50 protein-coding genes and 1 pseudogene (2 of these 51 running past the window's edge) are annotated in these 57,393 nt (G+C 59.1%); 34 read left to right on the forward strand and 17 right to left on the reverse strand.

The window, feature by feature from the left end:
* The 3 genes in view from BLU07_RS03325 to BLU07_RS17950 are tightly spaced (at most 36 nt apart) and all read right to left on the reverse strand, a layout consistent with a single transcriptional unit that may run on beyond the window.
* A protein-coding gene (locus tag BLU07_RS03325) for a sigma-54-dependent transcriptional regulator (RefSeq protein ID WP_092384141.1) crosses the window boundary here: on the reverse strand, window positions 1–6 show its beginning. Its footprint begins 1,341 nt before the window's first position; the window shows 6 of its 1,347 coding nt (coding positions 1–6); the start codon lies at window positions 4–6; its stop codon lies off the left edge, out of view.
* Window positions 7–42: 36 nt separating this feature from the next.
* Window positions 43–1,641 (reverse strand): sensor histidine kinase, encoded by a 1,599-nt coding sequence (locus tag BLU07_RS03330; protein WP_231701677.1) that lies wholly within the window; start codon window positions 1,639–1,641, stop codon window positions 43–45.
* Complete coding sequence (locus BLU07_RS17950) at window positions 1,613–1,846, reverse strand: PP0621 family protein (RefSeq protein WP_092384145.1); 234 nt, start codon at window positions 1,844–1,846, stop codon at window positions 1,613–1,615. The genes BLU07_RS03330 and BLU07_RS17950 overlap by 29 nt, the downstream gene beginning before the upstream one ends.
* Before the next feature lie 176 nt (window positions 1,847–2,022).
* On the opposite strand from BLU07_RS17950, the gene BLU07_RS03340 reads away from it, so the two are divergent.
* Window positions 2,023–3,654, forward strand: coding sequence for an NAD+ synthase (locus BLU07_RS03340; protein WP_092384147.1), 1,632 nt, complete (start codon window positions 2,023–2,025; stop codon window positions 3,652–3,654).
* A gap of 47 nt (window positions 3,655–3,701) precedes the next feature.
* On the opposite strand, the gene BLU07_RS03345 is transcribed toward BLU07_RS03340, so the two are convergent.
* The gene (locus BLU07_RS03345; protein ID WP_092384149.1) at window positions 3,702–4,688 is read right to left on the reverse strand and encodes an outer membrane protein assembly factor BamD; all 987 of its coding nucleotides are present in this window, start codon (window positions 4,686–4,688) and stop codon (window positions 3,702–3,704) included.
* Window positions 4,689–4,870: 182 nt separating this feature from the next.
* Between BLU07_RS03345 and rluD the strand changes: the two genes are divergently transcribed.
* From rluD to clpB, 3 genes are all read left to right on the forward strand, one after another.
* Complete coding sequence (gene rluD / locus BLU07_RS03350; protein WP_092384151.1) at window positions 4,871–5,833, forward strand: 23S rRNA pseudouridine(1911/1915/1917) synthase RluD; 963 nt, start codon at window positions 4,871–4,873, stop codon at window positions 5,831–5,833.
* Complete coding sequence (gene pgeF, locus BLU07_RS03355) at window positions 5,826–6,572, forward strand: peptidoglycan editing factor PgeF (RefSeq protein WP_092384153.1); 747 nt, start codon at window positions 5,826–5,828, stop codon at window positions 6,570–6,572. The genes rluD and pgeF overlap by 8 nt, the downstream gene beginning before the upstream one ends.
* Before the next feature lie 136 nt (window positions 6,573–6,708).
* Window positions 6,709–9,276: an ATP-dependent chaperone ClpB gene (gene clpB / locus BLU07_RS03360; protein ID WP_092384155.1), complete on the forward strand. Its 2,568-nt coding sequence runs from the start codon at window positions 6,709–6,711 to the stop codon at window positions 9,274–9,276.
* Between the two features lie 52 nt (window positions 9,277–9,328).
* Here the strand turns inward: clpB and aceF are convergent, their stop codons facing one another.
* Window positions 9,329–11,068: a dihydrolipoyllysine-residue acetyltransferase gene (gene aceF, locus BLU07_RS03365; RefSeq protein ID WP_092384157.1), complete on the reverse strand. Its 1,740-nt coding sequence runs from the start codon at window positions 11,066–11,068 to the stop codon at window positions 9,329–9,331.
* 11 nt (window positions 11,069–11,079) lie between these two features.
* Entirely contained in the window at window positions 11,080–13,737 is a 2,658-nt protein-coding gene (gene aceE / locus BLU07_RS03370; RefSeq protein WP_092384159.1) for a pyruvate dehydrogenase (acetyl-transferring), homodimeric type, read from the reverse strand.
* A gap of 257 nt (window positions 13,738–13,994) precedes the next feature.
* Here aceE and glnE point away from each other — a divergent pair, with 257 nt between their 5' ends.
* From glnE to BLU07_RS03440, 14 genes are all read left to right on the forward strand, one after another.
* Window positions 13,995–16,937, forward strand: a complete 2,943-nt coding sequence (gene glnE / locus BLU07_RS03375) for a bifunctional [glutamate--ammonia ligase]-adenylyl-L-tyrosine phosphorylase/[glutamate--ammonia-ligase] adenylyltransferase (protein WP_092384161.1) — start codon at window positions 13,995–13,997, stop codon at window positions 16,935–16,937.
* A gap of 81 nt (window positions 16,938–17,018) precedes the next feature.
* A complete protein-coding gene (locus BLU07_RS03380) occupies window positions 17,019–17,942 on the forward strand; it encodes a branched-chain amino acid transaminase (protein WP_092384163.1) in 924 nt (307 codons plus the stop codon).
* 123 nt (window positions 17,943–18,065) lie between these two features.
* On the forward strand, window positions 18,066–19,112 hold the full coding sequence (gene waaF, locus BLU07_RS03385) for a lipopolysaccharide heptosyltransferase II (protein WP_092384165.1): 1,047 nt from the start codon (window positions 18,066–18,068) through the stop codon (window positions 19,110–19,112).
* Between the two features lie 3 nt (window positions 19,113–19,115).
* Entirely contained in the window at window positions 19,116–20,174 is a 1,059-nt protein-coding gene (gene waaC, locus BLU07_RS03390) for a lipopolysaccharide heptosyltransferase I (RefSeq protein ID WP_092384167.1), read from the forward strand.
* The gene (locus tag BLU07_RS03395; RefSeq protein WP_092384169.1) at window positions 20,174–21,307 is read left to right on the forward strand and encodes a glycosyltransferase family 4 protein; all 1,134 of its coding nucleotides are present in this window, start codon (window positions 20,174–20,176) and stop codon (window positions 21,305–21,307) included. The genes waaC and BLU07_RS03395 overlap by 1 nt, the downstream gene beginning before the upstream one ends.
* A 19-nt stretch (window positions 21,308–21,326) precedes the next feature.
* Window positions 21,327–22,139 (forward strand): lipopolysaccharide core heptose(I) kinase RfaP, encoded by an 813-nt coding sequence (gene rfaP / locus BLU07_RS03400; RefSeq protein WP_092384171.1) that lies wholly within the window; start codon window positions 21,327–21,329, stop codon window positions 22,137–22,139.
* Window positions 22,136–22,876 carry a lipopolysaccharide kinase InaA family protein gene (locus BLU07_RS03405; RefSeq protein ID WP_092384173.1) on the forward strand — a complete coding sequence of 247 codons (741 nt, stop codon included), beginning with the start codon at window positions 22,136–22,138 and terminating at the stop codon, window positions 22,874–22,876. The genes rfaP and BLU07_RS03405 overlap by 4 nt, the downstream gene beginning before the upstream one ends.
* Window positions 22,873–23,649 (forward strand): lipopolysaccharide kinase InaA family protein, encoded by a 777-nt coding sequence (locus BLU07_RS03410; RefSeq protein WP_092384175.1) that lies wholly within the window; start codon window positions 22,873–22,875, stop codon window positions 23,647–23,649. Before BLU07_RS03405 ends, BLU07_RS03410 begins: the two co-directional genes overlap by 4 nt.
* Complete coding sequence (locus BLU07_RS03415) at window positions 23,646–25,100, forward strand: lipopolysaccharide kinase InaA family protein (protein ID WP_092384177.1); 1,455 nt, start codon at window positions 23,646–23,648, stop codon at window positions 25,098–25,100. The genes BLU07_RS03410 and BLU07_RS03415 overlap by 4 nt, the downstream gene beginning before the upstream one ends.
* Before the next feature lie 3 nt (window positions 25,101–25,103).
* Window positions 25,104–26,549 (forward strand): UbiA family prenyltransferase, encoded by a 1,446-nt coding sequence (locus tag BLU07_RS03420; protein WP_092384179.1) that lies wholly within the window; start codon window positions 25,104–25,106, stop codon window positions 26,547–26,549.
* Window positions 26,549–27,856 (forward strand): FAD-binding oxidoreductase, encoded by a 1,308-nt coding sequence (locus tag BLU07_RS03425; RefSeq protein ID WP_092384181.1) that lies wholly within the window; start codon window positions 26,549–26,551, stop codon window positions 27,854–27,856. The genes BLU07_RS03420 and BLU07_RS03425 overlap by 1 nt, the downstream gene beginning before the upstream one ends.
* Window positions 27,853–28,593 (forward strand): SDR family oxidoreductase, encoded by a 741-nt coding sequence (locus BLU07_RS03430; protein WP_092384183.1) that lies wholly within the window; start codon window positions 27,853–27,855, stop codon window positions 28,591–28,593. The genes BLU07_RS03425 and BLU07_RS03430 overlap by 4 nt, the downstream gene beginning before the upstream one ends.
* Complete coding sequence (locus BLU07_RS03435; RefSeq protein ID WP_231701679.1) at window positions 28,590–29,567, forward strand: lysylphosphatidylglycerol synthase transmembrane domain-containing protein; 978 nt, start codon at window positions 28,590–28,592, stop codon at window positions 29,565–29,567. Before BLU07_RS03430 ends, BLU07_RS03435 begins: the two co-directional genes overlap by 4 nt.
* Window positions 29,568–29,577: 10 nt before the next feature.
* Complete coding sequence (locus tag BLU07_RS03440; RefSeq protein ID WP_157719069.1) at window positions 29,578–32,124, forward strand: glycosyltransferase family 2 protein; 2,547 nt, start codon at window positions 29,578–29,580, stop codon at window positions 32,122–32,124.
* A 93-nt stretch (window positions 32,125–32,217) separates the two neighbouring features.
* Here BLU07_RS03440 and BLU07_RS18035 read toward each other — a convergent pair whose 3' ends face one another.
* The 4 genes from BLU07_RS18035 to uvrA all read right to left on the reverse strand — a co-directional run bounded on the left by BLU07_RS18035 (window position 32,218) and on the right by uvrA (window position 37,154).
* Complete coding sequence (locus tag BLU07_RS18035) at window positions 32,218–32,379, reverse strand: hypothetical protein (protein ID WP_197675053.1); 162 nt, start codon at window positions 32,377–32,379, stop codon at window positions 32,218–32,220.
* Between the two features lie 25 nt (window positions 32,380–32,404).
* Window positions 32,405–32,665 carry a GtrA family protein gene (locus BLU07_RS03450; RefSeq protein WP_197675054.1) on the reverse strand — a complete coding sequence of 87 codons (261 nt, stop codon included), beginning with the start codon at window positions 32,663–32,665 and terminating at the stop codon, window positions 32,405–32,407.
* A 3-nt stretch (window positions 32,666–32,668) separates the two neighbouring features.
* Window positions 32,669–34,177 (reverse strand): glucosyltransferase domain-containing protein, encoded by a 1,509-nt coding sequence (locus tag BLU07_RS03455; RefSeq protein WP_092384189.1) that lies wholly within the window; start codon window positions 34,175–34,177, stop codon window positions 32,669–32,671.
* A 145-nt stretch (window positions 34,178–34,322) separates the two neighbouring features.
* Window positions 34,323–37,154 (reverse strand): excinuclease ABC subunit UvrA, encoded by a 2,832-nt coding sequence (gene uvrA, locus BLU07_RS03460; protein WP_092389553.1) that lies wholly within the window; start codon window positions 37,152–37,154, stop codon window positions 34,323–34,325.
* Between the two features lie 180 nt (window positions 37,155–37,334).
* On the opposite strand from uvrA, the gene BLU07_RS03465 reads away from it, so the two are divergent.
* The 4 genes from BLU07_RS03465 (at window position 37,335) to BLU07_RS03480 (ending at window position 40,928) form a co-directional block, all read left to right on the forward strand.
* Window positions 37,335–38,705, forward strand: a complete 1,371-nt coding sequence (locus BLU07_RS03465; RefSeq protein ID WP_231701680.1) for an MFS transporter — start codon at window positions 37,335–37,337, stop codon at window positions 38,703–38,705.
* Between the two features lie 26 nt (window positions 38,706–38,731).
* The gene (gene ssb, locus BLU07_RS03470) at window positions 38,732–39,226 is read left to right on the forward strand and encodes a single-stranded DNA-binding protein (RefSeq protein WP_092384191.1); all 495 of its coding nucleotides are present in this window, start codon (window positions 38,732–38,734) and stop codon (window positions 39,224–39,226) included.
* A 90-nt stretch (window positions 39,227–39,316) separates the two neighbouring features.
* Window positions 39,317–39,994, forward strand: coding sequence for a histidine phosphatase family protein (locus tag BLU07_RS03475; RefSeq protein ID WP_092384193.1), 678 nt, complete (start codon window positions 39,317–39,319; stop codon window positions 39,992–39,994).
* Between the two features lie 61 nt (window positions 39,995–40,055).
* On the forward strand, window positions 40,056–40,928 hold the full coding sequence (locus BLU07_RS03480; protein ID WP_092384195.1) for a sugar nucleotide-binding protein: 873 nt from the start codon (window positions 40,056–40,058) through the stop codon (window positions 40,926–40,928).
* Between the two features lie 56 nt (window positions 40,929–40,984).
* On the opposite strand, the gene BLU07_RS03485 is transcribed toward BLU07_RS03480, so the two are convergent.
* Window positions 40,985–41,680: an OmpW/AlkL family protein gene (locus BLU07_RS03485; protein ID WP_092384197.1), complete on the reverse strand. Its 696-nt coding sequence runs from the start codon at window positions 41,678–41,680 to the stop codon at window positions 40,985–40,987.
* Window positions 41,681–41,886: 206 nt separating this feature from the next.
* On the opposite strand from BLU07_RS03485, the gene BLU07_RS03490 reads away from it, so the two are divergent.
* The 10 genes from BLU07_RS03490 to BLU07_RS03535 all read left to right on the forward strand — a co-directional run bounded on the left by BLU07_RS03490 (window position 41,887) and on the right by BLU07_RS03535 (window position 51,172).
* On the forward strand, window positions 41,887–42,654 hold the full coding sequence (locus BLU07_RS03490; protein ID WP_092384199.1) for a DUF3450 domain-containing protein: 768 nt from the start codon (window positions 41,887–41,889) through the stop codon (window positions 42,652–42,654).
* On the forward strand, window positions 42,654–44,018 hold the full coding sequence (locus tag BLU07_RS03495) for a MotA/TolQ/ExbB proton channel family protein (protein WP_092384201.1): 1,365 nt from the start codon (window positions 42,654–42,656) through the stop codon (window positions 44,016–44,018). Before BLU07_RS03490 ends, BLU07_RS03495 begins: the two co-directional genes overlap by 1 nt.
* Complete coding sequence (locus tag BLU07_RS03500) at window positions 44,011–44,556, forward strand: MotA/TolQ/ExbB proton channel family protein (RefSeq protein WP_172830087.1); 546 nt, start codon at window positions 44,011–44,013, stop codon at window positions 44,554–44,556. The genes BLU07_RS03495 and BLU07_RS03500 overlap by 8 nt, the downstream gene beginning before the upstream one ends.
* Complete coding sequence (locus tag BLU07_RS03505) at window positions 44,537–44,947, forward strand: ExbD/TolR family protein (protein ID WP_092384203.1); 411 nt, start codon at window positions 44,537–44,539, stop codon at window positions 44,945–44,947. Before BLU07_RS03500 ends, BLU07_RS03505 begins: the two co-directional genes overlap by 20 nt.
* Entirely contained in the window at window positions 44,947–45,612 is a 666-nt protein-coding gene (locus BLU07_RS03510) for an energy transducer TonB (protein WP_092384205.1), read from the forward strand. The genes BLU07_RS03505 and BLU07_RS03510 overlap by 1 nt, the downstream gene beginning before the upstream one ends.
* Window positions 45,612–46,703: a tetratricopeptide repeat protein gene (locus tag BLU07_RS03515; RefSeq protein WP_092384207.1), complete on the forward strand. Its 1,092-nt coding sequence runs from the start codon at window positions 45,612–45,614 to the stop codon at window positions 46,701–46,703. Before BLU07_RS03510 ends, BLU07_RS03515 begins: the two co-directional genes overlap by 1 nt.
* A 212-nt stretch (window positions 46,704–46,915) precedes the next feature.
* A complete protein-coding gene (locus tag BLU07_RS03520; RefSeq protein ID WP_157719070.1) occupies window positions 46,916–48,145 on the forward strand; it encodes a transporter substrate-binding domain-containing protein in 1,230 nt (409 codons plus the stop codon).
* A gap of 29 nt (window positions 48,146–48,174) precedes the next feature.
* Window positions 48,175–48,927 (forward strand): class I SAM-dependent methyltransferase, encoded by a 753-nt coding sequence (locus tag BLU07_RS03525; protein WP_092384211.1) that lies wholly within the window; start codon window positions 48,175–48,177, stop codon window positions 48,925–48,927.
* Window positions 48,924–50,567: a transporter substrate-binding domain-containing protein gene (locus tag BLU07_RS03530; protein ID WP_092384213.1), complete on the forward strand. Its 1,644-nt coding sequence runs from the start codon at window positions 48,924–48,926 to the stop codon at window positions 50,565–50,567. The genes BLU07_RS03525 and BLU07_RS03530 overlap by 4 nt, the downstream gene beginning before the upstream one ends.
* Window positions 50,555–51,172 carry an ABC transporter permease gene (locus BLU07_RS03535; RefSeq protein WP_092384215.1) on the forward strand — a complete coding sequence of 206 codons (618 nt, stop codon included), beginning with the start codon at window positions 50,555–50,557 and terminating at the stop codon, window positions 51,170–51,172. Before BLU07_RS03530 ends, BLU07_RS03535 begins: the two co-directional genes overlap by 13 nt.
* Here BLU07_RS03535 and BLU07_RS03540 read toward each other — a convergent pair.
* The 6 genes and pseudogenes from BLU07_RS03540 to BLU07_RS03565 all read right to left on the reverse strand — a co-directional run bounded on the left by BLU07_RS03540 (window position 51,166) and on the right by BLU07_RS03565 (window position 56,099).
* Window positions 51,166–51,687, reverse strand: a complete 522-nt coding sequence (locus BLU07_RS03540) for a DUF3299 domain-containing protein (RefSeq protein ID WP_092384217.1) — start codon at window positions 51,685–51,687, stop codon at window positions 51,166–51,168. The genes BLU07_RS03535 and BLU07_RS03540 overlap by 7 nt on opposite strands.
* 10 nt (window positions 51,688–51,697) lie before the next feature.
* The gene (locus BLU07_RS03545; protein WP_092384219.1) at window positions 51,698–52,960 is read right to left on the reverse strand and encodes an ABC transporter permease; all 1,263 of its coding nucleotides are present in this window, start codon (window positions 52,958–52,960) and stop codon (window positions 51,698–51,700) included.
* Window positions 52,960–53,673, reverse strand: coding sequence for an ATP-binding cassette domain-containing protein (locus tag BLU07_RS03550; RefSeq protein WP_092384221.1), 714 nt, complete (start codon window positions 53,671–53,673; stop codon window positions 52,960–52,962). Before BLU07_RS03550 ends, BLU07_RS03545 begins: the two co-directional genes overlap by 1 nt.
* Window positions 53,674–53,766: 93 nt before the next feature.
* Window positions 53,767–54,390, reverse strand: coding sequence for a DUF2796 domain-containing protein (locus BLU07_RS03555; RefSeq protein ID WP_092384223.1), 624 nt, complete (start codon window positions 54,388–54,390; stop codon window positions 53,767–53,769).
* 85 nt (window positions 54,391–54,475) lie between these two features.
* Window positions 54,476–55,378, reverse strand: a pseudogene (trxA, locus tag BLU07_RS03560) (thioredoxin); the annotation flags it as partial.
* Window positions 55,379–55,442: 64 nt separating this feature from the next.
* On the reverse strand, window positions 55,443–56,099 hold the full coding sequence (locus tag BLU07_RS03565; protein ID WP_092384227.1) for a class I SAM-dependent methyltransferase: 657 nt from the start codon (window positions 56,097–56,099) through the stop codon (window positions 55,443–55,445).
* Between the two features lie 193 nt (window positions 56,100–56,292).
* On the opposite strand from BLU07_RS03565, the gene nrdR reads away from it, so the two are divergent.
* Window positions 56,293–56,760: a transcriptional regulator NrdR gene (gene nrdR / locus BLU07_RS03570; protein ID WP_092384229.1), complete on the forward strand. Its 468-nt coding sequence runs from the start codon at window positions 56,293–56,295 to the stop codon at window positions 56,758–56,760.
* A protein-coding gene (gene ribD, locus BLU07_RS03575; protein WP_092384231.1) for a bifunctional diaminohydroxyphosphoribosylaminopyrimidine deaminase/5-amino-6-(5-phosphoribosylamino)uracil reductase RibD crosses the window boundary here: on the forward strand, window positions 56,753–57,393 show its 5' portion. The gene runs 472 nt beyond the window's last position; the window shows 641 of its 1,113 coding nt (coding positions 1–641); its start codon is at window positions 56,753–56,755; its stop codon lies beyond the right edge, outside the window. Before nrdR ends, ribD begins: the two co-directional genes overlap by 8 nt.

The following is a 57,393-nucleotide window of genomic DNA, read 5'->3' on the forward strand; positions in this document are numbered from 1 at the left end:
GCTCATTGCGCGGTTCGTCAACTCCCTGTTGGTTTGTCACCATCATACCAGCCGTTTTGCATGCGCAAAGGTTATGCGCATGCAACTGCCCCGCGGTTCTACCGGGGCATACTCCAGCCGGGCCTGGTTGCTCTCGCAGAGTTCACGACAGATATACAGCCCCAGGCCATTGCCGCTGGCTTCAGTGGTATAGAAAGGTTCGAAAATCTGCTCGACCTTGTCCTCATCGATGCCGGGGCCGTGGTCAATGACTTCAAGTACCGGTTTATCGGTTTCCGGATGTTGGTAGAGGTTGATGAAAACAGTGCGTTTGTCATCAATCAGTGGGCTGTAACGCAGGGCATTCTGGCACAGGTTGTTGAGTACCTGAGACAGCTGATTGGGGTCGATCCGGGTCGTAATGCCTTCCTTTTCGATCTCGCAGCACAGGTTGTCTTCTGCCGGGTGGCTAAGTCGGAAGTCACGCGCATATTCATGCAGCCAGAGCGCCAGATCGACCAGTTGCGGTTCGCTCGGGCGTCGGCGTGAAAGCTCCAGCACGGTTTCGATCACTGCGTTCATGCGCTTGGATTGCTGCTGAATGATGTCCAGCAAGCGTTGGTCCTGGCTGTCTTGCACGTCGGACTCGCGCAACAGTTGCGCAGCGTGGCTGATGGCTCCCAACGGGTTGCGGATTTCGTGGGCAATACTGGCGGTCAAGCGGCCCAGGGAGGCAAGCTTCAGCTGCTGGGCCTGCTGTGCTACCTGAGTGTTGTCATCCAGGAAGATCAAGACTGAGCGGTCGGCTTGCGACAGGTGTTTGAAATTCGCCATCAACTCGGCGCCGCCACTGTGGTTGCGGAAGCCGGAAGGTCGGGCAGATGGATTGTGTCGCCATTGTTGCAGGCGTTGTTCCAGCTCAGGTGCCAGTTGGTGCAAGCGCATACCGCGAAGGATTGGCTTGCCGAGCAATTGGGCGCTGGCCTCGTTGGCGACCAGCAGCTGCTGGTCGGCATCAGTCACCATGATGCCGGTACGCATACGCTGGATAATCAGCTGATTGAGCTGTTCAAGGTTGGCCAGGCTGGCAGCCTGTTTTTGTGCCAGACGTTCGGAAACCTGCAAGCGTCGGCTGAGACGCTGGACGAACAGGGCGACAGCAAAGTAAATGCAGCCAAGAACGCCGACTTGCAGATAACTCTGGGGAATCGAGGGATGCGCGAGACTGATAAAAAAAGTCAGGTAGATCAACAGCAGACTGGCGATTGCCGGCAACACCAGACCGATACGCCCATGCAGCAAGACATTGGCCACTGCGACAGGAATGATCAGCAGATTGCCGAAGCCGCTGCCCGAGCCGCCAGCTGCATAGAAAAGTACGCCCAGTAGCAGCATATCCAGGCCAGTGAGGCAGAAAATCAGCAGATCGCGCTTGCCCTTGTAGAGAAAAAGCGCAGTCAGGACGCTGACGAACAGATACAACCAACTGATGGCGTCAAAGAGGGCAGGACTACTCAGTTGCAGCAGGTCGCCGCGCAAAGCGGAGTTGGTCAGCAGGGTAAGGCCGAAACCGAGGATAACCCGATAGAGGTTATAGACCCGCAGAATGCGTGGGCGTTGAAGGTCGACCGGATCACTCATGATCTGCGTCACGGTGCTCATGGCAGCAATACCAGTATTCCCCCGACTGCAGCGCCTGATCTTGCGGCAAATGCAGCTGGCAGTGCTGACAGCGGACCATCAATGGTGGCTTTGTCGGGTCCGCCGACGGTGCCTGATTGGCTGCGTGCCAGGCCTGAATGCGCCGCCACAGTGTGAGGCAGGCCACAATCAGGATTATCAGGATAATGAGTTTGATCAGCCCCATGCTCTCTCGCTACAGGAAATCACTGGTTCAATGCGGGGCAGGCCAAATGGCCACCCTCGGCATTGGTTGATTGAGTGTCCAGTTTAGCCTGCAAGCAGGGCGCTTAACCAGCAGACGATTGCCCCGCCAGCGCGCTTGCCGGACAATAGTGGCAATGACCTTGATGGAGATGATTGATGAGCGCCAGTTTGCGTGTGGTAATGGCCCAGCTCAACCTGCGGGTAGGGGACGTTCAGGGCAATGTACAGCGCATTGTTGACATGGCTGTGCATGCCCGCGATGAGCTTGATGCCCGGGTAGTGGTCTTTCCCGAGTTAAGTCTGTGCGGTTATCCGCCGGAAGATTTGCTGCTGCGCTCAAGCATGCAGGCGCGCATAGAAGCCGCGCTGAACCGATTGTGCAATGAAGTGCAGGGCATTTACATGGTGGTGGGCTACCCCTGGCGCGAAGGCGAGCTGTGCTTCAATCAGGCTGCAATCATTGCTGATGGCCAGGTGCTGGCGACTTACGCCAAGCAAGAGCTGCCCAATTACAAGGTATTCGACGAAAAGCGTTATTTTGCCGCCGGCAACAGCCCCTGCGTGCTGGAGATCGATGGCTTGCCTGTCGCTTTGACTATCTGCGAAGACATCTGGCATCCAGGACCCATGGCCCAGGCCAAAGCGGCGGGTGCACGCCTGATGTTGAACCTGAATGCGTCACCTTTTCACATGGATAAACAGGCTGAGCGCGAAGCGGTATTGGCTGAGCGTTGCGCCGAAAGCGGTATGCCGATTATCTATGTCAATCAGGTCGGTGGGCAGGACGAGCTGGTATTTGACGGTGGTTCGGTGGCAATGGGTGCACAGGGTGACCTTGCGTTGCGGGCGCCGGCCTATGTCGAAGGCCTGTATCCGGTGGATGTTACACATACCGGGCAGCAGGTGTTGTTGCGCCAGGGCAGTGTTGCTGCCTTGCCCGAACTGGAATCCAGCGTTTATCAGGCGCTGGTCACCGGTGTGCGCGATTATGTCAACAAGAATGGTTTCAAGCGCGTAGTGCTCGGGTTGTCCGGCGGTATCGATTCGGCGTTGAGCCTGGCCGTTGCTGCCGATGCGCTGGGGCCAGAGCGGGTAGAGGCGGTAATGATGCCTTATCACTACACGTCCAGTATGAGTCTTGAAGATGCCGAAGCCCAGGCCAAAGCCATGCATGTTGCCTATCATGTGGTGCCGATCGCCCCCATGGTAGACGCCTTTATGCAGAGCCTGGCGCCAATGTTTGAGGGCCTGCCACGAGATACCACAGAAGAGAATCTGCAGGCCCGCTGTCGAGGAACCCTGTTGATGGCATTGTCGAACAAGACAGGGGCGCTGGTCCTGACCACCGGCAACAAGAGTGAAATGGCGGTCGGTTATGCCACCTTGTACGGTGATATGGCTGGCGGCTTTGATGTGCTCAAGGATGTGCCCAAGGTACTGGTGTTCAAGCTGGCGGAATACCGCAACCGCCAGGGGCAGGTGATCCCGCAGCGGGTAATCGATCGCCCGCCGAGTGCAGAGCTGGCGCCGGATCAGAAGGATGAGGATTCACTGCCGGGTTATCCGGAGCTGGACGAAATTCTTCGGCTGTATATCGAGCACGATTTGTCGGCCACCGCAATCATTGCCGCCGGCTTTGATGCCGATACGGTCAAACGGGTGTTGCGGCTGGTAGATATCAATGAATACAAGCGTCGGCAGGCCGCGGTTGGCCCGCGGATTACCCAGCGCGGCTTTGGTCGTGACCGGCGTTATCCGATTACTTCCGGGTGGCGAATGGAAGACTAGCAATAAAAAAACCGGCCAAGGCCGGTTTTTTTATTACTTGTTTGAGCTCAATCCAGCAAGCCGAAGGTCAGGCGGCTCCACCAACTGCGCTGCGGTTGCTGTGGAACGCGGATTTCACGCGGAAGACTGGCAACTGCATCGTTGTACTGGCGTTGCATCTCGCGGTCCATCATTGAGCCCTCGGCTACCGTGGGCGGGGTCAACAATTTGTCCAGAGCGCCTACGGTCATGCTCTCCACCCAGCCGGCTTGGCGCTGGCGTGGTTCTACATGATGACGGAACTCGCCATTGTTCAGGCTGGGGTGTTCAGGGTAGTTGCTCTGCAAGGTCAACAGCGCGGCATCAGCCAGATCGTTCAGTGCCAGGCGTTGGTAGGCTTCGACCATCAGCGCAAGACCATCACTGACGGACGGGGTCTGCTGAAAGTTCTCGACGATGTAGCGGCCACGATTGGCGGCAGCAACATAGGCACCCCGTTTGAGGTAGAAATGACCGACATGGGCATCATAGGCGGCCAGCAGGTTGCGCAGATAGACCATGCGCAAGCGCGCATCGGGTGCGTATCGGCTATCCGGATAGCGGCTGACCAGTTGGGCAAATTCATTGAAGGAGTCGCGCGCACCACCCGGATCGCGGCGCGTCATATCCAGTGGCAGGAAGCGCTCGAACACACCCTGATCCCGGGTAAATGATGCCATCCCGCGAATGTAATAGGCGTAATCCGCATTCGGATGTTGTGGGTGCAAGCGAATAAAGCGCTCAGCGGCGGCGCGGGACGCTTCCGGCTCGATGTTCTGGTAATAGGCGTAAATCAGTTCCAGTTGGGCTTGTTGTGCATAGCGGCCAAAAGGATAACGCGATTCAAGAGCTTGCAACTTTTCAATGGCAGCGGCGTAATTGCGGCTTTCCAGGTCCTGTTGCGCCTGCTGGTAAAGCTCGCTTTCACTCAATGACTCATCGATAACCCCACGGTTCGAGGCACATGCGGTGAGCAGGACCATGAGGGCGATCAGCAGAATGTGTTTCATTGGCATAGTACGTTATCCAGTGGGAGGCCTTGTCTGTTGCGCGCGGGGCCGTCCTGTTATAGTTGGCGCAGTTTATTGCTGTTGGTTGGACCAGCAGCATGCAACGAAGCCGTATTTAACCACAGCGCAGGCCCGAAACCAAAAGGGATTCATGTCTGCCCCAGCCTGCCACACTTCAGCGAGTCTGCATGTCCGAACGTATCCGCTTGTCCGCCCAGGTCAGCCCGCAACAGGGCGGTCAGCGTCTTGACCAGGTTGCCGCCCAGTTGTTCCCCGACCACTCACGCTCTCGTCTGCAGAACTGGATCAAGTCGGGTGAACTGACCGTTGATGGCCGCCAGCTGCGTCCGCGTGATGCCGTTTTTGGTGGTGAGGAGCTGGTGCTGGATGCCGAGCGCGAAGTGCAGGGCGACTGGCAGGCGGAAGCCATCGCGCTGGATATCGTCTATGAAGATGACGCTTTGCTGGTGATCAACAAGCCCGCCGGTCTGGTCGTGCATCCGGCTGCCGGGCACCATGACGGTACCTTGCTGAATGCGCTGCTGCATCATGTGCCCTCCCTGAAAACCGTCCCGAGGGCCGGTATTGTGCATCGACTGGACAAGGACACCACAGGCCTGATGGTCGTGGCCAAGACCCTGGAAGCCCAGACGGCACTGGTCAATCAGATGCAGGCACGCACCGTCAGTCGTGAATACGAGTGTGTGGTGGTCGGGGTGATGACCGCTGGCGGCAAGGTCGATGAGCCGATTGCCCGGCATGGCGTCAATCGGCAGAAAATGGCAGTGGTGGCTGGCGGCAAGGAAGCGATCAGTCATTATCGGGTGATTCAGCGCTATCGCGCGCATACCCATGTCAAGGTCAAGCTGGAAACTGGCCGCACCCATCAAATCCGGGTGCATATGGCGTATATCCACTATCCTCTGGTGGGTGACCCGGTATATGGCGGGCGCATGCGCATCCCCCCGGGTGCCAGCCCTGAATTGCTGCGCGAGTTGCGTGAATTCCCGCGTCAGGCCCTGCATGCCCGGCGGCTGGAACTGGAACATCCGGATGATGGTCGCTTGCTGCATTGGCAGGTGCCGCGTCCGGCGGACATGCAGCACCTGCTGGCGCTGCTGGAAGAAGATGCAGGAGAGCTGCATGACTGAATTGCTGAGCAATTGCCTGACTGCCCGCTGGCCGGCTTTGCCTCGGGTGCGTACCTGTATTACCACGCGGATCGGTGGGAACAGCCAGGCACCCTGGGACAGCTTCAATATGGCTGCGCACGTGGGGGATGATGCCGAGATGGTAGCGGCCAATCGGACACAGTTGCAGCAGGCTCTGGATTGCCAGCCGGCATGGCTGCAACAAAGTCACAGCACCCGGGTGGTAGCTGCGGATCCGGGTCAGGACGTCGACGCCGATGCCAGTTGGACGGACACACCAGGTATTGCCTGTGCGGTGCTGACTGCCGACTGTCTGCCGGTGTTGCTGACTACCTTTGCTGCCGATCGGGTGGCTGCAGCGCATGCGGGCTGGCGCGGGCTGGCTGACGGGGTGGTGGAAAATACCCTGGCGGCGCTGGAAGTTCCCGGCAATCAGGTGCTTGCCTGGCTGGGTCCGGCGATTGGTCCGCAGGCTTTCGAAGTCGGTGAGGATGTGGTCGAGGCGTTTGTTCGTCAGGATGACAGCGCCTGGCAGGCATTCGAGGAAACCGGGCAGGCGGGCAAGTACCTGGCCAATATTTATCAGTTGGCACGGATGCGTCTCAAGGCTGCCGGGGTCGAACATATTTATGGTGGTGACTTGTGCACTGTGAGTGACCCGCAGCGTTTCTATTCCTATCGCCGTGATGGCGACACCGGGCGCATGGCTTCACTGATCTGGCTGGCTGACGCCGATTGAGTCGGTTGGGAAGAAGCGACAAATAATTGACCCTGATCAAGTGTCAGCCCCTTGAAACGGCAATAATCAACCCTATCTATTAAGCATATGATGAATGCTGCCGGCTTCTGGCTGGCCAACAGATAGGACAGTGACCATGCGTATTGACCGTTTCACCAGCAAGTTGCAGACCGCCCTGGCTGATGCCCAGTCGATGGCGGTTGGCCGCGACCATAACCAGATTGAGCCGGTTCATCTGCTGCTCGCATTGCTCGAGCAGCAGCAAGGCTCCATCAAATCCCTGTTGATGCAGACCGGGTTTGACGTTCAGACCCTGCGTCATGAGCTCACCACGGTAGTCGACAAACTACCCACCATCAGCAACCCGACGGGCGATGTGAATCTTTCACAGGATCTGGCGCGCCTGTTGAACAAGGCTGATGGGCTTGCACAGAAGCGCGGTGATCAATTCATTTCCAGCGAACTGGTGCTACTGGCAGCACTGGACGACAACACGCCGTTGGGCAAGATTCTGCTCGGCCAGGGTGTGAGCAAGAAGGCGCTGGAAAACGCGGTCAATAACCTGCGTGGCGGCGAAGCGGTCAATGACCCGAATGCCGAAGAGTCCCGTCAGGCGCTGGATAAATACTGCGTCGATATGACCAAGCGGGCGGAGGAGGGCAAACTCGATCCGGTGATCGGCCGCGATGACGAAATCCGGCGCACCGTTCAGGTATTGCAGCGTCGCACCAAGAACAACCCGGTGCTGATTGGTGAGCCCGGCGTCGGCAAGACCGCGATCGTCGAAGGTCTGGCGCAACGCATTGTCAATGGCGAGGTGCCTGATGGGCTGAAAGACAAGCGTCTGTTGGCGCTGGATATGGGGGCGCTGATTGCCGGTGCCAAATTTCGTGGCGAGTTCGAGGAGCGCCTGAAGGCCGTCCTCAATGAACTGGACAAACAGGAAGGCCGAATCATCCTGTTTATTGACGAACTGCATACCATGGTCGGTGCCGGCAAGGCGGAAGGCTCCATGGATGCCGGCAATATGCTCAAGCCGGCGCTGGCCCGCGGTGAGCTGCATTGTGTCGGTGCCACCACACTGGATGAATACCGGCAGTACATCGAGAAGGATGCCGCGCTGGAGCGGCGCTTCCAGAAAGTGCTGGTTGATGAACCGAATGAAGAAGATACCATCGCCATTCTGCGCGGGTTGAAAGAGCGCTATGAGGTGCATCACAAGGTTGCCATCACCGACGGCGCTATTATCGCGGCGGCCAAACTCAGCCACCGTTACATTACTGACCGCCAGTTGCCGGACAAGGCGATTGACCTGATTGATGAAGCAGCCAGCCGCATCCGCATGGAAATCGATTCCAAGCCGGAGGCGCTTGACCGCCTGGAACGTCGCCTGATTCAGCTCAAGGTTGAGCGTGAGGCGTTGAAGAAAGAAGATGACGACGCAGCGCTGAAGCGCCTGGAAAAACTCAAAGAAGATATCGTCAAACTGGAGCGCGAGTACGCTGATCTGGAGGAAATCTGGAAGGCGGAGAAGGCCGATGTGCAGGGCAGTGCGCAAATCCAGGAAAAGATCGAGCAGGCCAAGCAGGAGCTGGAGAACGCCCGGCGCAAAAGTGACCTCAACCGCATGGCGGAGCTGCAGTACGGGGTTATACCGGATCTGGAGCGTAGCCAGCAGATGGCGGAGCAGCACAGCAAAGGTGAGAACCAGCTGCTGCGCAGCAAGGTAACTGACGAGGAGATCGCCGAAGTGGTCTCCAAGTGGACCGGGATTCCGGTCAGCAAGATGCTGGAAGGTGAGCGCGACAAGTTGTTGCGCATGGAAGATGCCCTGCACAAGCGGGTCATCGGCCAGCATGAAGCTGTGGTCGCGGTGTCCAATGCGGTACGCCGTTCGCGTGCCGGCTTGAGCGATCCCAATCGGCCCAGCGGGTCTTTCCTGTTCCTCGGCCCGACCGGGGTGGGCAAGACCGAGCTGTGCAAGGCGCTGGCGGAATTTCTCTTTGATACTGAAGAGGCCATGGTGCGCATCGACATGTCGGAATTCATGGAGAAACACTCGGTGGCTCGCTTGATCGGTGCCCCACCCGGCTATGTCGGTTATGAAGAGGGTGGTTACCTGACCGAGGCAGTGCGGCGCAAGCCTTACTCGGTAATTCTGCTCGATGAGGTCGAGAAGGCGCACCCGGATGTGTTCAATGTCTTGTTGCAGGTGCTGGAAGATGGTCGCCTGACCGATAGTCAGGGCCGTACCGTGGATTTCCGTAATGCGGTGGTGGTGATGACCTCGAACCTGGGGTCAGCGCAGATTCAGGAGCTGAGCGGCGATGCTGAAGCCCAGCGTGCGGCGGTGATGGATGCGGTCGGCCAGCACTTCCGTCCGGAATTCGTCAACCGCATCGATGAGGTTGTGGTGTTTGATTCGCTGGCGCGGGAACAGATTGCCGGGATTGCCAGTATCCAGATTGATCGACTGCGTCAGCGTCTGGCTGAACGCGATCTGACCCTGGAACTGGAGCAGCCGGCTATCGACAAGCTGGTTGCCGTCGGCTACGACCCGGTGTATGGGGCGCGTCCGCTCAAGCGGGCCATCCAGCGCTGGATCGAGAACCCGTTGGCACAGCGTATTCTGGCTGGTGACTTCGCCCCGGGGACAACCATCAAGGCAAGCATCGTTGACGACGAGCTGAACTTTTCCAGCTGATTGACCGGTACTGACAAAAGGCCGTATTCCGCCAGGAATACGGCCTTTTCGTTTACAGCAGCATCGAGCGAATGTCTGCCAGCAATTCACCCAATCTGCGGGTGAACTGGGCGGCCGCTGCGCCATTGATCGCACGATGATCGTAGGACAGTGACAGCGGCAACATCAGCCGTGGCTGGAAACTGTCGCCATCCCATACCGGCTGCATGCTTGCCTTGGAGACGCCAAGAATCGCCACCTCGGGGCTGTTCACAATGGGGGTGAAGTAGGTGCCGCCAATATGCCCCAGGCTGGAGATGGTAAAGCAGGCGCCCTGCATATCCTTGCTGCCGAGTTTCTTGTTGCGTGCCTTGTCGGCCAGTTCGGCAGCTTCCCCGGCCAGATCCAGCAGGCTCTTGCGATCGACATCGCGAATCACCGGTACCAGCAGGCCATCCGGCGTGTCCACGGCAAAGCCCAGGTGCACGTATTTTTTCTGGATCAGCGCCTTGCCGTCCGGGCTCAAGGAGGCATTGAAATCCGGCATTTCGCGCAGCAAATGAGCGCAGGCCTTGAGCAGGAAGGGCAGTAGCGTCAGTTTGACGCCGGCTTTCTCGGCAGCGGTTTTCTGCGCTTTGCGGAAGGCCTCCAGTTCGGTCATGTCGGCCAGATCAAACTGGGTCACATGGGGCACATTCAGCCAGCTGCGGTGCAGGTTGGCAGCGCCGACCTGTTGCATCCGTGTCAATGGTTTTTCCTCGGTTTCGCCAAAGCGACTGAAGTCGATTTCGGGTACTGGAGGTATTCCGCTCTTGGCTGGACCGGCCTGCTTGCGCTGCTGCATCACGGTTTTGACGTAGCCGTCGACATCTTCCTTGAGAATGCGCTCGCGCGGGCCGCTGGGTTTGACCTCGGGCAAGTCAACGCCGAGTTCCCGTGCCATTTTGCGCACCGCCGGGCCGGCATGCACCTTGGTGCCTTCGCGGCTTGGGCCACCAACCGGTGGTGGGGTGCTGTCGTCGCGGTCATCCGCGGACTTGTCTTTACTACTGTCACTGGATGCCTTGCGTTCCGGCTGGTCGTCTTTATTTTCCGCTGTCTCTGCCTGGTCGTCGTCCGAGGTGTCGCCGGTGTCTTCCCCTGCGTCATCAGCGTCATCCGCCCCGGCGCTGGTGCTTAACGTCAGCATGGCATCGCCGGTTTTGACTTCCTGCTCCAGCTTGAGATCAATGGATTTGACCACCCCGGCCTGTGGCGAGGGAATCTCCATACTGGCCTTGTCGGACTCGAGTACGATCACTGAGTCTTCGGCCTGGATTTCGTCGCCCTCCTTGACCAGGATTTCGATCACCCTGGCGCTGTCGCCACCGAGGTCGGGAATCTTGATCGCTTGTTCCTGTGTTTTTTCTTTGTCAGAAGTGCTTTTGGAAGCGCTTTGTTTTTTCGATTTCTCAGGCTTATTGTCGGCTTTCTGGTTTTTTTCTGCGTCTTTGTCCGTGTCCTGATCTTTGTTGTCTGACGAGGCTTGCTTGTCCTCGGTGTCATCCTCGTCTGCATCGCTCGCGCTGTCGTCCTTGTCGGCTTCTGCTTCCAGCTCGATCATGACATCACCCTCCTTGAGGGTGTCACCGATCTTGACCTTGATGCTTTTAACCACGCCAGCCTTGGGGCTGGGCACCTCCATGCTGGCCTTGTCGGATTCCAGTACCAGCAGTGAATCTTCTGCGGCAATGCTGTCGCCTTGCTTGACCAGAATCTCGATGATTTCACCCTCACCGCCGCCGATGTCGGGTACTTTGATGGCTTCACTCATACCGTCGCTCCTCAGCTGTCCAGTGGGTTGGGTTTATTGCTGTCCAGCTTGTACGCCTTGAGCGCATCGGCCAGCACCTTGGGCTTGATGGTGCCATCCTCCACCAGCGCGCTGAGCGCAGCACAGACAATCCAGTAGCGATCCACTTCGAAGAAATGCCGCAGCTTGCTGCGCGAGTCACTGCGTCCGAAACCGTCGGTTCCCAATACCTTGTAGGTGGCCGGCACCCACTGGCGAATCTGGTCGGCATAGAGTTTCACATAGTCGGTGGCGGCAATGACCGGCCCTTTGGCCTTGGCCAGCTGGCTTTCCACATAGCTGTTCTTGCGTTTGCCGGTCGGGTGCAGGCGGTTCCAGCGCTCCACCTCCAGGCCGTCACGCCGCAGCTCGTTGAAGCTGGTCACGCTCCAGATATCGGCAGTAATGCCGTGCTCTTCGGCCAGCAGCGTCGCTGCCTCGCGCACTTCGCGCAAAATAGTGCCGCTGCCCATCAGTTGCACATGGTTTGCTGCCGGCTTGCCGGCCTTGTCGAGCAGATACATGCCACGCATGATCTGTTCTTCCAGCCCTTTGGTTTTGGGCATGGCGGGTTGCTGGTAGGACTCGTTCATCACCGTCAGGTAATAGTAGACATTTTCCTGCTCTTCCATCATCCGCCGCGCGCCTTCGCGGATGATCACCGCCAGCTCGTAACCATAGGTCGGGTCATAGCTGCGGCAATTGGGGATGGTGCCGCCGAGGATGTGGCTGTGGCCGTCCTGGTGCTGCAGGCCTTCCCCGTTCAGGGTGGTGCGCCCGGCCGTGCCGCCAATCAGAAAGCCTTTGGCGCGGCTGTCACCGGCGGCCCAGGCGAGGTCACCAATGCGCTGGAAACCAAACATCGAGTAGAAGATATAGAAGGGCAGCATCGGCTGGTTATGCGTGCTGTAGGCGGTGCCCGCCGCAATCCAGCTGGACATGGCGCCGGCTTCGTTGATGCCTTCCTCAAGAATCTGGCCCTTCTTGTCCTCGCGGTAGAACATCACCTGGTCACGGTCGACCGGCTCATACAGCTGGCCCACCGAGGAGTAGATGCCCAGTTGGCGGAACATGCCTTCCATACCAAAGGTGCGTGCCTCATCCGGTACGATGGGCACGATGCGATGGCCCAGCTCCTTGTCCTTGACCAGTTGCGAGATGATGCGCACAAAGGCCATGGTGGTGGAGATTTCACGGTCGCCGGAACCATCGAGAATCGCCTTGAGGGTATCCAGCGGCGGTACCGGCACCTTGACGCTTTCGGTGCGGCGCTGGGGCATATAGCCGCCCAGGGCTTCACGCCGTGAATGCAGATACTTGTATTCCGGGCTGTCCTTTTCCGGCTTGTAGAAGGGCAGCTTTTCCAGCTCGCTGTCCTTGATCGGAATGTCAAAGCGGTCACGGAATTTTTTCAGGCTGTCGATATCGACTTTTTTGGTGTTGTGCGCGGTGTTTTGCGCTTCACCGGCGCCAGTGCCATAGCCCTTGATGGTCTTGGCCAGAATGACCGTCGGCTGGCCTTCATGGTTGACTGCGGAATGGTAAGCGGCATAGACCTTGTAGGGGTCATGGCCGCCCCGGTTGAGCTTCCAGATCTGCTCGTCGGTCAGGTCCTTGACCATCTCTTTCAGTTCCGGCCGGGTGCCGAAGAAGTGCTTGCGAACGTAGTCGCCGCCCTTGGCCTTGTAGTTCTGATAGTCGCCATCGACAGCTTCTTCCATACGCTGTTGCAGCAGGCCATCATGGTCCTCGGCCAGCAGTGGATCCCACATGCGTCCCCAGATCACCTTGATCACGTTCCAGTCGGCACCGCGGAAGCTGCCTTCCAGTTCCTGGATGATCTTGCCGTTGCCGCGCACCGGGCCGTCCAGACGCTGCAGGTTGCAGTTGATGACGAAAATCAGGTTGTCGAGTTTTTCGCGGCCAGCCAATGAAATCGCGCCGAGGCTTTCCGGCTCATCGGTTTCACCGTCACCGACAAAGCACCATACTTTCTGTTTGCCGGGTTCGATCAGGCCGCGATGCTCCAGATACTTCATGAAACGCGCCTGATAGATGGCCTGGATCGGGCCCAGCCCCATGGATACGGTGGGGAACTGCCAGAACTCGGGCATCAACCAGGGGTGCGGGTAGGACGAAAGCCCGTTGCCATCGGTTTCCTGGCGGAAATTGTTCAATTGCTCTTCATCGATGCGTCCTTCCAGAAAGGCGCGGGCGTAGATGCCGGGCGATGCATGGCCCTGGAAAAACACCAGATCACCGCCATGTTCCTCGGTGGGCGCTTTGAAAAAATAGTTGAAGCCGATGTCGTACAGGGTGGCGCTGGAGGCGAAGGTGGAAATATGCCCACCCAGGTCGGGATCTTGCTGATTGGTGCGCATGACCATGGCCAGTGCATTCCAGCGCACCATGGAACGAATGCGCCGTTCCATGAACAGGTCCCCCGGCATGCGCGATTCCCTGGCAACCGGGATGGTGTTGCGATAGGGCGTCGTGATGGCATAGGGCAGGGGGGTGCCGCTGCGGCTGGCCAGTTCGCCCAGGCGGGTCATCAGGTAGTGGGCGCGTTCTTCACCTTCCTGTTCCAGTACTGACTCCAGTGAGTCGAGCCATTCCTGGGTTTCCTGCGGGTCGATATCGTCGTGCTTCATTATTCTCTCCAGACCTTGTGGGCCTTGACTGATCCTTGGCGGGCTATGCGCAATGATCAGCAGGGTGGTTGTCGTGCGTAGTGTATTATTCTTGTAGTTTTACTACATAAAGAGCTTTTTATCCATGCTTTAAAGGGGCTTTATGTAGTTAAGCTACAAGTCGTTCTACCGGTCGATGTTTCCAAACGTCTCTTGGCGTGGCACTCTGCGTGAGCACAATAATTAACCGCTGACTGTGTTGTTAAACAGGATAGACCATGCCGATGACGCCACCATTTCCGCTTCCAGATTCGCTGCAACCTCTGGTTGCCCATCATCGACAGCAATGGCTGCAAGCGGTTGAGCAGGCTGGTCTGGTTCCCCGATTGGCAGAACTGGATGAGCGTTTTGACCGGAGTCTTGATCAGGTACTGGCCGGTAGTGATTTCGTCGCCGAGCAGTTGCGCCGTGATCCTGAAATGGCCTGGCGCCTGGAAGCGGCTGAAGGGCTGCTATGGCGTCCTCTGCGCCAGGGCGAACTGAATGAACGTTTGTGTGCCGAGTTGGCCGAGGTGGCGACCGAAGATGACTTGCTCAAGGTCTTGCGCCGTTTCCGCAATCGGCATCAGGTGCGCCTGATCTGGCGCGACCTGACCCGGCAGGCAGCAACCATGGAGACTACCCGCGAGCTGTCTGATCTGGCGGACACCAGTATCGAACAAGCCTACCAGTGGCATTACCGGCAGGCTGCTGACAGCATCGGCATGCCGGTAGGAGAGGATACCGGCAGTCCTCAGCATATGGTCATTCTCGGTATGGGCAAGCTGGGTGCCCAGGAACTCAACCTGTCATCGGATATTGACCTGATTTTTGCCTATCCCGAAGCCGGTGAGACACAAGGCGGACGTCGCAGTCTGTCGAATCAGGAATTCTTCATCCGTATTGGTCAGCGAGTGATCAAGGCACTGGATGCAGTGACGGTTGACGGCTTCGTCTTTCGCGTCGATATGCGCCTGCGCCCCTATGGTGATAGCGGAGCACTGGTTTTCAGCTTTGATGCACTGGAGCAGTACTACCAGAGCCAGGGGCGGGACTGGGAACGCTATGCGATGATCAAGGCGCGGGTAGTGGCCGGTGATCAGGCGGCAGGTGCGGAGTTGCAGGCCATGCTCAAACCCTTTGTCTACCGCCGCTACCTGGATTTTGCTGCGATTGAGGCGTTGCGCAGCCTGAAGCTGATGATCCAGCGCGAAGTCCAGCGCAAAGGGTTGCAGGACAACGTCAAGCTGGGTTCCGGTGGTATTCGCGAGATTGAGTTCATCGGTCAGGCTTTTCAGTTGATTCATGGCGGGCGTGATCGCAGTCTGCAACAACGCCCGATTCTCAGCGTGCTGGATATGCTGGCCAATAATGGCTACCTGCCTGATGTGGCAGTTGATGAACTCAAGGGCGCCTATCTGTTTCTGCGCGATACCGAGCATGCATTGCAGGCCCTGGATGATCGACAAACACAGATGTTGCCGATTGATAGCCAGAGTCAGGCACGGGTAGGCTGGATCATGGGATTTGCCGGCTGGGCTGAATTCTATGCGGCCCTGGAGCAACAGCGCCTGCGTGTAGCCCACCACTTTGCCCATGTGATTGCCGATCCGGACGAAGAGGATGATGAGCCGACTCTGCCGTATGAACGTTGGCAGCCGCTGTGGGATGGCACCCTGGATGCCGAGCAGGCCACCGAGCAGTTGGCTGAAGCCGGCTTTGCCGATGCCCCAGCGGCCTGGAAGCTGGTCAATGACTTGCTGCATTCGGGTCGGGTCAAGGCCATGCAGCGTCTGGGTCGCGATCGACTGGACGTCTTCATGCCTCGCCTGCTGGCCATGGCGGGTGAGCATGAGCATCCTGATCTGGCTCTGGAACGGGTGTTGCCACTGGTGGAGGCGGTAGCGCGGCGCTCAGCCTACCTGCTGTTGTTGACGGAAAACCCCGGCGCCCTGCGCGAACTCCTGGTGCTGTGCGCGGCCAGCCCATGGATTGCTGATCAGATTGCCCGCTTCCCGGTGGTACTGGATGAACTGCTCAATGCGGGCCGTCTGTATCGACCACCGGAGCCGCAGGAACTGGCCGACGAGCTGCGCCAACAGCTACTGCGCATTCCCGAAGATGATCTTGAGCAGCAGATGGAAGCGTTGCGCTATTTCAAACGCGCCCACGTCTTGCGCGTAGCCGCCTCGGAAATTGCCGGTAGCCTGCCGTTGATGAAAGTCAGTGATTATCTGACCTGGATTGCCGAGGCGATTTTGCAGCAGGTGTTGCAACTGGCCTGGCGTGAAATGGTCCAGCGTCATGGCCGTCCGCAGCGGGTGGATGGCAGTCGCTGCGAGCTGGATTTCATTATTGTCGGTTACGGCAAGGTGGGCGGCATCGAGCTGGGACATGGTTCGGATCTGGATCTGGTGTTTATCCATGATGGTGATACCAGTGCGGAGACCGATGGCGAGCGGGCGATTGATGGCGGTCGCTTCTTTACCCGACTGGGCCAGCGCATCATCCATATCCTCAATGCCAACACCACCTCGGGTGCGCTGTATGAAGTCGACATGCGCCTGCGACCCTCGGGCGATTCCGGTTTGCTGGTCACGTCACTGCAGGCTTTTGCCCGTTATCAGCGTGAAGAAGCCTGGACCTGGGAGCATCAGGCGCTGGTCCGCGCGCGCGTACTGAGTGGGTGCCCGCGTCTGGCGAAGGGGTTCGAGGCCCTCCGGGGAGAAGTGCTTGGTCGCGAGCGGGACGGCACGGCATTGGCGACAGAGGTACGGTCAATGCGTGAAAAAATGCGCGTCAATCTGGCTAACAAGAAAACCGATGGTGGTCGCGCAGCCAGCGCCTGGGACGCTGAACACAACTTTAGCCTCAAGCATGATGCTGGAGGTATCGTCGACATTGAATTTATGGTGCAATATGCGGTTCTGGCCTGGTCGTGCAGGCACCCCGAATTACTGCGCTACACCGACAACATCAGAATTCTTGATGGGCTGCGGGACGCTGGCCTGATTGCCGCAAGCGATGTCCAGCAATTGCAGGAGGCTTACAAGGCCTACCGCGCAGCAGCCCACCGCCTGGCTTTGCAAAAGCAGCCGGGCTCAGTGAGTGGCGATCAACTACATGATTACCGCCAGGGGGTCATCCGCATCTGGCAGCAGATATTGCCCGATCGTTCCTGAAGGACGCCGGGCAGCGGAGTCAGCACGGCACAGGCAAGAACACAACTAATTGATTAAAGACAATTGATGGAGCTGGCTGCTATGTCGATGGCCGATCGTGAAGGTGTTATCTGGTTTGATGGTGAAATGGTGCCCTGGCGCGAGGCCAATGTGCATGTGCTGACCCATACCCTGCATTACGGTATGGGCGTGTTTGAAGGTGTGCGTGCCTATGATACGCCGGATGGCACCGCCATCTTTCGCCTGGAGGCACATACTGACCGCCTGTTCGATTCTGCCAAGATCATGAATATGCAGATCCCGTTCAGCAAGGAAGAGTTGAATGCTGCCCAGTGTGCCGCAGTACGCGAGAACAACCTGAAAAGCGCCTACCTGCGTCCGATGGTGTTCTATGGAGCCGAAGGCATGGGCCTGCGCGCCACCGGACTGAAGACCCACGTGATCATCGCCGCCTGGGACTGGGGCGCCTACATGGGCAAGGAAGCGCTGGAGAATGGCATCAAGGTGCGCACCAGCTCCTTTACCCGTCATCATGTGAATATTTCCATGACCCGTGCCAAGGCCAACGGACATTACATCAACTCGATGCTGGCCCTGCAGGAAGCCATTTCTGCCGGTGCCGAAGAGGCGCTGCTGCTGGATCCGGAAGGCTATGTGGCGGAAGGCTCGGGCGAGAATATCTTCATCATCAAGAACGGGGTGATCTATACCCCGGAAGTGACGGCCTGCCTGAATGGCATTACCCGCAACACCATCCTGACTCTGGCCAAAGAGCATGGGTTGGAGCTGGTCGAAAAACGCATCACCCGCGATGAAGTCTATATCGCCGATGAGGCTTTCTTCACCGGCACGGCTGCCGAAGTAACGCCGATTCAGGAACTGGATGGACGCAAGATTGGCCCGGGTCATCGTGGCCCGATCACGGCCAAGCTGCAAAAATCCTACTTCGACCTGGTCAGCGGTCAGACTGCTGAACATGCCGAATGGCGAACGCTGGTAGGCTGAAATCCGCTGAAGGCCAGAGGCTTGAGGCCGGAAGTTTGAGACTGGGCGCTGGAAGCTGGACTTCCGCGTTTGGCATCAGCCTTTCGGTTTCAGTCTTCAGTCTTCGGCCTTAAGCGGCTTTTTATGAAGATATTGATTATCGGTCCGAGCTGGGTAGGCGACATGGTGATGGCGCAGACGCTGTTCGTCTGCCTCAAGCAACGCCATGGCGCTGATTGCCTCATCGATGTGTTGGCGCCGGACTGGAGTCGGCCGATTCTCGAGCGCATGCCCGAAGTCAATCAGGCACTGAGTTTTCCGCTCGGGCATGGTGTACTGGGCCTGCGCGAGCGGCGGCGTATCGGCAAGTCATTGGCCGGTCAGTACGATCAGGCCATTTTGTTGCCCAATTCGCTGAAGTCCGCACTGGTGCCTTACTTTGCAGGTATTCCCTTGCGCACCGGCTGGCTGGGCGAGATGCGTTACGGTTTGCTGAATGACCACCGCAAGCTCGACAAGCAAGCATACCCGCTGATGATCGAGCGCTTTATGGCCTTGGCCTATGAGGCTGATGCCAGCTTGCCGCAGCCCTATCCCCGCCCACAGTTGCAGATTGAGCCTGCCAGCCGTGATGCCGCGCTTGTGCGCTTCGAGCTTGAGCTGGATCGTCCGGTGTTGGCGCTGTGCCCGGGTGCCGAATTTGGTGAAGCCAAGCGCTGGCCAAGCGAGCACTATGCCGCGGTGGCCGATCACTGCATTCGTCAGGGCTGGCAGGTCTGGCTGTTCGGCTCCAGGAATGATCATCCGGTGGGCGAGGATATCCGCCAGCGACTGATTCCCGGGCTGCGTGAAGAAGCGATAAACCTGAGTGGTGAAACCAGTCTGGCCGAAGCAATCGATTTGATGTCAGCCGCAACAGCGGTGGTCAGCAATGATTCCGGTCTCATGCATGTCGCGGCGGCGCTTGAACGCCCGTTGGTGGCGGTTTACGGTTCCACCTCGCCGGGTTTTACTCCGCCACTGGCCGATGCTGTGGAAACCGTGCGTCTGGGCCTGGATTGCAGCCCCTGCTTCGATCGTACCTGCCGTTTCGGGCATTACAACTGCCTGCGTGACTTGCCACCGGCTCAGGTGATCGCTGCCTTGCAACGTCTGGTCGGCGACCCCTTGCCTGACCCGCAGGATCTCTGAGGGATGCGGGTACTGTTGATCAAGACGTCCTCCCTGGGCGATGTGATTCATACCTTGCCAGCATTGACCGATGCGGCCAGGGCGATCCCCGGTATCCAGTTTGACTGGGTGGTGGAAGAAGCCTTCGCCGAAATTCCGCGCTGGCATCCGGCCGTGGCCGAGGTCATACCGGTGGCGATTCGGCGCTGGCGCAAGCAGCCCCTGGCTACCTGGAAAAGTGGCGAATGGCGCGCTTGCAAACAACGCCTGGGCGCACACCCCTATGATCTGGTCATTGATGCCCAGGGCTTGCTGAAAAGTGCCTGGTTGACCCGCTATGCGCAGGGTCCGGTAGCCGGGCTGGACCGCGCCTCGGCACGTGAGCCTTTTGCCAGCCGTTTCTATGACCAGCCGCACAGCGTGGCCTGGGGTCAGCATGCGGTTGAGCGACTTCGCCAGCTGTTTGCAGCGGCGCTGGGCTATCGGGTACCGGATAGCGTGGGTGAATACGGCCTGAATCCTCAGCAAGGAAACCTGTCGGCTCAGAATGAGCCCTACCTGGTGTTTTTGCACGGCACCACCTGGGACACCAAGCACTGGCCGGAGCTCTATTGGCGGCAGTTGGCTGAACGGGTGGTTGCGCAGGGCTGGCAAGTGCGCTTGCCCTGGGGTAATCCCACGGAACAGGCGCGGGCGCAGCGTATAGCCGCCGAGCTGCCCGGGGTCAGCGTGCTGCCAAAGCTGAACCTGGCCGGTGTTGCCCGTGAGCTGGCCGGAGCCAGCGCCTGTGTCGCGGTGGATACCGGTCTCGGGCATCTGGCGGCGGCGCTGGATGTGCCGACCCTGTCGCTGTTTGGCCCCACCAACCCCGGCTTTACCGGTGCCTACGGTGCCCGGCAACAGCATCTGGCCAGCGACTTTGCCTGCGCCCCCTGTCTGCGCAAGCGGTGCAACTACCAGCCGACTGCGGATGAACGGGCGCGATTCGACCTTTCCCGCGAGCAACCGCTATGCTTTACCCGACTCAACCCCGCCCATGTGATGGCGCGGTTGCAACCCTTGCTGGCGTCTGAGGCAACCTGATGCAACTGGCTTTCCTGCTCTACAAGTATTTCCCCTTTGGTGGTTTGCAGCGCGATTTTGTGCGTATTGCCCAGGTCTGTCAGGCGCGTGGTCATCAGATCCGGGTCTATACCCTGAGCTGGGAGGGCGAGGTGCCGGAAGGTTTTGAACTGGTCATGGTGCCGGTCAAGTCCTGGTTCAATCACCGCCGTTACGCCAAATTCACCCGCTGGGTGCAGGCGGATATGCAGCGCCGCCCGGTCGATCGTGTCGTCGGTTTCAACAAGATGCCGGGGCTGGACAGCTACTACGCCGCCGACCCCTGTTATGAAGAAAAAGCGCGCACCCTGCGCAAGCCCATGTACCGCTACAGCCCGCGTTACCGGCATTTTTCCGCCTATGAGCGGGCCGTATTCGATCCTGCCGGGCACACCGCACTGATGATGATCTCGGCGACCCAGATGGCGTTGTTCAAGCAGCACTACGGCACGCCTGATGAGCGCTTTCACCTTCTGCCGCCGGGCATTTCGCCGGATCGCCGTGCACCGGCCAATGCTGCCGAGCTGCGGCAGGCTGCCCGGCAACGCCTGGGCGCCGAGTTTGACTTGCCGGCGGATGGTTTGCTGCTGGTGCAGATCGGTTCGGATTTTCACCGCAAAGGCCTGGATCGCAGCATTCAGGCGCTGGCCGCGCTGCCAGAAACGTTGCGCCGGCGCACCCGCCTGGTCGCCCTGGGGGCAGATGATCCGGGCAGCATGCAGGCTCTGGCCCGTGAACATGGGGTAGCGGGGCAGGTATTCATGCCCGGTGGGCGCAAGGATGTACCGGATTTTCTGCTCGCCAGCGATGTGCTGCTGCATCCGGCGCGTCAGGAAAACACCGGCACCGTGCTGCTCGAAGCCCTGGTCGCCGGTTTGCCTCTGTTGGTGACCGAAGTCTGTGGCTACGCGCATTATGTGCAGGATGCCGATTGCGGCCTGGTCGCCCCGGAGCCCTTTAAACAGAACGTTTTCAACGCGCAACTGGCGCAGATGCTCGGCGACGATGATCAGCGCCAGCGTTGGCAGCAGAATGCGCTGGCCTTTGCCGACAGTCATGATCTTTACAGCATGCCGGAGAAGGCCGCCGATGTGATTCTGGGTGAGATCAAGTGATGCCGGGGAGTCTGCAGCTATGCTGATCCTCAAGGAACCCTTCAATCGGCTGTGGGCCGATCAGGACCCTTTTGTTGCTGTCGAGGCACTGGAAGGGGAGGTATTTCGCGCCCTGGAAGGGCGGCGCACACTGCGTACCGAGGTTGAAGGGCAAGGGTATTTCGTCAAGATTCATCGAGGTATCGGCTGGACCGAGATCATCAAGAACCTCAGCCTGCTGAAAAAGCCGGTGCTGGGGGCCGAGCAGGAATGGCTGGCGATTGCCGCGCTGGAACAGGCCGGGGTCGCCACCATGCGCCCGGTGGCCTATGGGCAGCGCGGCAGCAACCCGGCCACCCGCCACTCGTTTATCATCACTGAAGAGCTGGCACCGACCATCAGTCTGGAAGACTTTTGCCGGGACTGGCCGCAGCAGCCACCGCCTGTTGCTCTCAAGCATGCCCTGATCGAACGGGTCGCCGGGATGGTCGGGCGCATGCACCGCGCCGGGGTCAATCACCGTGACTGTTATCTGGTGCATTTTCTGCTGCATACCGAGCCAGCGCCGCAGCCTGACGCTTTCCGGCTGTCGATTATCGACCTGCACCGGGCGCAGATTCGTGACCGCGTGCCTGCCCGCTGGCGCAACAAGGATCTGGCCGCCCTGTATTTTTCCGCCTTGCAGATTGGCCTGACCCGGCGTGACAAGTTGCGCTTTCTGCGCGCTTACTTCGATCAGCCATTGCGCCAGACCCTGCAGCAGGAAGCTCGCCTGTTGGCCTGGCTGGAGCGTCGTGCGGCCAAATTGCTTGACCGCTGGTTCCGCCGCTTCGCCCCTGGAGCCGAAGGATGACTGGTTGGACCCTGAATCCCGAATACACAACGGGCGAGAGTGGCAAGGCCTTCAGCAACCTGGACACAGTGTTTGCCTTGCAAGGGGAGTTCATTACCAGTGATCCCCTGAGTGAGGTACATCGGGTACACATCGGTGGGCGCACCTATTACGTCAAGCGATATACCGGTGCGGGCAAACACCTGCGGCGCTATCTGGGGCGCCCCCGGGTCCAGGCCGAATGGGAAAACCTGCTGCATTTTCAGGCCTGGGGTATTCCGGCAGCCACTGTGGTAGGTTTCGGGCTGGAGCGTGACAACGGCGCTTTTTCCCGTGGCGCGCTGATTACTGAAGAGCTGGCCGATACGCGGGATCTGGCCTGGTTGGCGAGTCAACAGGATGCTTGCCTGGCTGATCGCCAGTGGGTTGCCAGAGTAAGCTATCAGCTCGCCCACGCCACGCGCATGATGCATGATCAGGGTTTTGCCCATAACGATCTCAAGTGGCGCAATGTGCTGGTCACCCGCGGTGGCGAGATGTTCCTGATTGATTGTCCGACCGGGGCTTTCTGGCCGCAGCCGTTTCTTGGCTATCGCGTCATCAAGGACCTTGCCTGCCTCGACAAGATCGCCAAGTACCAGCTCAGCCGCACCCAGCGGTTACGTTTTTATCTGATCTACCAGCGGCAAACGCGATTGCGGACTGCCGATAAGCGGATCATTCGCCGCATCCTGCGGTTTTTCGAGGGACGTGAATGACAGCCCAACCTTTTATTGCAGTCAACGCCCGAGCGCTGCTTGAGCAGCATGGGCTGGACAGCTTTGATGCACTTTGGTCTTTGCAACTGGATGCGGTGGACGACCCCAACATCGAGCGCGGAGGCTGGAGCAGTGTCTATCGGCTTACCCTGGCTGATGAGTACGGCCGGGAGCACAATTTTTTTCTCAAGCGGCAGGATAATCATCTGACGCGAAATCTGCGCAAGCCTTTTGGTGAGCCGACCTTTGCACGCGAGTTTCGCTATATACAGGCCTATGCCAGAGCCGGGGTGCCGGCACTGGAAGCGGCTTTTTTTGCCCAGCGCGCATTGCCGGGGCATCAGCAAGCCGTTCTGCTCACCCGGGCGCTGGATGGTTATCAGGATGCGGAGGACTGGGTCGCCAGCTGGAATACGCTGAAGTGGACCGACAGGCGTGATTTGCTGCAGGCAGTTGGTGCTCTGGTGCGCTCCCTGCATAATGCTGGCCTGGTGCACAAGTGTTTGTATCTGAAGCATATTTTCCTGAAACTGGATCAGGATGGTGCCGGTGCGCGACTGATTGATCTGGAAAAAACTCACCCGGCTTGGTTGGGTCGGCGTGATTTTGTCAGTGAACTGACCACGCTGCACCGGCGTAGCCCTGTTTTCAGTCGCACGCAGCGCCTGCGTTTTTTGCTGGCTTATTTGGGAAGCGAGCGGGTCAACGCAGAGGCGCGGCGCTGGGTGCGGGATATCCGTCGTATGCAGGAACGCAAGGAGTCACGGCGGTGAATGTTACCCGGCAACTGGTCGCCTATGGCCGCAAACCGCCGACACCTTTGACAGTGCCATTGGAGGCCGGGAGTGAGCTGCAGATTACACAGTGGCTGCGTATCTTGCCCGGCAAGCGGTTGGTTGGCTGCGGGGAGTGGCAAGGGCAGCTAGTGCTGGTCAAGTTGTTTATCGCCAGCGCTGCGCGCCGGCATTGGCAGCGCGAGCTCAACGGCGTAAAAGCACTGCGGGAGCAACAGCTGCAAACGCCCGAGCTGCTTGCCAGTGGTGCCTTGCCGGGTGGGGGGTTCTATCTGATAACCCGTTATCTTGAGGGGGCTCGGAGTCTGCAGCAGAACTGGCAGGCGTTGCCCGATACCAGCCCGGCCAACCCGGATGCCCGTGCCATTGTGCAGCGGGTGCTTCGTGCTTTGGCTCAACTGCACCGCCATGGTTTGACCCAGAGCGATTTGCATCTGGGTAACTTTCTGTGTTGGCAGGATGATCTCTATATAATTGATGGCGATGCCATCCAGCAGCACAGTCCCGGTGAACCCATCACTGCTGCCGAGGCGGCGCATAACCTGGGCCTGTTCTTTGCCCAATTGGTGCCGGCCTGGGATGAGCAGGTTGAGCTGATGCTGATTGACTACCTGAGCCTCAACAGCGAACGCGCCTTGAACCCGGAACAGATTCAGCAGAGTATCGACAGTGGCCGCGCCTGGCGCCTCAGGGATTACCTCGGCAAGGCAGTACGAGACTGTACCCTGTTCAGCGTACGGCAAAATTGGTGGCGTTTCCTGTCGGTCCAGCGCAAGGACAGCAAAGCGCTGACAACCTTGCTGGCAGCGCCGGATGAGCCCTTTACCCGACAGCCTCCGGCACTCAAGGATGGTGGCAGCAGTACGGTAACCCGGGTAAGCCTTGCAGACCGCGAGCTGGTGATAAAGCGCTATAACATCAAGAGCCTGGCCCATTGGTTACGGCGTTTCTGGCGCCCCAGTCGGGCCTGGCATTCCTGGCTGGCCGGGCATCACCTCCGCTTTCTGGATATCGCCACACCGGAGCCGCTGGCCATGCTTGAGAGCCGCTTCGGACCCTTTCGCCGGCGAGCCTGGCTGGTTACTGCCTTTTGCCCTGGCCAGGATCTGTGCGAGCTGGTGCCGGCAGATGGTTCCTGCCTGCCATCACTGGAGCAGCAAAGTGCCTTGTTGGCCCTGTTTACGCAATTGCAGCGCCACCAGATATCCCATGGGGATTGCAAAGGCACCAATATCCTCTGGGCTGAGGGGTGCTTCTGGCTGATCGACCTGGATGCCATGCAGGCCCACCAGCGTCCGGCCAGTTGGCAACAGGCCTGGGCCAGAGATCGGGCACGATTGATCCGCAACTGGCCGGCAGACAGCCAAATGGCTTGTTGGCTGGAGCAAGCACTGCCAAACTTGTCAGCTGACACTGGAATCCGAGGATGACGGATGGGTAATCCTGCAACTGATGACCGCGTGCCCCTGGTGATTGATCTGGATGGCACCTTGTTGCACTCGGACCTGTTGCTGGAAAGCAGCCTGCTATTCGTGCGCACCCAGCCATGGAATGCCTGGCGGCCATTGCGTTGGTTGCAGCAGGGCGGCAAAGCCGGTCTGAAACAACGGCTTGCCGAGGCAACCGACCTGGATGTCAGCGTGCTGCCGTACAACGAAGATGTCCTGGCTCTGGCCCGTGAGGCACGCGAGCAGGGTCGTGACGTCGTTCTGGCAACTGCCAGTCACCTTTTGCTGGCGCAGCGGATAGCAGAACATTTGCAGTTGTTTGATCAGGTTTTCGCAACGGCAGACGGGCACAACCTGTCGGCAGGCAACAAGCGCGATGCCCTGGTTGCCGCTTTTGGAGTTGGTGGCTTTGATTATGCCGGCAATGCAGCCGACGACGTGCCAGTCTGGGAGCAGGCGCGAAGCGCCATTCTGGTCAATGCGTCGGCAGCTGTAACCCGCAGCGCCAGAGCCGTCGGCAATGTCCATTCGGTCATGCGTTCCCCTGCAGCAACTGCCGGTACCTGGTTCAAGGCCTTGCGGCTGCACCAGTGGCTGAAGAATCTGCTGATTTTTGTTCCCTTGCTGGCGGCACATCAAGTGGCCAATCTGTCGTTGTGGCTGGATGGACTGCTGGCATTTTTCATCTTTGGTCTTTGTGCCTCCAGCGTGTATCTGTTGAATGACCTGCTTGACCTGAATGATGATCGCCATCACCCGGTGAAAAGCAAACGACCCTTTGCGGCGGGTCTGTTGTCAATCCGACAGGGTATGGCTGTTGCACCGACCCTGTTGGTGATCGCCTTCGCGCTGGCCTTGTGGTGCCTGCCCTTGCTGTTTGTTGGCGTCCTGTTGCTGTATTACCTGGTGACCCTGGCCTACTCGCTGCTGCTCAAGCGCATCATGGGCCTGGATGTGATCATTCTGGCCTCCTTGTATACCCTGCGGATTATTGCCGGTGTGGCGGCACTGGCCTTGACCCCAACCTTCTGGCTGTTGGCATTTTCCATGTTCATTTTTCTCAGTCTGGCGCTGGTCAAGCGCTACACCGAGTTGCGCGAACAGCGGCGCAAAGGAAATACCGAGAAATCGCGCGGGCGTGGGTATTATCCGGACGATCTGGAGATGATTTCCTCGCTGGGTGCTGCCTCGGGTTATCTGTCGGTGATGGTATTGGCCCTCTACATCAATGATGCCAAAACCATGCAAATGTACGCCTATCCACAGCTGATCTGGCTGGCTTGTCCGTTATTGCTGCTCTGGATAACCCGCATCTGGATGCTGACCCATCGTGGCCAGATGCCTGATGATCCCGTGGTGTTTGCCGTTACCGACCGCTTCAGTCTGCTGACCGGGCTGGTATTCGCACTGACTTTCTGGATTGCCGTTTGATGCGCCGCTTGCTGCCATGGGGACGATACCCCAAGCATCCACAACAGCCGCACCCGGTCAGTTGGCGGTCTGAAGTACCTGCCCTGTTGCAGCGCCTGCAACAGCAGGCGGGCACGACCTTGCCCTGGGGCAATGGTCGCAGTTATGGCGACTCCTGCCTGGCGGTATCAGATCATGTGTGCAATCTGCGCCCACTGGATCGGTTTATCAGTGTTGACTGGTCCGGGGGTACACTTCTGGCCGAGGCTGGCGTCACCCTGGATGAAGTATTGCGCCTGGCGATTCCGCACGGCTGGTTTCTGCCGGTAACCCCGGGCACCCGCTTTGTCACCCTTGGTGGAGCTGTCGCCAACGATGTGCATGGCAAGAATCATCATCGGCGCGGCACATTTGGCTGCCATGTCCAGGGGTTTGAACTCTTGCGCAGTGACGGCAGCCTGCAGTGGATCACTCCGGGCAGCGAACTGTTTGCCGCGACTGTGGGTGGCCTGGGTCTGACCGGCATCATTACCCGGATTGCCGTGCAACTGATGCCCGTCAATTCCAGTCAGGTCATGCAGACACGGCAGCGTTTTGCCGGTATAGATGACTTTTTTGCCTTGTCCGATGAGCTGGATGCCCAGCATGAATACAGTGTCGCCTGGGTCGATTGTTGCGCCCGGGGAACACGCCTGGGGCGCGGTGTCTACATGGTTGCTGATCATGCCGACTACGGTGAACTGGCAACCGAGCGGCTGTCGCGCTTCAGTGTCCCGGTGACGCCGCCGCTATCGCTGATCAATCGCCTGTCGTTGCGTGCTTTCAATGCCGCCTATTGGCGGGCCGCCCCGGCCAGCCCGCAGCGTGCCCGCTGTGGCTATGGCCCTTTCTTCTACCCATTGGATGGTATTCGGCAGTGGAATCGGATCTATGGGCCTGCCGGCTTTCAGCAATATCAATGTGTGTTGCCGGAAGGCGTGGCGCGTGAAGCCTTGTCCGAGTTGCTGGCGCTGATCGCCGCAGCCGATACCGGCTCCTTTCTGGCTGTGCTCAAGCGCTGTGGCGAACAAGGTTCGCCCGGCTGGCTCTCGTTTCCGCTGTCCGGCGTCAGCCTGGCGCTGGATTTTCCACAGCAGGCAGCCCGGCTGAATCCGTTGTTCCAGCGTATGGATGCGTTGGTGCATGAAGCTGGTGGACGCTTGTATCCGGCAAAGGATGCGCACATGCGCGGGGAAGATTTCCGTCAGGCCTACCCGCAGTGGCAGCGTGTGGAAGCGCTGCGCGATCCTGCGATTCAATCCCGTTTCTGGCAACGAGTGACCACATGAAGAAAATCCTGATTATTGGTGCCTGTTCGGCGATTGCCGCCGCCTGCGCCCGGCGCTGGGTAAGTTCAGAGAGCGAATTTGTTCTCACCGGGCGGGATGCCGACAAGTTGCAACAACAGGCAGATGACTTGTTGAGTCGGGGAGCCAAGGCAGTGCACTGCCATGTCGTGGATGTGAATGAGCTGTCGACGCATCAGCCCCTGGTGGACTTTGCCATTGAACACTTGCGCCAACTCGATCTGGTACTGATGGCCTACGGAAGTCTGCCGGATCAGGCCCGTTGTGAGACTGATGTGGCTTATGCGCTGCAGGAGTTCCATACCAATGCGGTTTCAACCATCAGCCTGCTTGGACTGTTGGGCGCCAGGCTCGAGCAGCAGGCGCATGGTGCCCTGGCCGTGATTGCCTCGGTTGCGGCTGACCGTGGGCGACCCAGCAACTACCTTTATGGCAGTGCCAAGGCAGCGGTAGCCACCTATGCTGAAGGCCTGCGTGCCAGGCTGTTCAAGGTGGGTGTTTCGGTGACTACGATCAAGCCGGGTTTTGTTGATACTCCGATGACCCAGGGGCTGGACTTGCCGGCATTGCTGCTGGCCACCCCGGATCAGGTCGCCCGGCGTATCGTCAAATCCGTCGCCGCTCGTCGGGCGGTGGTCTATGCGCCGGCTTTCTGGTGGCCAATCATGTTGATTATCCGATGCCTGCCGCAAGTCGTGTTCAAGAGATTGAATCTGTGAGCCAGACCCGCTGGTTCAGTGGTTGGCGCTATCAGGCACTACTGATTTCAATTGCTCTCAGCGCCCTGGGTTATCTGTTGTTTTCCCTCTGGGGTGGCTGGGACGATGTGGTGCAGGCGGTGGCACGTGTTGGCCTGTTCGGGGTACTGCTGGCGTTGCTGATGTCCCTGGTCAATTACGGCCTGCGTTTTCTGCGCTGGCAGTTGTACCTGAGCCTGTTGTCGCACCGGGTTCCCTGGTTGGTCAGCCTGCGCATTTATCTGGCCGGATTCGCCCTGACCACAACCCCCGGCAAGGCCGGTGAAGCCATGCGAGGTGTGCTGCTGCGGCCCTGGAGCGTGGATTATACCCACAGCTTTGCGCTGTTCTTCAGTGAACGGCTGTCTGACCTTCTGGCTATTGTGCTCTTGACCCTGTTCGGGCTCTTGCTCTACCCCGACGCGACCTGGCTGATCCTGTTGGGGTTGGCGCTGGTTGGCTTCTGTTTTGTCATACTCAGCCAGCGGCGGCTGCTGCGCTGGTCAACCGCACGCATAGCCGAGCGCAAGGGACCCTGGTGGCAAGCCTTGCTGCATGTGCTGCAGATGCTGGCCTCCGCGCAGCGCTGTCACCGTCCGCTGCCACTGTTGCTGGCGACCTTGCTGAGCCTGATCGCCTGGTCGGCTGAAGCCCTCGCCTTTTACTGGATACTTGGCTGGATGGGCTTCCCGGTAACACTGCCCTTTGCCTGTTTTGTGTATGCCCTGGCCATGCTGGCGGGGGCCTTGAGCTTCATGCCAGGTGGTCTTGGCGGTGCCGAGGCGGTCATGGCAGGATTACTGATCTGGAAAGGCATGGCACCGGCAGATGCAGTGGCGGCCACTGTGCTGATTCGCCTGGCCACATTGTGGTTTGCCGTTGCCATTGGTGTGGTTTGCCTGCAACTGGAATCAAGGGCCGGTGTCAGAAAACATCAGCCTGTTACCCGTTTATAGGAGCATTACTGTGAATAAGGATGCGCGCGTTGTGGTCATTACGCCGACTATTGGTACGCCTGAATTGCGTCAGGCAGTGGCCAGTGTTCAGGCCCAGACAGCGCCGGTACGGCATCTGGTCGTGGTGGATGGCGACAAATTCCTGCCTGCGGTGCAGCAGGTACTGGCTGATTTGCCGGCGCCGGAACTGATGGTGCTGCCGGAAAATACCGGGGCCAATGGTTTCAATGGCCATCGCGTGTATGCCTCGGTGCCCCATCTGGTGAATGCCGACTATGTGCTGTTTCTGGATGAGGACAACTGGTTCGAGCCCGAGCATGTCGCCAGCCTGCTGGAATTGGCCCTGCAGGACGAGCTGGATTTTGCCTATGCCTTGCGCAAAGTGGTCAGCAAGACTGGCGAGTACCTGTGTCACGATGACTGCGAAAGTCTGGGCAAGTGGCCGGCTTTTCATGGGCGCACACATCTGGTGGATACCTCCTGCTATCTGTTTCGCCGTCAGTGGCTGATCAAGCATTGCCACCTCTGGCATACCGATAACTGGCATGTCGACCGCAACTTTTTTTCCCATTCCAGCCAGTTGCCGAATGTGCGTTTTGCCTGTAGCGGGCACTATTCGCTGAATTACCGTCTGGGCAGTACCGAACGCTCGGTGAAGCAGGACTTTTTCCAGCGTGGCAATGCCCTGATGGCGCAAAAATACGCGGGCAAGTTCCCCTGGAGTCAGCGAGGCAGTGCCGATGTGGCAACTGATGTGGTACCCGCTGAGGCGCCCAGGCCAGTGTATCGGCTGGAAGACCTGATCCTGTTTGCCGGGGTGAAACAGGACGCCTATCGGCCGGATGCTGCCTTGCTGAGTAAAGCGGATCGCCAGACCTTTGCCGTGCTGCCGCCAGCGATCAGCGAACAACTGCAGCAATTGCAGCGCTTGTTGCCGCTGGAGCAGCACCAGCAAATGTTGCGGCAGCTGTATGGCCGGTCAGCGATTGATCTGAAAACGCTGATACCGGATTTGCGCCGCGCCGGGCTCGTAACCAGTGGAAACGATCTGTATGACAAGGTGCTGTCGGAAACACCGACTCGCGCTGGCCATGGGGCTGAATGGGTGCTGGGCATCGCTTCAGCGGATCGCCCGGCCATGGTTGAGCGCTTGCTGCAAAGCCTGTTGCCCTATGTCTCGGATGTGACGCCCAGCCCTTTGCTGGTGTTTGTCGATGATTCACGTCAGGCTGACCATGCGCAGCGGAATGAAGCGGCGCTGCGAGCCTTTGCTGCCGATAGCGGGTTGCAGCTGGTGTATCACAATCGGGCAACCCGCGCTCGCCTGGTCAAGACACTGGCGGGGCGGCAGCCTGAACTGTCAGCATCCTTGCATTGGCTACTGGACCCTGTGGCGCATCCTGAAGACAGTGGAACTTATGGTTTGGGCAAGAACTTGCTCAGCCTGTATGCCAGCGGCAAGAAATTGTTGATGCTGGATGATGATTGCCTGTTGCCGCCCTGGCAGGGCGACGAGGTCAAACCCGGTGCCAGCCTGAGCTTTCAGACCAGCGACTTTGCCATTTATGACAGTTTTGACGCCGCCATGGCGGACGCCCGGCCGGCCGGGGTGAATCCCTTGCAGGCCCATCTGGACGTCCTGGGTCAGCCGTTGGGCCAGGTGTTCCGGCAGCGAAATGCGCAGCCGGAAGAGATTGCTTTGTGGCAAGGTCTGAGTGCTGAACAGATACCGCATCTGTCATCTGCAGCGCCGGTCAGCATGACCACCAATACCATCATTGGCGCGCAGAACTCCCGACGCATGGACATGCTGTTTACCCTTGGCCAGTCGGGTGAGCGGGTCGAACGCTATCTGCAGGGGGCGGTCGGACAAACGGAAAAACCCCAGATCAGCTGGCGCATGAGTGAGCGTGACTGTATTCACCCGCAGATTGCCCTGTTGTGTACCACGCTGAGTGGTGTGGCGGTTACCGAGTTACCTGCACCCTGTATTCCGGTTGGTCGCAGTGAGGATCTGTTTCTCGGCGAGCTGACTCGTTATCTGACGTTCTCAGCCCAGCATTATCGCTTTGCCTGGGGGCTGGTGCATCAGCCCCAGCCGGAACGCAGCTGGAACCCCTGGGCCGTGCAGTCTGGCGGCCCATTGGACACTGTGTTTCTGCACCGTGCGCTATTGCGCTTGTGTGAAAGCGAGTGTCATTTACAGTCACCTGAGCAGCGTTATGCGTATCTGTTGACCCGTTTGCAGGAGTTGTTGCTGGATCCGGACGCCTGGATGTTTGCCGAGGGGGTCAGGTTTCGAACGCAGCGCTGCAAGAGTCTGCGGCAGAATTTGCAGGATTCAGCCCACCTGCCGCATTACCAGGCCGCGCTGAAGCGCCAGCTGGCAGATGCCGACAAGGCGCTGGCGGAGGTCAAAAGCGAGCTGGCTGCTCTGCGCTTCAGCTGGCAAAGTGAAGGACTGGCCTTGCTCAATGCATTGCGTGACTGGCCGGGCATCGTTGCTTTGTGCCGCAGTCAGCAAGAACTCCTGGCTGGCCTCGGGGATGAGTCATAAGCGGTATGCCGAGAAAACCGATTTGAGCGCGAACCCGAGCTCTGGACTATCCGCATCTGGCCAACGGTGTTGGGCGGTGGTGAGAGGTTCAGGTCAGTTGCACTGGTCAGGGTCGCGCTCATTGTTTGCGTTCAATTCACTCTTGACGATATATCTCGGCCGTCCTTTGACTTCTTCATAAATGCGGCCAATATATTCGCCCAAAATGCCAATACCGATAAGCTGTATCCCGCCGAGAAACAGAATGGCAGTCATCAGTGACGGGTAACCTGGTACCGGGTTACCCCAGATCAATTTCTGAAGAATCATTGAACTGGCATAGAGGAACGCAAGGCTGGCAACGTCGAAACCAATGTAAGTCCAGATGCGCAGTGGCCAGGTATGAAAAGCTGACCGCTGCCATGAAGGCAATGGTATTTGATATGGCCTGGCTGATGCCAAACAGGCTGACCAGCAAAAGAAAAATGCTCCAGTGCAGCACTGTATTCAACACGCCGACACTGCTGTATCGCAGGAAGGTGTTCGCAGGGATCATCTTCATCGGCTATTCCTCATGCTGATTGATGATGACTACAACAGTGCCGTTATCAAGAAAAAATACCGATTCGTGGCTTGGCCAACCAGAGCGCCCGGCAGCAGCCTCGCGCGCAATCTGTTCGGTTTCTGGTGCAGGCCTCAATTGAGGGCTGGCCAGGCGGAAAATCCATTCCTTTGACCAGGGTGCGTGGCGTGCGGTGCCAGCGTCGCCACGGGGTGATGATTGCAGCGGAATGTCATGGATAACTACAAGGGGTTGTGGTGTTTGCAGGTCTCGTTGTTCATTGGCCGCTACCAGTTCTATGCGACTGATGATGCGATTGGTCGCCAGCATGTCCACCTGCGTGGACAGATGTTTGTCGTAGGCAAAATTATTGATTTGAGCACCACTGTCGAAAACAAACAGGAATGCAGCCAGCAGTACGGCGCCACCGATGTAATGGGAACTGCCGTTTTTGACGCTGCGGTCAGCTATCGCGTCGAACGCAAATGCCACCCAGAAACCATGCAACACAGCCAGGCTTATCAGTGAACGTGGAGGGAATGGAGTATTTGATCCGGCGAAGGCGAGTGCGAAGGGTGAAAAGAAGCCAAGCAGAATCAGTAGTGCCACGATAATGCTGTGCAGTGGTTTGCGCTGTTGCTTGCTCTTTGTGATCACCACCAGCAGAAACAACGCGAATATTGCCGCCAGGGGAAGCAGCCAGCGTACGGTACGGTAAGACCCCAAACAGTCGGTACACAGGAATGGAAACGTGTGTCCACCAAGCAGCGAATAAATCACCCGAAAGTTGTCAATGGCAGCAAGGGGCGAAATGGACATGCGCTGGCCAGGGGCAATGTTCAGCAACTGGTACGCCAGGCGGGTGATCAGGTAGTAGGCTATCAATGACAGAATTATGCCGAGCCCGCCCCACAGGAAGCGCTTCAGATGGCTCAAATTGCCTTCACGCAACACCGAGGCGATCGCAGCGCATATCAGGACAGTGCCTGCCAGTTGAGAGGCCGCCGGATAAAGCGCGGGGGCCAGTGACATGATCAGAACCCCTGCCAGAGGGCGTTGATTGATGCACAGCCACAACCCGCCTAATGCAGCCAGATTGGCTAATGGGTAAGCAAGGCGCGTGCTGGAGAAATCAAACAACATGCCATAGTAGATTGAAATGCAGCTGACCAGGAGAAAGGCATACACGGCAGCGCCATGTCGTAGACCTATGATCCTTGCAGCAATCCAGCTACTCAACAAGAGCACCGCCAAACCTGCAGCGCCATAGAAAAGAGCGCCTGGATTGTTGTCCTGAAGCCACTCGAAGATAATGAAGTAGCCCCAGCGACCTTGCGCTATGAAGGTGAGTGCGTCGCGCGAAATACTCTGAATCTGTATGACATCGTCACTGTTCAGCGATGGAGCAATGAACGGATAGGCATACACCAGGACAATAATCGCAAATATCCAGGCTATTCCTTGCAGTGAAACAGTCAGTCGCCAAACCGGTGCCATGGCCCTTGATAGCATTGATTTACTCACTCAAAAATGTTGTTGACTGAATAAATGGGAATAACGTTGCTGCAAGCCGGCAAGGCTCAACGAAAAGATCAACAGGCATTGCCTGTTGATGCAGTTGCTGGTCTGGTCGTCCTTGAGCCATGTCTAATCCCGGTTATTTTGTATTCGTCAGTAAAGGGCCCAGAAAGCGCCCGGTATGTGATGCGGGGTTGGCTGCCACCTGCTCCGGTGTACCTGTGGCTATGATCTGCCCGCCACCCGAGCCACCTTCCGGTCCCATATCCACCAACCAGTCTGCGGTCTTGATGACATCCAGATTGTGTTCGATGACTACCACAGTGTTGCCATGGTCGCGCAACCGGTGAAGTACGTCGAGCAATTGTTGAATGTCGGCAAAGTGCAGGCCGGTGGTGGGTTCATCAAGAATATACAGGGTTTTGCCGGTATCTCGCTTGGACAGCTCGCGGGCAAGCTTGACCCGTTGAGCTTCACCGCCGGACAGGGTGGTGGCTGATTGACCCAGACGAATATAGGAGAGACCAACATCCATCAGGGTTTGTAGTTTGCGCGCCAGGGCCGGCACTGCATCGAAGAACTCACGCGCTTCTTCAATGGTCATCTCCAGCACTTCATGGATGTTCCTGCCCTTGTATTTGATCTCCAGCGTTTCCCGGTTGTAGCGCTTGCTCTTGCATACATCGCAGGGTACGTAGATATCCGGCAGGAAGTGCATTTCGACCTTGATCAGCCCATCGCCCTGGCAAGCTTCGCAGCGGCCACCCTTGACGTTGAAGGAGAATCGACCGGCCTTGTAACCGCGCGAGCGCGCTTCCTGGGTGCCGGCAAACAGGTCACGAATCGGCGTAAACAGGCCGGTATAGGTTGCCGGATTGGAGCGTGGGGTGCGGCCAATCGGGCTCTGGTCGATATCCACCACCTTGTCCAGGTATTGCATACCGTCAAAGCTGGTGTGCGGGGCGGCGTCCAGAGTAGTGGCGCCGTTCAGCTCGGTGGCGGTAAGCGGGTACAGGGTATTGTTGATCAGGGTGGATTTACCCGAGCCCGATACACCGGTGACACAGGTCAGCAGGCCGACCGGAATCTCCAGGTTGACCTTCTGCAGGTTGTTGCCACAGGCCCCTTTGAGTCGCAGCCACTCCTGTTTGCGGGGTGGGGTACGCTGGGCCGGTACGGCAATCTTGACGCGCCCGGAGAGGTATTTTCCGGTCAATGAATCCGGATGCTCCATTACGGCCTGTGGCGTGCCATGGGCAACGATCTGACCACCATGGACGCCGGCCCCGGGACCTATGTCCACGACATAATCGGCCAGGCGGATGGCATCCTCGTCGTGTTCGACCACAATCACGGTGTTGCCCAGGTCGCGCAGGTGAATCAGGGTGCCGAGCAGGCGCTCATTGTCACGCTGGTGCAAGCCAATCGAGGGTTCATCGAGAATGTACATGACGCCGACCAGGCCAGCACCGATCTGGCTGGCCAGGCGAATACGCTGTGCTTCACCGCCGGAGAGGGTGTCGGCACTGCGGTCCAGCGTCAGGTAATCAAGCCCGACATTGACCAGAAACTGCAGGCGGGCACGAATTTCCTTGAGAATCTTCTCGGCAATCTCACCGCGGTTGCCCTGCAAGGTGAGTTGACCGAAATACTCGGCGGCGGCGCCGACCGGCATGGTGGTCAGTCCGGGCAGGTTGCGTTCGTCGATAAATACGTGGCGTGCTTCACGGCGTAGCCGGGTGCCGTGACAGGAAGGACAGGGCTGGGTGCTGAGAAACTTGGCCAGTTCTTCACGCACGCTGGCCGATTCGGTTTCCCGGTAGCGGCGCTCCATATTGGGCAGAATACCCTCGAACGGATGCTCACGACGGACCACATCGCCCCGGTCATTCATATAGCGGAAGGGCACTTTCTCCGTGCCGGTACCGGTGAGGATCACCTGTTGATGTTCAGCCGGGATATCGTCGAATGGCAGGTCGAGATCAATGCCGAAATGCTCGGCCAGTGAATTAAGCATCTGGAAGTAATACACGTTGCGTCGATCCCAGCCGCGGATCGCCCCTTCGCCAAGGGTCAGCTCACCATTGACCAGGCGCTTCTGATCAAAGAACTGTTTGACCCCCAGGCCATCACAGGTCGGGCAGGCGCCCGCCGGATTGTTGAAGGAGAACAGTCGGGGTTCCAGTTCGCTGATGGAGTGCCCACATACCGGACAGGCAAAGCGCGCGCTGAAGGTGACCTCGTCGCCGGTTTCACCTTCCATGGGCGCGATGATTGCCAGGCCATCGGCCAGATTGAGCGCAGTTTCAAACGACTCCGCCAGCCGCAGTTGCAGGTCATCGCGCACCTTGAACCGGTCAACCACTACTTCAATAGTATGCTTGCGCTTCTTGTCCAGTGCCGGGGCTTCATCCAGATCATGGATGCGGCCGTCAATGCGAGCCCGGACAAACCCCTGGGCACGTAATTCTTCAATGACCGCCAGGTGCTCGCCCTTGCGCTCGCGCATGACCGGTGCGAGCAGCATCAGCTTGCTGCCCTCGGTCATGCCCAGCACCTGATCGACCATCTGGCTCACGGTTTGCGCCGCCAGCGGCAGGTCGTGATCAGGGCAGCGCGGAATCCCCACACGGGCAAACAGCAGACGCAGATAATCGTAGATCTCGGTAATGGTGCCAACGGTTGACCGGGGATTGTGCGAGGTGGATTTCTGTTCGATGGAAATCGCCGGTGACAAACCTTCGATATGGTCAACGTCGGGCTTTTCCATCATCGACAGAAACTGGCGTGCATAGGCAGACAGCGATTCGACATAGCGGCGCTGACCCTCGGCATAGAGGGTATCGAAAGCCAGAGAGGATTTACCCGAGCCGGACAGGCCGGTAAATACAATAAGCTTGTCGCGGGGCAAATCCAGGTCAATGTTCTTCAGGTTGTGGGTGCGCGCCCCACGGATCAGAATGGTATCCACAGCAATGTCCCGGCCGGTCAGCAAAGCCAACAAGTATACGGGTCAGTAGCCTCATGCAGCAAAAGCTGTGTGCGCTGTTTGCAAAGGTTTTGCAACCAGAGTTGTCTTCTCCACAGGATGTGCGTCAGCCTTGGCAAGGCGTGCTAAAATGCGCGCTTTTCATTGACCCTTGGAGTTGTGATGCCCCAGGCTGATGCCATGTCCACTGCCGAAAGGCGAGCGGCTTCCTCGCTGGCTGGTGTGTTTGCCTTTCGCATGCTGGGGCTGTTTATGGTGTTGCCGGTGCTGGCGACTTACGGTCAGAGCCTGCGTGGCGCGACACCCTTTCTGATCGGGGTGGCGATCGGTGCCTATGGCTTCACCCAGGCCCTGTTGCAGATTCCGTTCGGCATGTTGTCCGATCGGATCGGACGCAAGCCGGTGATCATCGGTGGCTTGCTGCTGTTTGCCCTTGGTGGTCTGGTCGCCGCCCAGGCAGACAGCATGTGGGGAGTGATTTTTGGGCGTGTATTGCAGGGTGCCGGGGCGATTGCGGCTGCCATTATGGCACTGGTGGCTGATCTGACGCGCGAACAACACCGTACCAAGGCGATGGCAATGATCGGTATGAGTATTGGCCTGGCTTTCGCCGTCGCCATGGTCGTGGGTCCGGTGATTGCCGGGATGGCCGGCCTGTCGGCGGTGTTTTATGTCACCAGTGGCCTGGCGGTCGTCGGTATGGCCCTGGTGATCTGGGTCGTGCCGGCGCCGGATGCGGTATTCCCGCACCGTGATGCCGGCGTAGTAGCCAGTGCTTTCCTGCCGGTGCTGCGCCAGGCCGATTTGCTGCGTCTGAATTATGGTATCGCCGTGCTGCATGCCATCCTGATGGCCAGTTTTGTGGCTATTCCGCTGGCGCTGCAAGACCGCGCGGGGTTGCCGGCAGACCAGCATTGGTGGGTTTATCTGTCGGCATTGCTGTTGTCATTCTGCGTTATGGTGCCATTCATTATCTATGCCGAGCGCCAACGCAAAATGAAGCAGGTGGTGCTTGGCGCCATTCTGCTGCTGGCCCTGGTGCAGCCACTGCTATGGCTCAGCCTGGATTCGCTCGCCTGGCTGGTTGCGGCTATTGTGTTGTTTTTTGTCGGTTTCAATCTGCTTGAGGCAACCATGCCCTCGCTGTTGAGCAAGATTGCGCCGGCCGGAGGCAAAGGGACGGCCATGGGCATTTACTCCACCAGCCAGTTTGCCGGTGCTGGGCTGGGCGGTGTGCTGGGCGGGGCGGTATTCAGCGCCTTTGGCCTGGGTGGTGTTTTCGTCTGCTGTGCGGTGCTCGCGCTTTCATGGTATGTGATTGGTGTTACCATGCGTGAACCGCCATATGTCACCAGCTACCGCCTGACGTTGCCCCTGGCCCTGGCCCGGGATGAGGCATTGCCCCGGCGCATTCTGGCGGTACCGGGAGTGGCAGAAGCGGTAGTGGTTGCTGATGAAGGCGCCGCTTATTTGAAAGTTGATACCAAGGTGTTGGACCGTGAGGCGCTGGAGCTGCTGGTGCAGCCTGCCTGAACGCGTCCGCCCGCAAGGAGAAGAAGATGGCCAGAGGCGTAAACAAAGTAATTCTGATCGGCAATCTGGGTGGTGACCCGGATGTGCGTTACCTGCCCAATGGCAATGCCGTAGCCAATATCACCCTGGCAACCACGGATAGCTGGAAAGACAAGCAGAGCGGCCAGATGCAGGAAAGAACCGAATGGCACCGGGTGGTGTTTTTTGGTCGCGTTGCCGAAGTGGTGGGTGAATATGCACGCAAGGGCTCCAAGCTCTATGTGGAAGGCCGCCTGCAGACCCGCGAGTGGGAAAAGGATGGTGTCAAGCGTTACACCACTGAGGTAGTCGTTGATCTGGGCGGCCAGATGCAGCTGCTTGATGGCCGCAGTCAGGGTGGCGATGCGCCGGCTCCACGGCAGTCTGCCCCGCGTCAGCAGCCTCAGCAGCCGTCGCAACAGCAACGTCCTGAGCAGCAGCCCGCTGCAGCACAGCAGGCAACGCCCGATTACGACAGCTTCGATGATGATATTCCGTTCTGAAATGAACCTGTCCTGAATGCCCGGTATGCCGGAGGATGGTCAGCATCCTCCCGCAACCGGGTTTTTTTATACCAGTGAACAGGAATCTGCATGTCCCAGGTCTATTTTGTGCGCCACGGCCAGGCCTCGTTTGGTACCGATAACTACGATCAACTCTCGCCCATGGGGCACCAGCAGTCAGTCTTGCTGGGTGAATATTTCCGCCAGAGGAATATGCAGTTTGATCATATTCTGCTCGGCGACATGGTACGCCACCGGGAAACTGCCGAGGGCATCTGCAGCGGTATGCAAATCGATACCGATGGTTTTGAGGTGCGCCCGGAACTCAACGAGTTCGATTTTCACAGCATCCTGCAAGCCTTTCTGGTCCAGTTTCCCGAGCAAGCATTGCCGGAGAAGCCGGCTGTAGCCGATTTTTTCAAGCGCCTGCGCAAGGGCATCATCCTCTGGTCCCGCGGTGAGCTGGAAGGCAACCTGCCGGAAACCTGGGTTGAGTTTGAGGAGCGCATGCTGAGAGTACGCAATGACATCATGCAGCAGTGCATCGGCAAGAAAGTACTGGCGGTCAGTTCCGGTGGAGCTATCGCCATGCTGGTGCGCCAGTTGCTGCAAGCACCCAGCGAAACCATGGTTGAGCTAAATTTGCAGACGCGCAACACGGCGCTGATCCATTGCGTATTCAACCCGCGTTCCATGCGCTTGAGCAGCTTCAACAACATTCCTCACCTGGACAATGAAGCCAATCAGCACCTGATCAGCTATGCCTGAGGGGCGATGAAAGTGCTACATTATTGCGCATGAGCGTTTTGGTTTGGTCAAGGGTGGTTGAATGCGCAAGCGGGTAATGCTGGTGGGGGCGGAAACCACCCTGGGGCAGGAATTAGAGGCACTGGCGGCCATGCAGGGTGTCACCCTGCTGGCACGCAGCTGTCCGGCAGCAGGCTGGGACGCTGCCGAACTGAATAGCTGGCTGGACCAGGATCGCCCCGATGTGGTGGTCAATCTGGCGCACTTTCATCAGCAGTTTCAGTGTGATGTACCCGCTGTGGCGGATCTGCAGCATTTGCAGGCTTTTCATGAACGGCTGATGGAGGCTGCAACGGCGCATGGCTGCTGGCTGTTGATGCTGTCCAGCGCACGGGTTTTTGATGGTGAAAAAACCACGCCTTATGCTGAAAAGGACGAAGTGGCGCCGCTGGATGCGCTGGGTCGTTTGCAACACCTGCTCGAGAGTGAACTGCGCCGCGCGAATGACCGGCATCTTATACTGCGCTTGAGCTGGGTGCTGGATAACAGCGCTGATGGTCATTTGCAGCGTTTGCGACATCAACTGTGTGCTGGAGACAGTCTGGCACTGGCCAAAGAGTGGCGGGGTAATCCGACGCCGGTGGCTGACGTGGCGCGAGTGATCTTTGCCATGCTGCGACAGGTGGACTGCGCTGCCGCAGTGCAAGGCACCTATCATTATGGCAGTGTCGAGGCATCCAGCTGGATAAGCCTGGCCAAAAGCCTCGCCCAGGAGCTGCTGGCCAGTGGCGAGTTGGAGCAAGACCCGGTCATCATTCCGGCCCCCTTTTTCGAACAATCCATGGCAGGTCATCAGCCACAGAATGCCGCCTTGACGCACAAGCGTCTGATGCATGTGTTCGGTATCAAGCCGCGTCCCTGGCGTGCGCAGTTGGTGCATTTGCTGGCGAGTTAAGATAACTGCATAAAAAAACGGCCGCATGGGCGACCGTTTTTGTCTGCGACTGGAGCTTAGAACTTGTAGCCCAGACCGACCATGTAGACCCAGGGATCAATGTCCACTTTTACCTTGGTTTGCTGGTATCCCAGTGCAGTGGGGCCATTGACAGAGGCATCGGTACTGATGTCGATGTAGCGAGCCTGGGCATTCAGCATAAGGTTGTCGCTGAGCATGTAATCAGCACCGATCTGCACCGCCAGACCCCAGGAGTCATCCAGGCTAAGGCCACTGAAACCCTGTGCCTTACGGGTGCCGGTGAGGTCTTCACTGAAGAAGGTGGTGTAATTGATGCCGGCGCCGACATACGGCTGGAAAGCCGATTGATGCTGCAGCGGATACCATACGGCACTCAAAGTGGGTGGCAGGTGCTTGATGTCAGCCAGCTTTCCATCCAGACCGCCGCCAAGCCCTTTGACGCCGACGGTGTGGCTGAACGGAGTAGCAGCCAGAAGCTCGATACCCAGATTGCTGTTCAGCATGTAGACAAAGTTGAGACCCAGTTGGGTGTCGCTGTCAACGGTTGCGCCAGTTCCCGGAATCGAGGCACCGTCAAACTTCAGGGTGCTGCTGCTTTCGCGCGGATCGACAGTTACCGCGCCAGCGCGAACGATGATATCGCCGGCCTGGTAGGCTTGGGCCACTGAAGCAGCCAGCAGGGCGGGGGCAAGCAGAAGGCCAGCGGCCAGTTGAGTGGTGAAGCGCGACATAGTTATGTCTCCTTTGAGTGTTGGCAGGAGCAATACTAGGGGCTGCGAGTGGGTGGGTTATTGATCTGCAGCAATTTTTTGGTTGTCGTGACTGCGACAGTTGACCGCAGGTATCGGCAACCTGCGGGTTGCATTGGTTGTCGCATAAAGATGATAATGCTTCTCTTTTAGAGTTCGTGGCGCGCAATGCGCATTGGGGGAAGGCAATGAAAGGGTGGTTAATTGGACTGTTGCTGTTACCAGCTGTAGTACTGGCTGATACGCGGTTGCAGGATGCCCAGCAGGAAAGCGAGGCCTTGCAGCGCGACGCAGCGGCAGCCCAACAGCGCATCGATCAGCTTGACGATGCCGCCCGCGAGGCTCTGCAACGCTACCGTGATGCCTTGTTGCAAAGCCGGCAATTGCGCGATTACAACACGCGCATGGCAGCAATGGTCGAAGCCCAGCGTGACGAGCTGGCCAGCCTCGAAGAGCAGCTGGCCAGTATCGAACAAACCCAGCGCGCGGTTCTGCCGTTATTGCAACAGATGGTCAGCAGCCTGGAGCAATTCGTCGCTCTGGATTTGCCGTTTCTGCCCGAAGAGCGCGCAGCGCGGATCAATCACTTGCACACGTTGATGGACCGGGCCGATGTCAGCGTAGCGGAGAAATATCGGCGGGTGATCGAGGCCTACCAGATCGAGAGCGACTATGGCCGCACCCTGGAAGCCTGGCGCGGCACACTGAAGGTCGAACAGGGTCAGCGAACCGTTGAATTCCTCCGCCTGGGGCGGGTCATGCTTTATTTCCAGAGCCTCGATAGCCGTGAGCAAGGCTATTGGGATGCCAGTGCCCAGCGCTGGACCAGCTTGCCCGGAAGTTACCGGCGCGCTCTGGAACAGGGTATTCGCATTGCCCGCCAGCAACAGACCCCGGAGATGTTGCGCCTGCCGCTGAAACCGGTAACACCCACTGTCGCCGGGGAGGGCAACTGATGCGTATTGCCAAGCACAAGAGCCTGACACTGAGCCTGGTTCTGATAGTGGGGCTGGTCAGCAGTCTTGCTCTGGCCGACAGTCCGGATCTGGATCGCCTGCTGCAGGATATGCGCGAGTTGCGCAGTACCGAACAGCAGGCCATGCAGGCCCGTGAGCAAGCCTTTATTGCCGAACGCGGGCAGCAACAAGCTCGCGTACAAAGAGCTGAAGCGGAGCTGGCCGAGCTGGAAGCCGAGGCCGAAGCCCTGCGCCAGGCCTTTGATGAGCTGGATGCTGCCCTGACTGCTGGTGAGGAAGAATTGACCCAGCGCAGCGGGAACCTGGGCGAGCTCTTTGGCGTAGTGCGCCAGAGCGCTGGCGATACACGAAGTCAATGGCAGGACTCGTTGCTTAACGTACGCTTTCCGCAACGCCTGGAAATCCTTGAGCAGCTGGCAGAAAGTCGCCGGGTGCCGACCGCTGAGTCGCTGGAAGATTTCTGGCTGCTGCTGCAGGAAGACATGACCGCCAGTGCTCGCATTGCTCGCTTCAATGCCCCGGTGGTGGGGCTGGATGGCCAGCAGCAAGAGGCCGAGGTAGTGCATGTCGGACCCTTTATGGCACTGCGGGATGGTCAGTATCTGAGTTATACCGCTGAAGCTGGTCAGTTCGAGGTGCCGCAACGGCAACCGGCCGGGCGTGGGCTCATCGATGATTTCGTTGCCCCACGCAATGATGTGGCTGACCTCTGGGTCGATGTCACCCGGGGCAACCTGCTCAACCAGTTGCAACGTACTCCCAGTCTGCTCGATAGGGTGCAGCAGGGCGGGCTGGTCGGCTATGTCATCGTATTTCTGGGTGTACTGGGGGTATTGCTTGCGCTGGGCAGGCTGGTCTGGCTGCAGCGTATTCAGCAAAAGGTCAATCGACAGATCGCCGATCTGGACCACCTGCGCAGCGACAACCCGTTGGGTCGGGTACTCGGCGTGATCGGCAGCCATCCACGGCTGGAGCAACTGGATACCCTGGAGCTCAAGCTGGACGAAGCGATTCTCAAGGAAACGCCGGCGCTGGAGCGCTGGCAAGGGCTGATCAAGCTGCTCGCTGCCGTCGCTCCCCTGCTGGGCTTGCTGGGTACAGTGACCGGCATGATTGCGACCTTCCAGGCGATCACCCTGTTCGGTACTGGTGATCCACAACTGATGGCCGGGGGGATTTCCCAGGCATTGGTGACCACCGTGCTCGGTTTGATTGCGGCGATCCCGTTGTTGTTCATGCACGCACTGGTCGCTGCTCGCAGCAAATCACTGGTGCAGTTGCTGGAGCAGCAAAGTGCCGGACTGATTGCGTTGCATCTGGGGGAGGAGCGCCCGCGTGAGTGAAGGGCTCTGGTTGCTGCGCGACTTTCTGGATAGTGGCGGCTGGGTGCTGTGGAGCATTCTGCTGGTCAGCATCCTGCTCTGGACCCTGATGCTGGAGCGGCTGTGGTTCCTGGCCCGGGTATTTCCGCGCCAGGCCGGGCAATGGCAGCAGCGCTGGCAGGCGCGCAGTGATCGCAGCAGCCAGGCAGCCCGGCAGGTGCGGGCCGCCTGGCTGGCCCAGGCCCAACAGGAATTGATCCGTTATCTGCCGCTGGTGCGCGTGCTGATTGCGCTATGCCCCTTGCTCGGGTTGCTGGGTACCGTCAGCGGCATGATTCAGGTTTTCGATGTGCTGGCCCTCAGCGGTCAGGGCAATCCCCGCGCCATGGCGGCCGGGGTATCGCGGGCGACTATCCCGACCATGGCCGGCATGGTGATTGCCATCAGCGGCCTGTTTTGTCTGGCTCGACTGGATCAACAGTCACGTCGGGCCCTGCAGCGGTTGACCGACCGCCTGCGATACAGCGAGGAGCGAACGCATGCGCATGCGACGGCATAGCAGCAGTGAGGAAGAAGCCGGTATCGATTTGACGCCGATGCTGGATGTGGTCTTCATCATGCTGATTTTCTTTATTGTGACCAGTTCCTTTATCAAGGAATCCGGGATTACCGTACAGACGCCTTCGGCGGACAGTGCATCCGAACAGCCGCGCGGCAATATCATGATTGCAGTAAACCCGCAGGGTGAGATATGGATTGATCGCCAGCCGGTTGATATTCGTGCCGTACGCGCCACAGTGGAACGTCTGCGAGTCGATCAGCCGGATAGCAGCGTGGTGGTCCAGGCGGATCAGGACGCGCGCAGTGGCCTGGTCATTCAGGTGATGGATCAGGTTCGCCTGGCCGGGGTTGCCGATGTCGCACTCGCGGCGACTGCCGAGGGTCGTTGATGCGCCTGCTGCTGAGTTTTGTTGTCGCACTCGGGGTGGCTCTGGGGCTGTTTGCGCTGATGCTGGCGCTGGTCAGCCCGCCACGGGACAACCGACTGCCGGATGAAGAGCTGGCACGGGTTGGTTTTGTCCGCAGCCTCAGCGACACGGATACCGAACAACGTGAACGCCAGCGCCGGGAACCACCACCCGAGCCACAGCCACCTGAGCCCCCGCAACCCCCGCAGCCGCCACAAACAGAGGTGGCTCCCCAGGTTGAACTGAATATTGCCTTGCCACAATTGCCCAGCGCAATCAGCCTGGATGCTGCGCCTTCTCCAAGCAATCTGGAAATGGCCAGTGTTGAAGCGCCTGCTGCATCGGCGCAGCAGAGTGCGCCAGGCCCGAGTGAAGAGGTGACGCCTCTGGTGGAGATTCCACCGAATTACCCGCAGCGGGCGCTGGCTGCCGGTATCGAAGGTGAAGTTGCTCTGGCTTTTACCATCACTGCCGAGGGGCGGGTGGACAATCTGCGCGTCGTGCATGCCGAGCCACCGGGTGTATTTGATCGTGAGGCACGTCGGGCTGCGATGCGGTGGCGTTTTACCCCGCGCCGGGAAGGTGGGCAGGCGGTCGCGCGGGAAGCGACCAAAACGCTGTATTTTCGTCTTGACGGGAGTCGTTGATGCGGATTTTGTTGTTGCTGCTGTGTCTGTTGCCGCTGATCCATTTGCAGGCGCAAACCCAGTCGATTGCGCCTGCAGTGTATAACGCATTGTCCAGTGCCCGGCAGGCGCAAGCTGAAGGCAATCTTGCGCAAGCCAGGCAAACCCTGCGCGAGGCGTTGTCGGACACTGACAGCGAGTCGCTGGAAGCGGCCTTGTTGCATCAGCGCCTGGGCTATCTGGCAATTGCCACGGATGATTATCCGACAGCCATTCGTGCCTTGCGCACAGCCCTGGAAAGCGAGCAACTGGCTGCCGAGGTTGCCCGTCAGGACAGGCTCAATCTGGCTCAGCTGTATTTGCTTGATGAGCAACCGCAAGCAGCAATCGAGCTGTTTGTGGTGGCTCGGAACAGGGAACCCTTACCGCTGAACAGCAAGCGTCTGTTGGTCCAGGCCTATATGCAGACCGGCCAGTACCGCGCCGCCTTGCCGTTGGCCGAGGAGGTCGTGTCCGCCGATGCCGGCGCGGAGGATATCTGGTACCAGTTGCTGGTTGGTCTCAATCACCGTTTGCAGCGCTTTCGGGCAGCGGCGGACTGGCAACAGGTGTTGGTCCGTCGTAACCCGGGTAGCGTCAGTGCCTGGCGCCAACTGGCCGGGTTGCAAAGTCTGGCGGGGCAACAACGTGCCGCAGCGGCCAGCTTGCGCCTGGCCCGCGAGGCGGGCCTGGATCTGAGCGAGCAGGACATGGACAACCTGATTGCCTTGCAGGTACAGGCGGGTGCACCGTGGCAGGCGGCGCGATTGACCGAAGAGTTGATGGCGGCCGGCTTGCTGGCTTCAACGCCACAACGCCAACGGCAGCTGGCTCAACTATGGCAGCAAGCGCGCGATCATGATCGTGCGCTTGCTGCCTGGACACGGGTTGCCGAAGCCAGTGGCCGATCGGAACATTGGCTGCAGGTTGCCGGGCTGCATCTGCAACAGGCTGACTGGCCAGCCTTGTTGACGATCCTGGAGCGGGCCGAGAGCAATGCCAATAGCCGACAACGGCAACAGATTGCCGAGTGGCGTCATTATGCACGCCAATATACCGAGCTGGATAATTAGGCAGTAGCGGCCTTTTGCCCTTGAATTGCATGTTGCAACCAGCCTATGCTGCGCGAAACAATCAACCCGAAGATTGACTCGGATCTGGCAGCGCGTGGTTATGGATGTTCAAGGGATGTAACTTCAGCGGTTTCCGCGTACTGATTTTTTTGTCTGTGTTGGGCCTCTCGGGCTTGGCACATGCCGAGTGTCAACGCACCGGGGACGCCGATGTGGCGGTAGGGATCCGGCTGGCCCCGCCCTTTGTCAGTGAGGACAGTATTCGCGGTTTGCGGGGTCTGGCGGTTGATCTCTGGCGCAGCATCGAGCAGGATCTGCAGGCGCAGGGCCTGATGGTCAGCAGTGAGTTTGTCGAGTGTGATCTGCGGCAGCAGCTGGTGGCTCTGGCAGAGGGCCGGCTCGACGTGGTGATTTCGCCATTGACGATTACTGCCGAGCGACTCGCAAACATCGACTTTTCCCAGCAATATCTCAGTTCCGGCCTGACCGTGGCGGTTCCCCAGGGCAGTGCCATCGATTTCGGTCATGCGCTGCGTATCCTTGGTCAAACCATTACCCAACCCGGTGTGCCGCGCGCGATTCTGATTTTTTTGCTGCTCAATATGTTTTTTGCTTTCCTGTTCTCTCGTGCTCTGCGTGATCACCGTCATGCCGGTGACATCATGACTGAGCCGCGCGTCATGCGCGGCTATCGCTACATGATGGAATCCATTATTCGCACCACTGGCTTGTACACCATGAGCGTTGATTTCAAGTCCACGCTGGGGCGGTCGCTGGATATGATTATGGCGATTCTCGGTGCGGTCCTTTCAGCTGCCATTTTTGGCGTCTTGACTGCCGCCCTGATCGGTTCGATTGGCGCAAGCCGCGATATCACTCTGGAGCAATTGAGCGAGTTGCGGGTTGCCACCCTGCATGGTTCTACCGCGCAGCATTTCATCGAGGAAATGTCGACTGCCAGCGCTGCCTGGCAGCAAAGCCGCTATTTCAATCCGCAGGCAGATGCCGGTCCTACCTATGCTTTCCACCGCCGTGCCGCACTGCTTGACAACAATGATGACGCGATGGCCGATATTCTTGGCGCAGTGGCTGATCTGCCGACGGTACGTTGTCAGCCCGCAGAGCTGGCGACGACGGATAGCACATGCCTATTGCTACCGACCTGGGATGAAGCGATGCAGCGGCTGGCCCGGGGTGAGGTGGATGTGGTCCTTGGCGACTGGGCGCAACTCACCTATCTGGCTCGCCTGCCGGCATACCATGGACGCATCGAGGTTCAGTCCGAGGTGTATCGCAATGAGCCCTACGGTTGGGGTATCAATCCGGCGCGGCCAGAGCTGCGCCATGCCATTGACCGTGCGCTTTTGCAACGCTTGCGCAGCCCGGAATGGCGCTATCTGGTGCAGGAGTATATGGGCAGTGGCAGTATCGCGCCGGATTAGCGCGGAGAATAGTCGATTAAAGAGGCAGCATGTCAGGCAGTCAGCAGTCGCAGCAAGCCTATGAGCAGTATCACGCCAGTGGTCACTATGATCAGCGTTATCCGCGACCCAACCAGCGAGTGTTGGAGCTGATTCGTGCACATCTGCCTCCCCGTGGCCATGTGCTGGATTTTGGTTGTGGCAGTGGCCGCTATTTGCTGCCGTTACTGGATCAGGCCGGCCGTTTGGTGGGGCTGGACAATAGCGAAGCCGCGCTGGAACGCTTGCGCACCCGTTTGCCGGCCGATGCGGGGGTGGTGCACCTGCTCACCTCTGACGGGCCAGTGTTAACCGCCCATGTGCAAGCGTTCGGCCAGTTGGATCTGGTGCTCTGTCTGTTTGGCGTACTGGCACATATGCCCTCGGGTGCCGAGCGACAGAAGGTTTTGCAACAACTGCATCTCAGTCTGAACGCCGGCACAGGCCGCTTGCTGCTCTCGGTTCCCAACCGTTACCGGCGTTTCTGGTGGCGACAAATTCGCAGTGGGGCAAGTATCCGCTATCAGCGTCGGGTCAAGGGTGAATCTATTGTCCTGAACTACCAGTTGTTTGATGCCTCTCGCTTGCAACAAGAGCTGCAGCAGGCCGGCTTCCGGTTGGAGCGACTGCATGCAGAAAGTATGTTGCCGGAAAGCTGGATAGCACGCTGGCCGCGTTTACAGCCTCTGGATCGTTGGCTCTGTCACCGGTTACCTGCCCGTTACGGTTATGGTTTGCTTGCTGTGGCCCGGGTCAGGTCATGATGCTGCGCTCGTGGATAGCGGTTCTATGGATTGGCTTGCTGTGGTTGGCCACCGGGCCTGGTCAGATGGCTGTAGCGGGAATGGTCACCGAGGATGCTGGCCGGCTGGCCCTGATTGAGCGCCGCGGGGTCGTGCGGGTCGGGGTCAAAATTGATTACCCACCCTGGGGCATGGTGGCGCGGGATACCCGGATTGTGGGTCTGGAAGCTGACCTGGCCGCCGATCTGGCTGCACGCCTTGGCGTAGCGCTGGAATTGCAGGCGGTGACCTCTGCCAATCGCCTGCAACGGTTGCAGCAGGGCATGGTGGATGTGGTGATTGCCACCCTCAGCGATACGCCAGCGCGTCGCCGCATGGTGGATATGATCGAGCCGCATTATTACGCCAGTGGCGTCTCCCTGCTGCACCACAAGGCTGTGTCCGTTGCTGGCTGGGAGTCTTTGCGCGGACGTCCGGTATGTCTGACCGAGGGGGCCTATTTCAATCGTGAACTGATTGAACGCTACGGTATCCGGCCGCTGGTCTTCCCCGGTACACGCGATACGCTGATGGCGCTTCAGGATGGCCGCTGTGTCGGCTGGGCCTATGACGACACTGCGTTGCTGCCACTATTGCACACCACCGAGCTGGCCGAGTATCGCCTGTTGGATGAGCGCATTTTCACCACCCCCTGGGCGGTGGCGGTGGCCAAAGGGGAAGGCGATGCCGCGCTTGGTCGTCAGGTAGCAGAAATCGTCGCCGATTGGCATCGTCAGGGGCTGTTGAATGAGCTGCAGGCCGCCTGGCAGCTGCCGCCGAATGCTTTCCTGCACAGACAGCAGGCGCGCTGGTTGGCACGGGATGATGCCGGTGCCCGGCGTTGTCACCCCGGGTTGCAGGACTTGTTCGATGCCGGTTGTGCCGAGCATGCCGTAAGCGCGGCCGACGTGACCGGCAGGCACCCGCTACCGCCCTGGCTGGATCGCTTGCAACGTGCGAGTGGTCTGCAGTTGGTGGCGCTGGCTGACCCGTTCAACCAGAAACGCTTGTTGGGCGGATTGCTGCTCACGCTGCTGGTTGCTGGCCTGGCGGTGCTTGGCTCGCTGCTGACCGGCGTGTTGTTCGCCGCGTGTGAAAGCCTGTTGCGCGGTGGTCCGCTGACCGGGCTGCTACAACGACTGATTCGTGGCTTTATCGCGCTGGCGCGCATGACACCGCCGATTCTGCAGCTGTATATCGTTTTTTTCGGGCTCGGAGGCCTGTTGCTCAGCGGTCTCGGGTGGTCACCCGGCGGGGTGCTGGTCGCCAGCCTGGTGTTCTCCTGTTACGCCGGGGCGACCAATGCGGCACTGCTGGCCCCGGCACTCAGTCAGCTGCGGCTTGAAAAGCCGGACTGGTCGTTGCGGCAGCTGTTGGCGGCGGCTATCGACCGCAGTTACGAGGGGCTGGTCTCGACTCTGGTGAATATCGTCAAGGCAGCGGGCATGGCCAGCACCATTGCCGTGCCGGAAATCATTTCCGTGGTCAACACGCTGATTGCCGAAGGTGCCAACGCAACCGGGTTGATGACGTTGCTGTTGCTGTTCTATTTCGGCTTCGTGCTGCTGATCATGGCACTCTTGCGTCTGGCGATGGGGGGGCTGCTGCGATGTCTGCGCTAGCCTTGCTGCTGGAACATACGCCCTGGCTGCTGGGCGGTTTCGTCTGGAATCTGTTGATCAGCCTGTTGGCCATGCTGTTCGGCACCCTGCTGGGTGGTGCTCTCGGTTGGCTGCGCGATCAGCCGATCTGGTCGCTGCGCGCCCCCGCAGGTGTGCTGACCAGCGTGTGCCGCAATGTACCGAGTTTCGTGCTCTTGTTTTACGTGGCCTTTGTATTGCCGGTCGAAGTAGTGGTAGCAGACCAGGTGATTCTGTTGCCGCTGTGGCTGAAAGCCGTGTTGGCGCTGACCATACCGGTGATTGGTTTTGCCTCGGACCAGACGCTGGGCTACCGTCGCCAGGTACGCATGCGGCTGGCCAGTGCCCGCGCGGTGTTTACCTTGTCCTGGTTGCAGTATTTTCTGATTGTGTTGATGGCCTCGGCGACTGCCTCGGTGATCGGTGCCGATGAGGTGGTCGGACGCGCCAACCGTGTCATTGCCATCGACAGCAGCCCCGGCTTTCTGCTGCTGGTGTACACCTGGGTGTGCAGCTGGTTCCTGTTGGCCGGTTTGCTGCTGGTGCGCCTGAGAGCGCTGCTTGAGCGTGGCTGGAGGGTTCAGTAGACGTAGGGCTCGATATCCGCTCCGCTGATACGGTAGCCGGCATTGGCCAGCTCACTTTCAACCAGGTCTACCTGCATTTCACCGCTGATCCAGAACGGCTGATAGAGGTCAGCCAGAGCAATGGCCTGCTGACTCTGCACATGCACAATCTGATTGGATGGCGGTGGCGGCACGTGAATGCAGGCGCCGAAATAGGGCACCAGCAAGAATTCATCCACCTTTCCCTCCGCGGTGATACCAAGCGGCACTATGTAGCCGGGCAACTTGATATGTTTGCCGTGCAGATCATTGACCACCGGGGCCAGCGGTTCCATTTGCACCGCCGGGTCGCCTAACTCGCTTTCCATCATGTCGGCGAGGTCGCCCATCTCGTGCATGGGTTCGGGTGTGCCGATCATATCCCTGGCCTCTGGCGGCACCAGATCGAACCAGGTCAGTTCCTGCACGTTGGCCAACACAGGCTGCAGGGCCAGCAACATCAGGCTGATAACGGCACTGGCGGTAGATCGCCACATAACAAACCTCTCAGGTACGAATCGACAGGCCATCCACCAGGGATTGGCGGTAGGCGCGCCAGGCCGGCACGCTGCCCATCAGAATACTGGCGAGCAGAATAGCGCCGAGCAGCTTGGCTTCATAGAGTCCTGGCGCACTGATGCCGATATGGACACCATAATTGGACAAGATCCAGGGCTGAGAAATTCCCAGCGCGATATACAGCAGGGCCAGGCCGAGCAGGATGCCGGCCAGCGCCAGGCTGGCCGCCTCCAGCAACAGCAGGCCGAAGATGTGTCGGGGTTTGGCACCGACCGAGCGCAGGATTGCCATCTCCCGACGGCGCTCGTTCAGGCTGGTCAGAATGGCGGTGAGCATGCCGACCAGGCCGGTGAGTACGACAAATATGGAGACAATAAACAGGGCCTTTTCAGCCACCCCGAGCAGGCTCCAGAGCTCTTGCAATGCCACACCAGGCAGAATCGCCAGCAATGGCTCGCCGCGGTGCTGATTGACATCCCGTTGCACGGCAAAGGTACTGACGCGGTTTTCCAGCCCGACCAGCATGGCGGTAATCGCACTCGGCGTCAGGTCCAGTTCGCGCGCTTCGTCGGCGCTGACAGCCGCGCTGCCGCGTGCAGGCATGCCCTGTTGCCAGTCCACATGGATGGCTTCCATACCTTCCAGACTGATATGCACGGTACGGTCGACGGGTGTACCGGTGCGCTGGAGAATGCCGCTGACAATAAAGGGTTTGTCATCGTGGTCGACAAAGCTGACGGCGCCGGTGCCGTGGGCCAGCACAAGCTTGTCGCCCAACTGGTAATTCAGTTCGCGGGCGATATCGGCGCCCAGTACCGCATCATACAAATCGTCAAAAGGCGTGCCGGCAGCAAAGTCGAGTTGCTGTTGGCGACCATAGCGATAGCGCTCGAAGTAGGTTCGGTTGGTGCCCATCACCGGGAAGCCGCGATGGGAGTCACCGAGGGAGATGGGGATGGTCCAGGCGACGCGCGGGTGGTCACTGACGAACTGGTAGCTGTCCCAGCGAATATTGTTGGTGGCATGGCCGATGCGAAAGACCGAATAGAGCAGCAATTGCACCGAGCCGGAACGGGCGCCAACAATCAGGTCCGTGCCGGCGATGGTATTGGCAAAGCTGGCGCGAGCTTCGGTACGCACCTTTTCCACCGCCAGCAGCAAGGTCACGCTGAGGGCAATGGCCAGCACCGTCAGCAGCGCGGTAAAGCGGCGGTTGGCCAGGCTGCGTAAAGACAATGTGAGCAAGTACATCAGATTGCCTCCGATGTCTGGGGCACGCGATTGAGCTGCGGCAGCGACAGGCTGCGATCAAACAGGCTTTCCAGTGCGGCATCGTGGCTGACAAACAGCAGGCTGCTGCCGGCCTCGTCACAGGTGCGGAACAGCAGTTGCAAAAAGGCTTCGCGGCTGTCGGCATCCAGCGCCGAGGTGGGCTCATCGGCAATCACCAACTCCGGGCTGCCGATCAGGGCACGGGCCGCAGCGACCCGCTGTTGCTGGCCGATCGACAGTTCGGTGACCGGGCGCGCCAGCAGAGCGGCATCGTGCAGGCCGAGGTGGCCCAGCAGGGTCAGTGCCGCCTGCTCCAGGGTGTCTGCCCGGGTCAGGGTGCGTTCACGGCGCACGCGTGAGAAACGGCAGGGCAGCACCACGTTCTCGACCACCGACAGGTAGGGCAGCAGGTTGAACATCTGAAAGATATAGCCGGTATGGTCAGCCCGAAAGCGGTCGCGGCGAACCGAGGACAGCTGTGCCAGATCCTGGCCGAGCAGGCTGATCTGGCCGGTAGCAGGCAGATAGACGCCGCCCAGCAGACCCAGTAGCGTGGTTTTGCCACTGCCGGAGGGGCCTTTGAGGAAGACCTTTTCGCCCGGCCGCAGGGTCAATTGCTCAATGTCCAGCAGGGTTGGTTGGCGGGGCCAGGCATAGGTGATATGCGTGAGCTCGATCACCGGTGAGGACATGGACGGCTCCCTGGTCAAGCAATGGAAAACAGAGGAGCAGAGTAGCGGCTGCTACTCTGGGCAACAAGGGCCGGTTGCCCGGCCCCTGTCGTCTCAGAAGCGGATGCTGTTGTTGCCGGCGCTCAGCTCGCCACCCTGCTGGCCGCCGGGGGTGATGGCCTGGAGGATAACGGTTTCGGTGCGCGGAAAGTGCTCGAACAGGCTCACTTCAACGGCACTCAGGGCATCCGGGTTGCTGCAGGTAAACTGATACTGGGCGCTGATGTCGTTGTGCGCGGATTTTCCATCTTCATGCTGGTGGTCATGGTCATGACCGTGATGGTGCTCTTGCTCCAGCGCCGCAAAAATCGGGCTCTTCAGGGTGACGTCATCCAGCGCGCAGTCAGCCGTCGATGGCAGGCTGATGATTGCGTCGGCCTGGCGCAGCGTGTCCATGGCGGCTTTGGCGGTAGCTTTATCGGCGTTGCTGGTGGGCAGGTACTCGAAGCCCAGAATGTTGTCCGCCGGGCTGTCCAGTTCCACGGCCAGTTCAGCGCCTTGCAGGACGAGATTCAGATGGGCTACGCCGTGGGCATGGGCGGCCAGGCTATCGCCATGGTCGTGCTGGTGCTTGTCGTGATCATGTTCGGTATGCCCATGACCATGGTCGGAGTGGGCGTGCAGAGCAAAGGCCAGGCTGGTCAGCAATCCACCGGCAATCAGGGGCAGTACGCGCATGGGAAGTCCTCGTGGTCGGGTTAAAGATGCTTTGATGTTATCTTATAACCTTAATCCCGGCCAGTGCCATATCTGCCCCGGCTGATCAATACAATGCCTGGTACAGCTTGCGCCGGTACTCGATGGTCAGCGGGTGGTCATTACCAAGCAGATCAAACACTTCCAGCAGCGTGCGCTGCGGACTGTTGTCGGCATAGCCGCGATCCTGCTGTAACAATGTCAACAGACGTGGCAGGGCCTGTTCTGCTTGCTGCGCGGCCAGATCAATGATTGCCAGCTGATAGAGCGCTTCACTGTCGGACGGGTTGCTGGCGACACGCTGTTCCAGGCTCTCGCGGGGCGGCAGGTCACTGGCCTGTTGACGGAAACTGATCTGCGCCTTGATGCCATTGATGGCCTGACGATTGGCGTCCTTGTCCTGCAGGCGCGACAGCGCTTCGGTGGCCTCGGTCAGCAGGTCCTGTTCGGCCAGGGCGCTGGCCAGTAGCAGCCAGAGACGGTCATCCGGCGTATCGGTCAGGGCGTGTTGCAGCAATTCAGTGGCGGTTGCGAGGTTCCCTGCGGCAATCAGGGCTTCGGCCTGGGCGCCAATATCCGTGGCTTCGCTATCAATCACCGGAGCGCTGACATGGGGGGCGAGCAGTTCACGAATGGCGCTTTCCGGTTGCGCGCCACTGAAACCTTCCACCGGCTGACCATCCTTGAACAGGACGACGGTGGGCAGGCTGCGAATACCGAAACGCTGGGTCAAGCCCGGGTGCGCATCACAGTCGACCTTGGCCAGCAGCATTTCCCCGGCATAATCCTCGGTAATCTTCGCCAATAACGGCATCAAAGCCTTGCACGGGGCACACCATTCGGCCCAGAAATCCACCAGCACCGGCTTGTGGTGCGAGTTCTCGATTACATAGCGGTCAAAGTCCGCTTCGCTGACATCAAAAATATAGTCTGACATAAGGGTGTCCAGGGGGCGGTTTACATGCCGGGATAGTGGGGGCGTGGAGGGGGGAAATCAAGCTGGGAGTAGCGAGAAAATCCACCAGGACGCCCTCTCAGCAAAACCAGCCACTCCCATACAAAGCCACCTGACGAAACTCCAGCGGCTCGCCCAGATCCGGCCAGGTCTGGCTGTTGAGGGTTGTCAGCTTGCGAAAATCGGCGTGCTGCAGGTCGCGCACCCGGGAGTCGGCAATCAGCGTCTGCCGGGCGCGGCGGGTGAAATGGTCAAGCAGCGGGTGGTTGTCGCTATCGTAGAGAACGTCTGCGGCCAGCAGTAGATCGATGGAATCCCTGCAGGCAAAATAATCGCCGGCAATCCCGATCTCGGCCTGGTTCAGCTCAGCATTCAACCGGCTGGCCAGTTGCGCTGCCGGATCGAGATCGCAGGCAATGCTGGTTTTTGCCCCGGCCAGCGCACACGCAATGGCAACAATGCCGGAGCCGGCACCAAAATCCAGCACCCGCTTGCCGCGAACGTGGTCCGGGTTATCCAGAATCCAGCGTGCCAATGCCAGACCGCTACCCCAACAAAAGCCCCAGTAGGGTGGTGATTCCAGCAGACGTTGGGTTTCTTCACTGGCGAAAGCGCGGTCAAGATTCTCCGGGTCGAGCAGCCACAGCCGTATCTCCGGCAGGCCGGGCAGGGCACTGATGGTCAGCTTCGCCGCTGGCAATACCTGCTGCAGGCTGGCTTCGAGTTGATTGTGCATGGTGGTCTTTGACGCAACAAACATTCCTTGATCAGCCTCATTGTCTGGCGGCATTGCCGGCCATCTGTCCAGGTTTGTGCACGGAGCATTGCGCGTTGATTCTAAGGCCTGCGCCGGGCTGGTCAATCAGCGTTTATTCACTGCGCGCCAGCGGGTAAGATGGGCGGATACTCACCGGTTCAGGAAACTTGCCATGCATTGCCCCTTTTGTGGTGCCGTTGACACCAAGGTGATTGACTCGCGGTTGGTCGCTGAAGGTGATCAGGTGCGCCGCCGGCGTGAATGCCTGGCCTGCCAGGAGCGCTTTACCACCTTTGAAACCGCTGAATTGGTGATGCCGCGCCTGATCAAGCAGGACGGCCGTCGCCAGCCCTTTGATGAAGACAAACTGCGTGCCGGTATGCAGCGTGCGCTGGAAAAGCGCCCGGTCAGCGTGGAAGAGATCGAGGCGGGCATCGGCCGCATCAAGCACCGCTTGCGCGCCACCGGTGAGCGTGAGGTGAATGCGATGGTGGTGGGTGAAATGGTCATGGACGAGCTCAAGCAGCTGGATGAAGTGGCCTATATCCGCTTCGCTTCGGTGTATCGCCGCTTCCAGGATCTGAATCAGTTCCGCGAGGAAATCGAGCGTTTATCCCGTGGTGGTCAACCCGATGAGTGATCAGCAGTGGATGCTGCGCGCGTTGCAACTGGCACGACAGGGGTTGTATTCCACTGAACCGAATCCACGGGTTGGTTGTGTCCTGGTGCGTGATGCGCAGGTCGTCGGTGAGGGCTGGCATGTGCGCGCCGGGGAGGGCCACGCCGAGGTCAATGCGCTGGCGCAGGCTGGCGAGCTGGCCCGTGGCGCAACCGCTTATGTCACTCTGGAGCCCTGCAGCCATTTCGGCAAGACACCACCCTGCGCCGATGCCTTGATTCGTGCGGGCGTCAGCCGCGTGGTGGTGGGCATGCAGGACCCCAATCCGCAGGTGGCCGGCCAGGGGTTGGCACGTTTGCAGGCGGCGGGTATTGCCGTCACCAGTGGCGTTCAGGAAGCCGATGCGCGGGCGTTGAACCCCGGATTCATCAAACGCATGCAGCAGGGCCTGCCCTGGGTGCGCTTGAAGCTGGCCATGAGTCTGGACGGCCGCACGGCCATGGCCAGTGGCGAAAGCCAGTGGATTACCGGGCCTGCTGCCCGCGCCGATGTGCAGCGCTGGCGGACACGCAGTGGCGCGGTGATCAGCGGAGCCGACAGCGTCCTGCTGGATGATTCGGCGCTCACGGTACGCCAGGAGCAGCTCGGCCTGCC

Origin of the sequence: Halopseudomonas salegens (assembly GCF_900105655.1) — a bacterium.
GTDB classification, from domain to species: domain Bacteria; phylum Pseudomonadota; class Gammaproteobacteria; order Pseudomonadales; family Pseudomonadaceae; genus Halopseudomonas; species Halopseudomonas salegens.

Coding starts and splice junctions, on each gene's coding strand:
- BLU07_RS03555 (WP_092384223.1), bottom strand. CDS start 54,390: ATGCGCGTACTGCCCCTGATTGCCGGTGGATTGCTGACCAGCCTGGCC.
- ssb (WP_092384191.1), top strand. CDS start 38,732: ATGGCCAGAGGCGTAAACAAAGTAATTCTGATCGGCAATCTGGGTGGT.
- BLU07_RS03505 (WP_092384203.1), top strand. CDS start 44,537: ATGCGCATGCGACGGCATAGCAGCAGTGAGGAAGAAGCCGGTATCGAT.
- BLU07_RS03430 (WP_092384183.1), top strand. CDS start 27,853: ATGAAGAAAATCCTGATTATTGGTGCCTGTTCGGCGATTGCCGCCGCC.
- pgeF (WP_092384153.1), top strand. CDS start 5,826: ATGACTGAATTGCTGAGCAATTGCCTGACTGCCCGCTGGCCGGCTTTG.
- BLU07_RS03525 (WP_092384211.1), top strand. CDS start 48,175: ATGTCAGGCAGTCAGCAGTCGCAGCAAGCCTATGAGCAGTATCACGCC.
- rluD (WP_092384151.1), top strand. CDS start 4,871: ATGTCCGAACGTATCCGCTTGTCCGCCCAGGTCAGCCCGCAACAGGGC.
- BLU07_RS03425 (WP_092384181.1), top strand. CDS start 26,549: ATGCGCCGCTTGCTGCCATGGGGACGATACCCCAAGCATCCACAACAG.
- BLU07_RS03565 (WP_092384227.1), bottom strand. CDS start 56,099: ATGCACAATCAACTCGAAGCCAGCCTGCAGCAGGTATTGCCAGCGGCG.
- BLU07_RS03455 (WP_092384189.1), bottom strand. CDS start 34,177: ATGCTATCAAGGGCCATGGCACCGGTTTGGCGACTGACTGTTTCACTG.
- BLU07_RS03485 (WP_092384197.1), bottom strand. CDS start 41,680: ATGTCGCGCTTCACCACTCAACTGGCCGCTGGCCTTCTGCTTGCCCCC.
- BLU07_RS03515 (WP_092384207.1), top strand. CDS start 45,612: ATGCGGATTTTGTTGTTGCTGCTGTGTCTGTTGCCGCTGATCCATTTG.
- BLU07_RS03330 (WP_231701677.1), bottom strand. CDS start 1,641: ATGAGCACCGTGACGCAGATCATGAGTGATCCGGTCGACCTTCAACGC.
- BLU07_RS03410 (WP_092384175.1), top strand. CDS start 22,873: ATGACAGCCCAACCTTTTATTGCAGTCAACGCCCGAGCGCTGCTTGAG.
- BLU07_RS03545 (WP_092384219.1), bottom strand. CDS start 52,960: ATGTACTTGCTCACATTGTCTTTACGCAGCCTGGCCAACCGCCGCTTT.
- BLU07_RS18035 (WP_197675053.1), bottom strand. CDS start 32,379: ATGACTGCCATTCTGTTTCTCGGCGGGATACAGCTTATCGGTATTGGC.
- waaC (WP_092384167.1), top strand. CDS start 19,116: ATGCGGGTACTGTTGATCAAGACGTCCTCCCTGGGCGATGTGATTCAT.
- BLU07_RS03490 (WP_092384199.1), top strand. CDS start 41,887: ATGAAAGGGTGGTTAATTGGACTGTTGCTGTTACCAGCTGTAGTACTG.
- BLU07_RS03475 (WP_092384193.1), top strand. CDS start 39,317: ATGTCCCAGGTCTATTTTGTGCGCCACGGCCAGGCCTCGTTTGGTACC.
- BLU07_RS03530 (WP_092384213.1), top strand. CDS start 48,924: ATGATGCTGCGCTCGTGGATAGCGGTTCTATGGATTGGCTTGCTGTGG.
- BLU07_RS03550 (WP_092384221.1), bottom strand. CDS start 53,673: ATGTCCTCACCGGTGATCGAGCTCACGCATATCACCTATGCCTGGCCC.
- BLU07_RS03420 (WP_092384179.1), top strand. CDS start 25,104: ATGGGTAATCCTGCAACTGATGACCGCGTGCCCCTGGTGATTGATCTG.
- BLU07_RS03480 (WP_092384195.1), top strand. CDS start 40,056: ATGCGCAAGCGGGTAATGCTGGTGGGGGCGGAAACCACCCTGGGGCAG.
- BLU07_RS03345 (WP_092384149.1), bottom strand. CDS start 4,688: ATGCCAATGAAACACATTCTGCTGATCGCCCTCATGGTCCTGCTCACC.
- BLU07_RS03340 (WP_092384147.1), top strand. CDS start 2,023: ATGAGCGCCAGTTTGCGTGTGGTAATGGCCCAGCTCAACCTGCGGGTA.
- BLU07_RS03405 (WP_092384173.1), top strand. CDS start 22,136: ATGACTGGTTGGACCCTGAATCCCGAATACACAACGGGCGAGAGTGGC.
- BLU07_RS03540 (WP_092384217.1), bottom strand. CDS start 51,687: ATGTGGCGATCTACCGCCAGTGCCGTTATCAGCCTGATGTTGCTGGCC.
- glnE (WP_092384161.1), top strand. CDS start 13,995: ATGCCGATGACGCCACCATTTCCGCTTCCAGATTCGCTGCAACCTCTG.
- BLU07_RS03495 (WP_092384201.1), top strand. CDS start 42,654: ATGCGTATTGCCAAGCACAAGAGCCTGACACTGAGCCTGGTTCTGATA.
- BLU07_RS03380 (WP_092384163.1), top strand. CDS start 17,019: ATGTCGATGGCCGATCGTGAAGGTGTTATCTGGTTTGATGGTGAAATG.
- clpB (WP_092384155.1), top strand. CDS start 6,709: ATGCGTATTGACCGTTTCACCAGCAAGTTGCAGACCGCCCTGGCTGAT.
- aceE (WP_092384159.1), bottom strand. CDS start 13,737: ATGAAGCACGACGATATCGACCCGCAGGAAACCCAGGAATGGCTCGAC.
- aceF (WP_092384157.1), bottom strand. CDS start 11,068: ATGAGTGAAGCCATCAAAGTACCCGACATCGGCGGCGGTGAGGGTGAA.
- BLU07_RS03395 (WP_092384169.1), top strand. CDS start 20,174: ATGCAACTGGCTTTCCTGCTCTACAAGTATTTCCCCTTTGGTGGTTTG.
- waaF (WP_092384165.1), top strand. CDS start 18,066: ATGAAGATATTGATTATCGGTCCGAGCTGGGTAGGCGACATGGTGATG.
- nrdR (WP_092384229.1), top strand. CDS start 56,293: ATGCATTGCCCCTTTTGTGGTGCCGTTGACACCAAGGTGATTGACTCG.
- BLU07_RS03450 (WP_197675054.1), bottom strand. CDS start 32,665: ATGAAGATGATCCCTGCGAACACCTTCCTGCGATACAGCAGTGTCGGC.
- BLU07_RS03510 (WP_092384205.1), top strand. CDS start 44,947: ATGCGCCTGCTGCTGAGTTTTGTTGTCGCACTCGGGGTGGCTCTGGGG.
- BLU07_RS03465 (WP_231701680.1), top strand. CDS start 37,335: ATGCCCCAGGCTGATGCCATGTCCACTGCCGAAAGGCGAGCGGCTTCC.
- rfaP (WP_092384171.1), top strand. CDS start 21,327: ATGCTGATCCTCAAGGAACCCTTCAATCGGCTGTGGGCCGATCAGGAC.
- BLU07_RS03535 (WP_092384215.1), top strand. CDS start 50,555: ATGTCTGCGCTAGCCTTGCTGCTGGAACATACGCCCTGGCTGCTGGGC.
- BLU07_RS17950 (WP_092384145.1), bottom strand. CDS start 1,846: ATGGGGCTGATCAAACTCATTATCCTGATAATCCTGATTGTGGCCTGC.